Origin of the sequence: Peribacillus deserti (genome assembly GCF_016909175.1) — a bacterium.
Lineage (GTDB): Bacteria > Bacillota > Bacilli > Bacillales > DSM-1321 > Paraperibacillus > Paraperibacillus deserti.
On the sequence record NZ_JAFBFI010000002.1, the window covers coordinates 402271 to 459941 of the forward strand.

Annotated in this window: 50 protein-coding genes and 1 pseudogene (1 of these 51 running past the window's edge); 12 read left to right on the top strand and 39 right to left on the bottom strand. The window is 38.4% G+C overall.

The features are described 5' to 3' along the window. The 3 genes in view from JOC77_RS04170 to JOC77_RS04180 are tightly spaced (at most 4 nt apart) and all read left to right on the top strand, a layout consistent with a single transcriptional unit that may run on beyond the window. Positions 1-179: the final stretch of a GerAB/ArcD/ProY family transporter gene (locus tag JOC77_RS04170; RefSeq protein ID WP_204539212.1), read on the top strand. It extends 928 nt beyond the left edge of the window; the window shows 179 of its 1107 coding nt (coding positions 929-1107); its start codon lies beyond the left edge, outside the window; it ends in the stop codon at positions 177-179. Positions 180-183: 4 nt separating this feature from the next. Beyond that, entirely contained in the window at positions 184-1764 is a 1581-nt protein-coding gene (locus JOC77_RS04175) for a spore germination protein (RefSeq protein WP_204538994.1), read from the top strand. Continuing rightward, complete coding sequence (locus JOC77_RS04180) at positions 1761-2966, top strand: Ger(x)C family spore germination protein (protein WP_204538997.1); 1206 nt, start codon at positions 1761-1763, stop codon at positions 2964-2966. The genes JOC77_RS04175 and JOC77_RS04180 overlap by 4 nt, the downstream gene beginning before the upstream one ends. Positions 2967-3099: 133 nt before the next feature. Here the strand turns inward: JOC77_RS04180 and JOC77_RS04185 are convergent, their stop codons facing one another. The 7 genes and pseudogenes from JOC77_RS04185 to JOC77_RS04215 form a co-directional block, all read right to left on the bottom strand. Beyond that, entirely contained in the window at positions 3100-4566 is a 1467-nt protein-coding gene (locus tag JOC77_RS04185) for a flavin monoamine oxidase family protein (protein WP_204539000.1), read from the bottom strand. Between the two features lie 463 nt (positions 4567-5029). Beyond that, complete coding sequence (locus tag JOC77_RS04190; RefSeq protein WP_204539003.1) at positions 5030-5482, bottom strand: hypothetical protein; 453 nt, start codon at positions 5480-5482, stop codon at positions 5030-5032. Between the two features lie 8 nt (positions 5483-5490). Further along, entirely contained in the window at positions 5491-6501 is a 1011-nt protein-coding gene (locus JOC77_RS04195) for a DUF3231 family protein (RefSeq protein ID WP_204539006.1), read from the bottom strand. Between the two features lie 211 nt (positions 6502-6712). Next, the gene (locus tag JOC77_RS04200; protein WP_377337097.1) at positions 6713-7288 is read right to left on the bottom strand and encodes a hypothetical protein; all 576 of its coding nucleotides are present in this window, start codon (positions 7286-7288) and stop codon (positions 6713-6715) included. Between the two features lie 351 nt (positions 7289-7639). Beyond that, positions 7640-8458 (bottom strand): annotated as a pseudogene (locus tag JOC77_RS04205) (VanW family protein). Positions 8459-8663: 205 nt separating this feature from the next. Then, positions 8664-11885, bottom strand: coding sequence for a DEAD/DEAH box helicase (locus JOC77_RS04210; protein WP_204539011.1), 3222 nt, complete (start codon positions 11883-11885; stop codon positions 8664-8666). Between the two features lie 309 nt (positions 11886-12194). Continuing rightward, positions 12195-12617 carry a hypothetical protein gene (locus JOC77_RS04215; RefSeq protein ID WP_204539014.1) on the bottom strand — a complete coding sequence of 141 codons (423 nt, stop codon included), beginning with the start codon at positions 12615-12617 and terminating at the stop codon, positions 12195-12197. Between the two features lie 282 nt (positions 12618-12899). Between JOC77_RS04215 and JOC77_RS04220 the strand changes: the two genes are divergently transcribed. Both JOC77_RS04220 and JOC77_RS04225 read left to right on the top strand, forming a co-directional pair. Beyond that, the gene (locus JOC77_RS04220; RefSeq protein ID WP_204539017.1) at positions 12900-14009 is read left to right on the top strand and encodes a glycosyltransferase family 4 protein; all 1110 of its coding nucleotides are present in this window, start codon (positions 12900-12902) and stop codon (positions 14007-14009) included. Positions 14010-14028: 19 nt separating this feature from the next. Beyond that, a complete protein-coding gene (locus tag JOC77_RS04225; RefSeq protein WP_204539020.1) occupies positions 14029-15198 on the top strand; it encodes a glycosyltransferase family 4 protein in 1170 nt (389 codons plus the stop codon). Here JOC77_RS04225 and JOC77_RS04230 read toward each other — a convergent pair. The 5 genes from JOC77_RS04230 to JOC77_RS04250 form a co-directional block, all read right to left on the bottom strand. Next, the gene (locus JOC77_RS04230) at positions 15187-16347 is read right to left on the bottom strand and encodes a glycosyltransferase family 4 protein (protein ID WP_204539023.1); all 1161 of its coding nucleotides are present in this window, start codon (positions 16345-16347) and stop codon (positions 15187-15189) included. The genes JOC77_RS04225 and JOC77_RS04230 overlap by 12 nt on opposite strands. Before the next feature lie 221 nt (positions 16348-16568). Continuing rightward, positions 16569-17924 (bottom strand): sugar phosphate nucleotidyltransferase, encoded by a 1356-nt coding sequence (locus JOC77_RS04235; RefSeq protein WP_204539025.1) that lies wholly within the window; start codon positions 17922-17924, stop codon positions 16569-16571. A gap of 206 nt (positions 17925-18130) precedes the next feature. Then, a complete protein-coding gene (locus JOC77_RS04240; RefSeq protein ID WP_204539028.1) occupies positions 18131-18667 on the bottom strand; it encodes a hypothetical protein in 537 nt (178 codons plus the stop codon). A 237-nt stretch (positions 18668-18904) separates the two neighbouring features. Continuing rightward, positions 18905-19591, bottom strand: coding sequence for a glycosyltransferase family 2 protein (locus JOC77_RS04245; protein ID WP_204539031.1), 687 nt, complete (start codon positions 19589-19591; stop codon positions 18905-18907). Between the two features lie 186 nt (positions 19592-19777). Continuing rightward, entirely contained in the window at positions 19778-20824 is a 1047-nt protein-coding gene (locus tag JOC77_RS04250; RefSeq protein ID WP_204539033.1) for an EAL domain-containing protein, read from the bottom strand. 231 nt (positions 20825-21055) lie between these two features. Here JOC77_RS04250 and JOC77_RS04255 point away from each other — a divergent pair, with 231 nt between their 5' ends. Beyond that, a complete protein-coding gene (locus tag JOC77_RS04255; RefSeq protein WP_204539036.1) occupies positions 21056-22195 on the top strand; it encodes a PP2C family protein-serine/threonine phosphatase in 1140 nt (379 codons plus the stop codon). Positions 22196-22389: 194 nt separating this feature from the next. Here JOC77_RS04255 and JOC77_RS04260 read toward each other — a convergent pair whose 3' ends face one another. The 3 genes from JOC77_RS04260 to JOC77_RS04270 all read right to left on the bottom strand — a co-directional run bounded on the left by JOC77_RS04260 (position 22390) and on the right by JOC77_RS04270 (position 27023). Further along, the gene (locus JOC77_RS04260; RefSeq protein ID WP_204539039.1) at positions 22390-23031 is read right to left on the bottom strand and encodes a Type 1 glutamine amidotransferase-like domain-containing protein; all 642 of its coding nucleotides are present in this window, start codon (positions 23029-23031) and stop codon (positions 22390-22392) included. A 328-nt stretch (positions 23032-23359) separates the two neighbouring features. Next, positions 23360-24190, bottom strand: a complete 831-nt coding sequence (locus tag JOC77_RS04265; RefSeq protein ID WP_204539041.1) for a CheR family methyltransferase — start codon at positions 24188-24190, stop codon at positions 23360-23362. Between the two features lie 31 nt (positions 24191-24221). Beyond that, on the bottom strand, positions 24222-27023 hold the full coding sequence (locus JOC77_RS04270; RefSeq protein ID WP_204539043.1) for an ATP-binding protein: 2802 nt from the start codon (positions 27021-27023) through the stop codon (positions 24222-24224). Positions 27024-27677: 654 nt separating this feature from the next. Between JOC77_RS04270 and JOC77_RS04275 the strand changes: the two genes are divergently transcribed. Both JOC77_RS04275 and JOC77_RS04280 read left to right on the top strand, forming a co-directional pair. Next, positions 27678-28307, top strand: coding sequence for a hypothetical protein (locus JOC77_RS04275; protein WP_204539046.1), 630 nt, complete (start codon positions 27678-27680; stop codon positions 28305-28307). Further along, positions 28297-29994 (top strand): GMC family oxidoreductase N-terminal domain-containing protein, encoded by a 1698-nt coding sequence (locus JOC77_RS04280; protein ID WP_204539049.1) that lies wholly within the window; start codon positions 28297-28299, stop codon positions 29992-29994. The genes JOC77_RS04275 and JOC77_RS04280 overlap by 11 nt, the downstream gene beginning before the upstream one ends. A gap of 139 nt (positions 29995-30133) precedes the next feature. On the opposite strand, the gene JOC77_RS04285 is transcribed toward JOC77_RS04280, so the two are convergent. Further along, positions 30134-31714: a M4 family metallopeptidase gene (locus tag JOC77_RS04285; protein ID WP_420850644.1), complete on the bottom strand. Its 1581-nt coding sequence runs from the start codon at positions 31712-31714 to the stop codon at positions 30134-30136. A gap of 701 nt (positions 31715-32415) precedes the next feature. Here JOC77_RS04285 and JOC77_RS04290 point away from each other — a divergent pair. Continuing rightward, complete coding sequence (locus JOC77_RS04290) at positions 32416-32787, top strand: cyclic-phosphate processing receiver domain-containing protein (protein WP_204539055.1); 372 nt, start codon at positions 32416-32418, stop codon at positions 32785-32787. 234 nt (positions 32788-33021) lie between these two features. Here the strand turns inward: JOC77_RS04290 and JOC77_RS04295 are convergent, their stop codons facing one another. The 3 genes from JOC77_RS04295 to JOC77_RS21180 all read right to left on the bottom strand — a co-directional run bounded on the left by JOC77_RS04295 (position 33022) and on the right by JOC77_RS21180 (position 34010). Further along, the gene (locus tag JOC77_RS04295; protein ID WP_204539058.1) at positions 33022-33177 is read right to left on the bottom strand and encodes a DUF3934 family protein; all 156 of its coding nucleotides are present in this window, start codon (positions 33175-33177) and stop codon (positions 33022-33024) included. Between the two features lie 174 nt (positions 33178-33351). Continuing rightward, complete coding sequence (locus tag JOC77_RS04300; protein WP_204539061.1) at positions 33352-33804, bottom strand: SRPBCC family protein; 453 nt, start codon at positions 33802-33804, stop codon at positions 33352-33354. Beyond that, entirely contained in the window at positions 33801-34010 is a 210-nt protein-coding gene (locus tag JOC77_RS21180) for a MerR family transcriptional regulator (protein WP_239558578.1), read from the bottom strand. The genes JOC77_RS04300 and JOC77_RS21180 overlap by 4 nt, the downstream gene beginning before the upstream one ends. A 342-nt stretch (positions 34011-34352) precedes the next feature. Here JOC77_RS21180 and JOC77_RS04310 point away from each other — a divergent pair, with 342 nt between their 5' ends. Beyond that, the gene (locus JOC77_RS04310) at positions 34353-34799 is read left to right on the top strand and encodes a DUF4385 domain-containing protein (RefSeq protein WP_204539064.1); all 447 of its coding nucleotides are present in this window, start codon (positions 34353-34355) and stop codon (positions 34797-34799) included. A gap of 518 nt (positions 34800-35317) precedes the next feature. On the opposite strand, the gene JOC77_RS04315 is transcribed toward JOC77_RS04310, so the two are convergent. From JOC77_RS04315 to JOC77_RS04350, 8 genes are all read right to left on the bottom strand, one after another. Continuing rightward, a complete protein-coding gene (locus tag JOC77_RS04315; protein WP_204539069.1) occupies positions 35318-36382 on the bottom strand; it encodes a TOBE-like domain-containing protein in 1065 nt (354 codons plus the stop codon). A gap of 56 nt (positions 36383-36438) precedes the next feature. Continuing rightward, on the bottom strand, positions 36439-37284 hold the full coding sequence (gene cysW, locus JOC77_RS04320; protein WP_204539073.1) for a sulfate ABC transporter permease subunit CysW: 846 nt from the start codon (positions 37282-37284) through the stop codon (positions 36439-36441). Positions 37285-37299: 15 nt separating this feature from the next. After that, positions 37300-38136, bottom strand: coding sequence for a sulfate ABC transporter permease subunit CysT (gene cysT, locus JOC77_RS04325; protein WP_204539077.1), 837 nt, complete (start codon positions 38134-38136; stop codon positions 37300-37302). Between the two features lie 20 nt (positions 38137-38156). Further along, positions 38157-39209, bottom strand: coding sequence for a sulfate ABC transporter substrate-binding protein (locus JOC77_RS04330; protein ID WP_204539080.1), 1053 nt, complete (start codon positions 39207-39209; stop codon positions 38157-38159). A gap of 140 nt (positions 39210-39349) precedes the next feature. Next, positions 39350-39532 (bottom strand): YezD family protein, encoded by a 183-nt coding sequence (locus JOC77_RS04335; protein WP_239558579.1) that lies wholly within the window; start codon positions 39530-39532, stop codon positions 39350-39352. Further along, complete coding sequence (locus tag JOC77_RS04340; protein ID WP_204539088.1) at positions 39501-39956, bottom strand: RrF2 family transcriptional regulator; 456 nt, start codon at positions 39954-39956, stop codon at positions 39501-39503. The genes JOC77_RS04335 and JOC77_RS04340 overlap by 32 nt, the downstream gene beginning before the upstream one ends. Positions 39957-41116: 1160 nt before the next feature. After that, a complete protein-coding gene (locus JOC77_RS04345) occupies positions 41117-41770 on the bottom strand; it encodes an alpha/beta hydrolase (protein ID WP_204539093.1) in 654 nt (217 codons plus the stop codon). A 597-nt stretch (positions 41771-42367) separates the two neighbouring features. After that, positions 42368-42868, bottom strand: a complete 501-nt coding sequence (locus JOC77_RS04350; protein ID WP_204539098.1) for a CBO0543 family protein — start codon at positions 42866-42868, stop codon at positions 42368-42370. 688 nt (positions 42869-43556) lie between these two features. Here JOC77_RS04350 and JOC77_RS04355 point away from each other — a divergent pair. Continuing rightward, positions 43557-43853 carry a hypothetical protein gene (locus tag JOC77_RS04355; protein WP_204539101.1) on the top strand — a complete coding sequence of 99 codons (297 nt, stop codon included), beginning with the start codon at positions 43557-43559 and terminating at the stop codon, positions 43851-43853. Positions 43854-44030: 177 nt separating this feature from the next. Here JOC77_RS04355 and JOC77_RS04360 read toward each other — a convergent pair whose 3' ends face one another. The 12 genes from JOC77_RS04360 to JOC77_RS21550 form a co-directional block, all read right to left on the bottom strand. After that, entirely contained in the window at positions 44031-44438 is a 408-nt protein-coding gene (locus JOC77_RS04360; RefSeq protein ID WP_204539104.1) for a hypothetical protein, read from the bottom strand. Positions 44439-44919: 481 nt separating this feature from the next. After that, positions 44920-45318 carry a VOC family protein gene (locus JOC77_RS04365; protein WP_204539107.1) on the bottom strand — a complete coding sequence of 133 codons (399 nt, stop codon included), beginning with the start codon at positions 45316-45318 and terminating at the stop codon, positions 44920-44922. A 132-nt stretch (positions 45319-45450) separates the two neighbouring features. Next, positions 45451-46302 carry an STAS domain-containing protein gene (locus tag JOC77_RS04370; RefSeq protein WP_204539110.1) on the bottom strand — a complete coding sequence of 284 codons (852 nt, stop codon included), beginning with the start codon at positions 46300-46302 and terminating at the stop codon, positions 45451-45453. Positions 46303-46790: 488 nt separating this feature from the next. After that, positions 46791-47630, bottom strand: a complete 840-nt coding sequence (locus JOC77_RS04375) for an aminoglycoside 6-adenylyltransferase (RefSeq protein WP_204539113.1) — start codon at positions 47628-47630, stop codon at positions 46791-46793. A 230-nt stretch (positions 47631-47860) separates the two neighbouring features. Next, positions 47861-49630 (bottom strand): FTR1 family iron permease, encoded by a 1770-nt coding sequence (locus tag JOC77_RS04380; protein ID WP_239558580.1) that lies wholly within the window; start codon positions 49628-49630, stop codon positions 47861-47863. Between the two features lie 33 nt (positions 49631-49663). Continuing rightward, a complete protein-coding gene (efeB, locus tag JOC77_RS04385) occupies positions 49664-50953 on the bottom strand; it encodes an iron uptake transporter deferrochelatase/peroxidase subunit (protein ID WP_204539116.1) in 1290 nt (429 codons plus the stop codon). After that, complete coding sequence (gene efeO, locus JOC77_RS04390; protein WP_204539119.1) at positions 50954-51808, bottom strand: iron uptake system protein EfeO; 855 nt, start codon at positions 51806-51808, stop codon at positions 50954-50956. Positions 51809-52017: 209 nt separating this feature from the next. Further along, entirely contained in the window at positions 52018-53262 is a 1245-nt protein-coding gene (locus JOC77_RS04395) for an aminopeptidase P family protein (protein WP_204539122.1), read from the bottom strand. A 20-nt stretch (positions 53263-53282) separates the two neighbouring features. Further along, entirely contained in the window at positions 53283-53510 is a 228-nt protein-coding gene (locus JOC77_RS04400) for a hypothetical protein (RefSeq protein ID WP_204539125.1), read from the bottom strand. Between the two features lie 472 nt (positions 53511-53982). Further along, positions 53983-54450 carry a spore coat protein gene (locus JOC77_RS04405; protein ID WP_204539128.1) on the bottom strand — a complete coding sequence of 156 codons (468 nt, stop codon included), beginning with the start codon at positions 54448-54450 and terminating at the stop codon, positions 53983-53985. A 67-nt stretch (positions 54451-54517) separates the two neighbouring features. Then, positions 54518-54838 (bottom strand): hypothetical protein, encoded by a 321-nt coding sequence (locus JOC77_RS04410; protein WP_204539131.1) that lies wholly within the window; start codon positions 54836-54838, stop codon positions 54518-54520. A gap of 439 nt (positions 54839-55277) precedes the next feature. Next, the gene (locus JOC77_RS21550; protein WP_275585045.1) at positions 55278-55409 is read right to left on the bottom strand and encodes a hypothetical protein; all 132 of its coding nucleotides are present in this window, start codon (positions 55407-55409) and stop codon (positions 55278-55280) included. A gap of 310 nt (positions 55410-55719) precedes the next feature. Here JOC77_RS21550 and JOC77_RS04415 point away from each other — a divergent pair, with 310 nt between their 5' ends. After that, positions 55720-57561 carry a M6 family metalloprotease domain-containing protein gene (locus JOC77_RS04415; protein WP_338047174.1) on the top strand — a complete coding sequence of 614 codons (1842 nt, stop codon included), beginning with the start codon at positions 55720-55722 and terminating at the stop codon, positions 57559-57561. Positions 57562-57671 lie beyond the last annotated feature (110 nt).

Sequence of the window (57671 nt, forward strand, 5' to 3'; positions counted from 1 at the left end):
CCATGATTGTCTCTCTTTTTTCAATATTAGTATCTGTAAATTTTGCAGATCATGTGGAAGAAGGATTAACGCTGGTTCCAAAATTCCTGCACCTTCCCTTTCAGTTTGGGGTTCCAGGCATAACCATGGTGATTATACTATGGAAAAAACGGAAGCAAATCAAGAAGAGAAAAAGGTGAAAAAATGCCATTTCGTATGTTCAGAAAAGAAAATACTGGATCTAACATGGAAAAGCTAAACGGCCCAGCAAATGAAAACATCATGACATACAATCTGCCTGAACTTAAAGAAGTAATTAAGTACGAATTTGCCAATACAGCTGACCTTAAGGTTGTCCATATTCAAGTAAAAGCAGCAGAAATGGCTCTTTTCTATTTAGAAAGCATGGTGGATATAAAGTCACTTAAGGAAATGACAGCGAAGATGATGGAAGATTCATCAGAGACCTCTACCAAGTTGGAAGATTCTAGTGACTTAAAACTCTTCTTCAGTAACTCGTTCGGCTTAACTAAGATTGAAAGCATGCAATCAAAAGACAACTTAATTCAAGCCTTAGTCAGGGGATCTTTAGTTATTGCTGCAGAAGGCATTGACATAATGTCACTTCCCTTGCCCAATACTGAAAAAAGAAGCATCGAAGAACCCACCAGTGAGCGGGTTATTAGAGGACCAAAGGATGGATTTACAGAATCATTAGCTACGAATGTAAGCCTGATTAGAAGAAGAATTCTGAATCCTAAATTGTGCTTTGAAGAATTCACATTAGGTGAAAACACCGGGACATTAACATATATAGGGTACATAAATGGCCTTGCAAATGAAGACATCGTTAAGGAAGTAAAGGACCGGATCAAAAGGATTAAAACCGATAGTGTACTGGGCTCAGGAAACATTGAAGAGTTAATAGCAGATAAAACGGCTACTTTGTTCCCACTTGCTTTGAATACTGAACGTCCAGATAGGGTGGCCGCAAAGCTGCTGGAAGGAAAAATAGTCATCATTGTGGATGGCACCCCTTTTTCATTGCTGGTGCCTGCTGTGTTTAATGACTTTTTCCAGGCTGCTGAAGACTATTACCAGCCGTATTTCATGGCTTCTTTTCTAAGATTCATCCGGTATTTATGCTTCATGATCGGACTATTAATTCCTTCTTTTTATGTTGCTGCCATTACGTATCACCATGAATTGATTCCTACTCAGTTCTTGCTGGCCTTAATTTCACAAAGAGACGGAATCCCATTTCCTGCTATGGTTGAAGTTCTTATTATGGAAGTCACATTTGAAATATTACGCGAGGCTGCAATCCGGACACCTAAGCATATCGGACAGATGGTATCCATTGTAGGTGCGCTCGTAATTGGTCAGGCAGCTGCCGAATCAGGCATCATTTCAAATGTAATGATTATTATCGTTTCGATCACTGCTATTACTAATTTTGTTTCTCCCATCTACACGTTCGGAGCTGCTTCAAGACTTTTGCGATTTCTTTTAATCTTTGCAGCTTCTATTCTTGGGCTTTACGGCATCCTTCTCGTAATGATTCTAATTGTAGCCCATTTATGCTCATTGCGTTCTTTTGGTATTCCTTATCTGTCCCCTGTAGCTCCATTTATACTAGAAGACCAAAACGATGTTTTTTTCCGGTTTCCTTTTTGGGCTAAAAAAAACAACCCTCTTTATTTATATACGAACGAAGAAATGCAGGCTGCTTCTCCTGATTCGCCTTCCCCGCCGACGATGACGCAAGGGAGAGAGAAGCAATGAAGAAAATTCTGCTTGCTCCAATGCTTATTATGGTCCTATGCCTTTCAGGCTGCTGGGACTATAGAGAATTAGCTGATGTAACAGTGGTAACAGGAATAGCGGTGGATAAAACCCAAAATAACAAGTATAAGCTTACAGTGGAGGGGATTAATGCCCAGGAGCTAAATAATAGAACCGCAGCCGGGTATGCACCAAGTATTGTATACTCCTTATCAGGGAATTCAATAGCAGAATTAACACAAAAAATGAATATTGGATTCTCAAGAAATCTTATTTATTCTCACATGCGAATTTTGATCATCAGTGAGACAGCAGCAAGAGAAGGAATAACCGAATTTATCGATTTTCTTGAAAGGGACAGAGAGATCAGGGATGATTTTAGACTAATCATTTCCCGCCGAACAAGCGCTGCCCAAATTTTAAAAACTACTTACCCCTTTCAGAAATCTTCTTCCCTAAAGTTATTTAAACAAATGGATTCCTTTAGAAGAAATTGGGGAGGGAATCCTTCTGTACAATTAAATGATGTGGTTAATGCACTCACATCACCAGCGGTTCAGCCCGTTATGGAGGCAGTGACCATTCAGGGAAAAGCATCCAAAGGACCAAGTGTGGAAAATATGAAAAAAGTGACTCCAGATGCTCTGGTAGTCCTGGATTCACTTGGTATATTCCGGGAAGGAAAGTTAATTGGATTTCTTCCTCTTAATGATTCACGATACTATGTGTGGCTCCGGGGGAAACTCGACCATACAGCCTTTTCTATAGAATGTAGAAAACAAAACAATAATTTTATTACCCTTAGAGCGTATAATAATAAATCAAAAATAACGGGACACTTAGAAGATGGCAAAGCAGCCTTTAAAGTGAAGCTGCAATTGGAGGGATTTCTTGATTCAAATCATTGCGGGAAGGACTTAAATAAAGTCGAAACTTATAAGGAATATGAAAAATTAGCTGAAAAATATATCGAGAAGGAAATGAAGCTATCTATAAATAAAGTACAAAAAAAATACAAGATTGATGTATATGGTTTTGGAGAATATTTATATAGAAATGATTATAAAAATTTTAAAACAGTCGAACATAATTGGGACAATGTTTTCAAAAATGCAAAGGTTGAAGTAGATGCTAAAGTGAAACTAAGAAGAACGGCACTGCGGACAAAAAGTTTTATCTCGGAGACAAAAGCTAAGCATTAGAAATTATTTGCAATGTACGGATCTCACATACTGCCTTAAGTATGTGAGATCACCTGTTTTAGGCAGGCTGTGTGCAAATCCTCGATCTAACCTATGCCTTAATTGAAGCTTTTGAATCGGATATATTCATTCTTCAAGGAAGATTATTCACTTCCATTGCCACTCTAATACCAGATTCAATTCCACCTTGTATCCAGGCAGGAAAATGAGAGGTATGTTCTCCGGCAAAATGGATCCTATTTTCCGGATTTGAAATATAAGGACCTATTGTGGTAGCCTGCTCTGGTCTAAAAAGTGAAAAACCACCACTAGAATAGGGATTCTGCGACCAGCTGTAAGAAGCACCTGCAATAAATTCCTGATATATTTTTTTTCCATATAAAACAGCTAAATTCTCTAAAGCCTGTTTTATGCGATCTTCTTCAATTAAACTGTCCCACGGAAGTGTGTCGTCCTCCCAGGTATAGCTGGCGATAATTATTCCACCTGTTTTTGTACCAATTCCGCTGCTAGGGTAATAGGAAAATCTTATTGGAAGATCTGTTACACTCTGGCCGCCTAATAAGCCGTTCTCTTCCCAAAATCTCCTTTTAAATTGTAATCCAATCTTTGTTGCCGGAACATAATGCAGTTCACGTATAGCACGCCATTTATGATAAGAGAACATGGATTGGGGAACCACCTCCACTTGCTGGAATGAGGAAAACGGGATGGTAATGATAGCTAGATCACCTTTAAACTCGTACGGTACGGAGGATTCAGTATGGCAAGTGTGTATATGGATCTGTTCTCTATCATGGACAATTTTTTTCACTTTTTGTTTAAAATGAATATTTTCAGTCAGTTCTGGTAAAAAAGCATTTGGAAGTTTATCAAAACCTCCTGCTATTTCATAAAACTTCATATTAGGTTCCAATAGATATTGAAGTTCTCTATAAATCTGTAAAAATGAAAGATGCGGAAAACCTTCTAATGATAGAAGCACCTTAAGCATTTCTACCGCTCCTGAAGATAAAGAACGCTCAACAGGATTATATCTGAGGAAAAATTCTAAGGAATATTTATCAAATTGTTTTTCAAGATTAGACCAGCTTTTTTCAGAATCCTCGCTTAAATACTCCTGAATAGGTTTAGTAACGATTTTTAATAAATCTAAAGGAGCTTTTCCTTTTTCCCATTCTGCAACTGGAAACCTTAAAATATCAGGATTCCTCAAAATGTATTTTAATCGTGTTTTTACACCATTCACATAATAAAGATCATATGGGGTGCTATTGATAAACTCCGAAACTGGCAAGCGGAACTTATTAAGATATTCCAGAGTTAAGTGATGAACACTCGGTATTCTCATGGGCCCCGCTTCCATATACTGATCTTCAATAAATGGTTCTCTGAGAGTGAGAATTCTCCCGCCAACTCTGTTACTTCCTTCAATCAGATTTACAAAATGCCCAGCCTTCTTTAATAAAGAAGCTGCCACTAAGCCGGCTATACCCGCTCCAGCTATTATAATTTTCTTTGGATTATTTGTTTTAGGAAGACCGCTCCTGATCATATTAATCATTTGTCTCAAAGTTTGTGAGGCAATTCCATAAATCATTGCGATATCCCCTTTACATATCTTGTTGTAATAGATATTTAATGGAGATGGATAATATGCGGGGATTGAATGCGAAACAGCTTTAGTATTTAATTAACTTTCTTTTAAAGACAGGTTTTTTTCTTACGGTATTAGTTACACTTAAGAACAGCTCTAACAAAAATAGCCGCCATTACGGCAGCCGGATTTATAATTTATAGGTAAATATTTTTTTACATCAAAATTTTATGATCCATTTAAAAAGCACACTTAAAATTGAAAAATCTCAAAAATCCCACTTAAAACTGCATTTACCGCTCTTAAATTTCAAATTTGCCTCTTAAATTCTCAAACATTCTCTTAAATCTTTCTAAGGATAGGATGGCTGCTTCGAATTTTTCACCAAATGCCAGAAAGAAGGCCGGCAAAAGACTAACCGCCAGATGTTTTATCCTAGTATATGGGTTTATTAACCCTAACATCCTCATTTTAACAATCTTTTTAACCCAAACCCTATCGCTAGGCCTGGAATCACACACAGCATGGGAAACCACATGGTCCCCAGTAATAGACCGAACAATTCGACTTTGGATGAATACATGATTCCAATGGTAACAGAATACGCGGAAAAAACAAAGGGAAAATAAGAATAGGGTGTTTTCCCCCCGCCAGCATCTTTGAACGCATCCCACATAGCAAAAAAGTATAAACAAGGATAGAACATTAACCATTGAAAATCTGTATGGGCAATTGCTTCTTTTATTCTGCCTAGAAAGCTTAACAGGATGATTTCATTGAAGTGCGCATTCACATTAATAACGAACTCGAGTGTAATAAAAAGGAATCCTTTGAACAGCTGGCGGTTTAATAATTGAGCAAAGCCTGGTAAAGCGATACTCCATAGAATACTTTCAATTATTTTCTCATTTTTTTTCATCACTTACATCACTTGCTTTTTGACAATCGTTCATGGTCAGCAGCTATGGGCGGCTGCTCCATCCACCCGTTATCTATTAATAAATTCATACCGTCTTCAGCTAACAGTCCCATTTCCGTTATCATTCTTGCGTAGCCAGCTGATAAATCCCTTCGCTGGCAGACAGCTACTGCCTCACCATAATATCCAATGGCTGAAGAAAGAAGTGTCACGATATGGTATAGCATAAGTTTATCGGAAAAAGGTGGTACTGTTGAATCAGTGACTTCAGTCTCAAAAGTCCTGGGAGCATGCAGATTATCTTCTTTTAACATGGAAGAAAGAATTTTAAAATGCCGGTCACAAACCTGCCTGCCTCTTTCCATAAAACTTCGCACTTCTTTTGATTGTGTAACCTGCCCAAATCCTAATTCAAGGACGATCTTCGCGGCTGTTTTTTGAAGATTAAGGTAAGCTCCACTTATTTCGACTGCATTAATCGGCCTTCTTTTACCAAACCATCCTGTTAAATAATTTTGTTTCTTAACAAAATCAACTTTCTGATGATTGTTTAAAGTCGGCGGTTTACTAATAATGCCTTTCATTAACAGGACGCTGGTTGCCTTGTCGTATAATTCCATCGTTTCAGAATTACATTGCATAAAGTATGTTCTTTGATCTTCTCGGATAGAAGTGCCGATTGCACCAGAATATCTAGTCATGCCGTGAATGGCCATGATCTGAATATAGACCAACATATAGGTGTCAGTAAATAATAGAGGAGCTTCTACTGTGACATCTTCATCTGTAAAACCTGCAGGCATCGGCTGATTTTCTTGTGTCAGAAAGTGGCTGACCTTCTCAAGATGCTTTTCTGCCAGCTCCATGGCATATTGAAGTACTTCTCTTATGGCTGCATCCCTAGCATGATTCACAAAATAGCGCAGAATACAGCGTGATAAACTGTCATTTATATACTGAGACCAAAGGTTTGCATGTTCGGCTGCAGAAATTTTAGTATTGTGATTCAGTTGATCCATTATTATGCCTCCTGCTGGCTTTGTCTGGAATAGGTTAACCAATCATTCGTGTTTATATTTGCATTGTCTAATTGCACCCCCATCGAACAGATAAACCCTCACCTAATCAATTAGTACAGCAATGTGATGCGTACCCATCGTCTTATTTATATTATTCAGTACACCTTTCTCCCTAAAATGCATGTCAAGCAGCCATCTAAATTTATAGTCGTCACTTAATGGCTTTACTTTTTACTTTTACTAATAATTTTGTAAACCAGTAAGCAATATAGGCAATACCAATGTCTATAAGAAATATATAAAATTGATTCATTCCTTTTTTATACTGAGTGAAACCTAAGGATTCTTCCAACAGGGCGTACCCGAATGCAAATGCTGCACTTAACAATAAACTAAATAAATAAAAATTTTTATTTTGTTTACTACAATATTGATACAAAAATAAGAAACAAACTGGAAGAACAGAGGCCGTCATATTAGTTGCATTAGGCAGTAAATGAGTCAAAAAGTAAGTATGAACCAGGTAACCGCTCCTCCCAAGGGCAATATCCACATAATTCCAAAGTACATGTACCGTGTATCCAAAGAAAAACAACTCAAAAATTCTGTTTCTGTCGACAAAAATACATAGTAAAATTAAGGGTAAAAGCATTAAGGCGATAACAACCCAGAACTGCCAATCCCCAAAATCAGAAAATTTATTCCAATAAGAAGAGTATAACGAGTTCAACTCAGCGTTTTTATGATTGATTTGTTCCCAATACTCCTTAAAATCCACAAAAATCATCCTCCAAGCGTCATGATTCTATTTTCTTTCCTGCTATGGTTTTTATACCTATTTTTCACCCTCAAACATACAAACGTTTATAGGTTCCGCGGACAAAGAATTTAAGGAGCTTATTTTTCAAGTTCGAATTTTCATTTGAATGGAGAAATTAAGATTTAGCCTTAAATAACATAAAAGACTGCAATAGCAGCCTCATTCAAATACAGAGGGTGCCCTGACGTACGATAAATACCAATGATGTGCCATTCAGCCACATTTATTAAACTCTTTTTTGTAAATTTAAACTGAAGATTAACAAAGGTTTACCTTAAGATAAAAATAAAAGCTGCCCTCACTTAAGGGCAGCCGGATTCATAAACTACTTTCCAACAATGGTTCGTACATCATGATCGCATGATTTTCTGTGATATACTCATCATCAATTAACTGGTCGAGCTGATTATATTTTTTTCTGTATATCGTGTTATGCCTAATGTAGCTTCCCCAATAAGCCATTGTCATATCATGTTCTTTCTGGTAAACCTGATAGGTATATAACGGCGGGCTGTCTGAGCGCCATTCACCCACTAGATGATCGTTTGTCAGATGCAAAATAAGCTGGAAAGATTGATTGGTGTTGTTTTTGATTTGGAGATCCAAATAATTAAAGGAACAAGTCGCGCCACTGCCAAATGGCTGTGTTCTGCCTGAATCCGGGAAAACGTCGAAGCTGTGCCGGTGGCGTTCTGTTACAGTCAGCCCTGTATGCAGGGTCATCCAGTAAATTATGTTAGATAATTGACACAGCCCTCCTCCAACTCCGCTCATAAATCGGCCATAATGAAGGACCATACCATGAACATAACCTTTTCTTTTTGACGGCTTTCCTATTAATTTCCAATATGAAAAGGTTTCCCCCGGCTTAATGATGATTCCATTTAGTTTTTGTGCAGCAATCTTTAAATTGATCACCTTATTCTACTGATACCACATATCAACATCCTTTAGCTGTCTCATAAGCAAAGTTTGATGACCGGTTATCTTGTAAGCCAGTTGATCTAGCTCTTGGTATTTCGCATATTTGTTCCCGTCAAAAAACCATCTTGCATACCTTTTATACGTATAAAATAATTTGCCTGTCTGAATTCTTATTCTTGACCGGTTTTTAGGTCGTAGATCAACCAGATTCATATTTCCCCGCCTTAAAGTTTATAAGTATATTCGTTTAATAACTTCTATTTAATGGCAGGTAAATCCTTCTCAGCTCCGTTTAGTCAAAAAAAAGAGCAGGCATCATGCTCTGCTCGTTGACTCTGCTGTTAAATCAATCTCCATCCTGTAGATTTCCTTTTTCCAAAAGAGCAAGGAATCCCAAACAAGGTCACTTCTCTATAAATTATAACAATAATATTTCCTTGATATCCTCTTCAGTAAGCCAGGACGCTGAGGCGTTATCCTTTAAATCGATAATTTGTTCAATTAAATGTCTTTTTTTGTCTTGTAATTGATTAATTTTTTCCTCGATAGTCCCGCTGGCAACCAGCTTGATTACTTCTACAACGTTTGTTTGGCCGATCCGATGGGCACGATCGGCTGCCTGCTCGTCTACTGCAGGATTCCACCATAAATCATATAAGATGACGGTATCTGCTCCTGTGAGGTTAAGGCCGGTACCTCCTGCTTTCAAAGAAACAAGGAACAAATCACGTTCACCTGCATTAAATTGACTGCATATCTCCACTCGTTGTGCTGAAGGGGTTTGTCCATCAAGGTAGAAAAATGGCCGCCCCTGACCCGCTAACTCTCTGCCGATTAGCTCAAGCATTTTGGTGAATTGGGAAAAAATTAACACTCTTCTACCAGAAAGCTTTGATTCTTTAAGGATTTCCATCAACTGTTCGAATTTTGCAGAGCTTCCTTTATAGCCGTCTACAAATAAAGCCGGGTGGCAGCAAATCTGCCGTAAACGAGTCAATCCGGCCAGGACTTTAATCCGATTTTTCCTCAATGTATCCTTGTCCAGATGCTTTAATGTATCGTGCCTGAGCTTTGCCAAATAGGCAGCATATAGCTTCTTTTGATCCGGAAGCAGTTCTGCTGACTCTATATACTCCTTTTTTTCAGGAAGCTCAGAAAGTACCTCTTCTTTCAGCCTGCGTAGCAGAAAAGGACGTATTCTTCTGGCAATCGTTTTCCTTGGGAGGTTGCTGTACTCCTTAATCCCCTTAAACAAGCCGGGAAAGACGACATAAAAAATAGACCAAAGATCTTCCAATGAATTTTCTACAGGTGTACCAGTAAGAGCAAAGCGATAGTCGGCAGTAATTCTCTTTACAGCTCTTGCCGTCTGTGTCAATGGATTTTTGAATGATTGTGCTTCATCAAAAAATACCGAGTGGAAGGCTTGTTTTTCAAACCACTTAATATCCCGGCGTATCAAAGGGTAGGAAGTCACCACAACATCTATATCCTTAAGACTCTCCTGTAAATGATTTCTCTCTGTTTTATTTCCATCCATCACCACTGTCTGTACATGCGGAGCAAATTTAATGAACTCACTTAGCCAGTTATATGTTAAAGAGGACGGGCAGACAATCAGGACGGGCAGCTTAGTTTTACGAATTTCCGGAAGCACCGATAAAATGTATGTGATGCTCTGAAGGGTTTTACCAAGGCCCATATCATCAGCTAGAATGCCTCCGAATCCATAGTGGGCAAGTGTTTTCATCCATTTATAGCCTAGTTTTTGATAGTCACGGAGAATAGGTTCTACAATCTCTGGCACCTTAAATTCCAGGCTGCCAGGAACGCGTATATGTTCCAGGAATTCATGCAGTGATTTTTCTTCAATAAGATTTTTACTTTCTTCTATAGAATCCAGAAGCTCAATTCCTTTTGCGAGAGGTAATCGAAGGCCGCCGGCAAGATCTTCATGTTTTTTCGGAAGGGCCTGTAGAAAATGATGGACTTCTTCAAATTCCCTTGTTTCGAGCGATAATAGGGATCCGTTACGCAAGCGATAATACTTGCGTTTTTCCTCTAAAGCCAAAAGAATCTCACGGATGTGTTTTTCATGGATGCCATCCATCTCAAATTTGAATTCCAGCCAGTTCGTCCTTTCTTTTTTGACTCCTACCCTTATCTTCGGGGCAGCATTTCCTCTGAAGATCCGGTTTCTCACTGCTGTAGTCGCATAAATTTGTACTAATTTTTCTAGTTTTGGAACGAGATGATTTAAAAACTGATACTCCAGTTCTTCATTATGCAGAAAATAACCGCCGTCTGTCTTTGTAAACGATGCATCCTCCATCAGCTGAAGAATCGAATCCTCTTTTTCCATATCCCTTAAGACGAAAGAACCTGACGGGGCTTCCCGGATTTCCAGGGGATTAATCACGATAGAATCATAATGAAACTCAAGCCCTGCCAGAAGGCGGTTCTTCACTCGATCCAGATATAGTTTTCCGGTTAAAGGTGTTTTTCCAACCTTTCCGGAAATAAAGCCAGATATATGAACATGACCTATTCTATTTAAACTTGGAACCACTTTTTCTAGAAATAGTTCCAACTGATCCTTATGAATGGGTATTTGATTCGTTCCAGCATCCTTCAGCATCTGCTTTAAATCTTTAAGCCGTTTGGAATCCTCACTGTTAAGCTGAACCAATTTCCCTTCAGATAAAACTGAGTTATATGAGTGGAACACCAGTAAGCGATTCATACCTTCAATCTTCAAACGGCATTCTTTTCCATCTGTTTGGGCAAGGTCGAACTCTAAAGGCAGCTGTTCCTTCGTAACTTTTATACCATCATATTCCCTGCCGTCATACGTAAGCTTAACTAATGGGGCCTTAGCAAGTACAAGCAGCAGCCGTGCCCAGGAAGATGGCGGAATGATCAACGTATTTTGGCTGTTTTGATAAGCAGAATCATCTGGCAGATTTTCAGCAGCCATTTTTTCATCTTGTACAATTTGGATAAGCTCCTGAATAACATCATCGGTTTCCTTTTGAAAGCAGTGAAGCTTCGGGTCAAAAGTTATAGAGCTGGAAAGTAAATTAGGTTTTCCTTCTTTCACCTGCTCCAAAAAATTCCGTATATCTATAAGATGGATTGGACCGATTTTTATTTTTATTCCAAAAAGCTTTGATTCGTTGCCCATGGTGACGGGCTCACACAAGAACTCTGCATCAAGCATTTGCCTGGTATCAAAATGAAGCTGCAGGCCGCTTGGCCGCTTAGATGTTTCACCGAAAAGACTAAGCAAATTTTCTGTAAGCGATGATTCTTTTGATTCAGTGAGACCTTCTTTTGGAAGAATGGGGATCCTGCCTTTCCGATTATATTCATTTACTGAAAGCAGTACAGCCGCTACATGCTGACATTTCTGTTGAAAGGAAGCTAGAGAAGGACAGCTGCATGCTGCGCGGATGTTTCCGTTTGGCTCTATGTCTAAGGTCACATGGAATTCTTCCACCCCTGTCACCGTTGCTGAACACTGATGAGGATTATACTTCACCAAGGTTACTTTATTAGCGCGGTAAAAAGCGTCACCTCTTTTAAAGGAGACGGTACCGCACATTTCTATGATCTTTTTTTTATCTATCTTTACGTTCAAGGTCTTACTCCTTCCTGAGAAACTTAACTCTTATGTTAAGACTTCTTACAGGGCTCTTCATTTATTTTGAGTGGATTATTCCTCATAATAACATGATACTTAAAAGTTTTGTTAAATGTATTAAAAATGAGATTTAGAGCTTACTTTCGCAAAACAAGAAAAAGAGCTGCCATTGCAGCTCAGGTTGTCTTTATGCAAGCACAGGGATTGTAGAACTAATAAAGATTAGTTGAGGAACTGTAAAATATATGTATCAATTTCTTATCAATTAAGAAATTGGTTCTTTTATCGTTAACTTAAAACCTATGTTTATATAGCTTGCTCGATACTTGATACAAATGTTGTTCCTGATTGAAAATGCCATGCATTTTTATGTACATTTCCAGATCGATCTTTTAACGTTACTCCTAAAAACCCTTTCGTTCCTAGCTGCTCCGTTACCTCTAATTCTTTCGTTAAGTCAAAAGTAGATAAATCAGAAGTAAGCATGAACTCCTCTTTATTCGTGATGACTAACCTGCAATATGTACCTCCGTATTCAACCGAATAGCCTTCAGGTATGATTTGTTCCTCTTTATTAAAAGAACTAAGCACTGTCATTTCTGTCAGACTCTTTTTGGCAATGTACGCAGAATTAACATCAAGCTGCATACTTATGATTTTTAATAATTCTCTAGCAGCCACTTGAAGTGAAGGGAAATCAGACGTAGATAGATAGTAATTATTAGACATTATCGCTCTCCTCTATTAAATACTTACCATTTGAAATTTTGAATAGCCCATTCAATGTATGCAGTAACTACATGTTCCTATTTTTTACATATTATAACCGTAACAATAAGCGATCCCTATATCAAGAATAAAGTGTTTTGTTTAGTTATTTATTCCATTAACGTACTAAAGCCATTCAAAAGAAAAATTAGTGCTCAGGGTAACAGCCGTGCCCGTTAAGGAGTATATGGAATAACGTATCTTTAAGATTGTCTTGGTATTCAGTCTAAAGGAGAGTTCATCATGAGAATCGGCATTAATTTACTGCACTTATCTCAGGATCGATATGGCGGTGTCGAACAGTATATAAGGAATCTAGTTTGGTATCTTGCAAATACTGAAAAAAAAGTGAAGTTATTTCTGTTTTTGAACAGGCCAAATCGAGATCTATTCCCTGACCACGTAAAAAATATAAAGCAGATCATGTTTAAGAATATAGAGAAGGAATCGCAAATTATAGAAGCAATTCATGAAAATCGGATTGATGTTTGGTTTTGCCCTCTGCATAGATCCTATCTTCCGAATATACCAGTCCCTACCGTTGTGACGATTCATGATGTGCTGCACACCGCTTATCCCCAATTTGTACCCGGAGAATTAGAATGGAACAATCAATATTATGAGCACTATGCTCCGACATTCGATGCAGTGATTACAGTCTCCGAATTCTCTAAAAAAAGTATCCTGGAGCAGCTTCGAATCCCGAAAGAAAAAGTTTACGCTATTTATCAGGATGTACCCATGGAATTTAAACAAAATATGAACAAAAAGCACATAATAAAAACGAAGAAAAAATATCAATTACCTGATACCTATGCCTTATATCCGGCCAGCTATAATCCTCATAAAAATCACCTCAATCTTCTAAAAGCGATTCTTCTTCTGCGGGATAAATATAATAAATCTATTCCTTTGGTGCTTACCGGCTATACCGATGAAAAGAATACAATCTATCAATCTGCGGTGAAATTCCTTAAAGATCATAGTTTAGATGGCCAGGTAAAGATATTGGGTTATATACCGCCAGAAGATATGCCGTCCCTTTTTATAAATTCCCGTTTCTTGATTTTCCCTTCCCTTTATGAAGGGTTCGGCATTCCTTTAGTAGAAGCTATGAAAACTAAAACGCCTATCGTCTGTTCTAATAGGGGAAGTATTCCTGAAGTTGCTGCTGACTCCGCATTACTTTTCAACCCAGAAGATGCTAAAGAAATCGCCTTACAAATTTTGCGGATCATGAAAAAAAAGACGAGGAATAGTTTAATCGAAAAAGGCATAAGACGTTCTAAGGCATTTTCCTGGGAAAAGAGCGCCAAGGAAACGTTAAAAGTGTTTCGAAGCGTATTACGCTAATCATGCTGGGAGCGATATGATGAAAAAAATACTTGTTCTTAATCATTTCCCTACTATATGGCCGCCTACTAGCGGAGGCACCCTTAGATATTTTTATTTGTATAAAGAGCTTAGCCATTATTTTGATATTACCCTCTTATCTCAATCTCACGAACATAAAGGAGGTCTTTTTCAGTTCAGCCCTACTTTCAGGGAATACAAAGTTCAGAAGGATCCTCAGTATAATGAACTCACAATAGATTCCCATTCTAGAAAAAGCTCCTATGAAATCGAGTTAATTAAACATTTCGAGCTTACAAAACAACCATCTTCTTATAGAAAACATTTTAAATACTTTTATGAAAAAAGTGATCTTATCATTCATGAATCACCTTATTTACTAAACTATGATGTGTATTTAGGTTTGGATCAAAAACCCAGGATTTATAACAGCCATAATCATGAATACACATTGGCATCGCAAATTTGGAAAAATGAATACGCAAGAAAGTACCTCCCGGCTCTTAATAAATTGGAAAAGAAACTAGTCACATATGCTGATTTAGTATTCGCCACCTCTGAGGCTGAACGAGATGATTTTATCAGCGTGTATAGAATAAATCCTAAAAAAGTAAAGCTTGCGCCAAATGGTATTCATCCTAAGCCAAAGGTACGCTATAAAAAGAAAAAGAATTCGCGACCGTCCGCTTTTTTCATTGGAGCAGAATATCCTCCAAACATGGAGGCTGCGGAGTTTATCATTCACCATCTTGCCCAAAAATGTCCTGATATCGACTTTAAAATCGCCGGAGGATGCTGCACTCCTTTTTCAAATATTAGGAAGGCTAATGTGACTTTATTGGGCAGAGTTCCCCATAATCAAAAATTAAGGCTTTTTAATGAAGCCGATATAGCCGTAAATCCAATGTTTACAGGAGCTGGAACCAATCTCAAGACATTGGAATTTTTGTCGGAAGGAATTCCGCTGTTCTCCACTCAGCATGGAGTCAGAGGGTTGAACCTAATTCATAGCAAGCATTATATTCATGCTGATAAAGAGGATTTTGCAGATAAAATCAATCGTACAGTCCGAGATAAAAAATTATTAAAATATCTTTCTTATCAAGGACAAAAGTACGTTTATGCGAAATTTTCGTGGAGCCATATTGCTAAGAGCATTCGAGAGGAAATACAAAAGTTATCTTTTTGACCTAATTACTTTCTCTATAGCTTGTTTTAAGGAGAATCCGGCTTTATCCCAAGTAAGTTTCCGCATATCCTTACGGCCTCGTTCTCCTTTTGCCTTACAAAGAGCCGGATTTTCAAAAGCCAGCCTCATCTGTTTCTTTAAATCATCAATATCGGCTTCGGCCCAAAGCTGCCCTTCCTCTTCAAATAAGTGGTTATAAATCGTGGAAATAGCATCTTCACTTTGCATGCTTACTGATGGACGGCTAAGCTTATACTTAATCAAAAATGAATTTTTTTCATTTAAAAATTCCATTTGTCCTCCCCATCCTGTGGCGATGACTGGAATCCCGCTGGATAACGCCTCTATAAAAGGCAGACCCACACCTTCTCCCCTCGTAGGAAGAACAAAAGCATTGCCAAGTGTATAGAGTCCTTTTAAATATTTTTCATCAACTACTCCTGTGATAATCTGAACCGGTGCAGCCTGACTCCCAAACCCCAGCTTTTTCTTATAATCATAAATCGCCTGCAAAATGTTTTTGCGTGAATTCCCATATGTTTTGATTATTAAAAGAACACGGTCATGCTTAGTAAATTCCTCCCAATAAGCTTTTAATAAAGCTTCAGGATTCTTACGATGCTGAAAATCAAACACTGACACAAATATAAACTTTCCTTTTGCTTCATTTAGAGACAGTTTCTTGTTTTTTGGCGAAAATAACTCCGTATCTGCTCCATGCGGAGCCAAAAATATGGGACATGTAACACCGCTATTTCTCATAGCTTGAATATTATGGCGGCACGGAACACAAACAGCATCAAACGAATGAATAATCGGCAGCCACCCGGCAGGTATTTTAGTCGTTTCCCATACAGTATTAAGGATAACGGCTTCAAATCTCTTTGCTTCAATTGTCTCAATATTCCCAGGAGGGGAATGACAAATTAATATTTTAGGTTTATTCCAGGCTTCTTTTTTGTTTATCAACTTAAAAAGCTTATCCTTTTTACGTTGATCTTTAAATGCAAAAGGAAATCCCCAGCTGTAAGCTTCAATTTTCACATCAATGCCTTGACGGTCTAATGCCAATGCATACTCCCTGCTGGCTGCGCCATATCCGGTCGCATCCAATACCGGCCCCTTCCATACGACTTGATAATCGATCACGTGCATCCCCTTTGCAAGGTTTCTAGTTTAATTGTCTCGCTAAATTTGTAATCCTGATGAGCTACTTTGCTGATGAATGATTTAATAACACATTCCTTAATAACGAAAATTGATTTTTACTGAGAGGAAACTAGCAGGAGCTGATCGAAAACCTGCTTTGCGAAAGAGGAACTTCTTTAAGTACCAAAACCATTTACCTGCACCAATTAATGCAAACTCTATTATTGGCACCGTTTAATCGCTTCGTCCCAGGAATAAGTAATACGGTTTAAATCTTCCTCAAGAATTGGAGAGCCAAGTTGCACTTCGATAAATTCCAATTGAGTTTCGGCCTTTACTCCATGTTTTGTACCTTGAGGGATCTTCACAACATCTCCAGCTTTTACAGCCAAATGTTGATCATTTAAAATCATCTCTCCTGAACCTGAAAGAATGGTCCAGATTTTTTCTCTATACGAGTGGGTGTGATAACTGGTGTTTTTCCCTGGTAAGAGCTTTATGGTCTTCGTTATAGTTTCCCCTCCTTCAGAGGTGGTTGAGACCTCTAATACCTTACAACTGCCCCAGCGTTTTTCCTCATACATCGGTCTTTTGTTTTTTACGAATTCCTTAATTTTTGAGGCTTTTCTTTTGTCTGCAATAAGAATTCCGTCTGGTCCTGCCGCAATGATACTGTTTGGGATCCCTATTACATGGATAGGTATTGATAATTCATTGATCATATGAGTGTTTGTTGAATCTATAGAAATTTGACCGCTGCCTAGAACATGGCTGTCTACCTGTTTAGAAAGCGCGTCCCAGCTCCCCACATCTTTCCATACTCCATCATATGGAATCACCACTGAATTTGGTGTCTTTTCAGCCACCTCATAATCAAAGCTGTTTTCTGCGATCTGATCATACTTAGCTAGAAATTGGTTGTAATCAGTAGGAAGTTTTTTATCCTTTAGGAAAGAAACCATAAACTGTAAGGAAAAAGCAAACACACCGCAATTCCATAAGGCACCGTTGTGTATCAATTTTCCCGCTCTTTCTTGATTGGGTTTTTCAACGAATTGATGAATGGAGTAATAATTGTTACTCTCTTTTATTTCGGGGAGAATATATCCATATTGATTAGACGGAAATTTAGCTGCTGCACCTAGTAAGGCTAAATCGGCTTGTGATTGCAGCAGAATATCCGGTATAGTCCTTAAGAGATGAAAAAAATCCAGTTCTACGAATGAATCGACAGGAAGCACACAAATGATTTCCTCGGGATCTATTTGCAGTTCGGAGTAAAGATAAGACGCGGCTAAGGAAATAGAAGGAAAAGTGCCTCTTTGCTCCGGCTCTAACAGGATAGGAATTTGATCTCCGATTTGATTGGTAATCACTTCATTTTGGCTTTGACACGTTATGATGTGTGTCGAGGAAAGGAGCCCGGCAGATCCTAATTGTCTGCAAACTCTTTGGATCATAGACTCGACTTGTCCATCTTCGGATCTAAGCAGCTTCAGGAATTGCTTTGGTCTTGCTTGATTACTCAGCGGCCAAAGTCTTTTGCCCGACCCGCCGGACAACAAAAGAATTTTCATAAGCTACCTCCTATACTTTGTAATTTCAAACATAATGGTTTTATACGCTATAAAATGATTTAGCAGGAATTTGATCAAATTACATCAGTTCCTTGAGCAGTGACTTATTCCCGCGTCCGTTTATATGACACAGGCAGCCACGGGTGGTGGCTGCCTGCTAGTAAAGATTCTTAATATATGACTTACGCATTCCAGCCTTTGATCAATTAATCGTCATGATCATGTTTTTTATCCACAAGAATGAAATCCTTGAATCGGAAGAAAGTTACGGGGTCGCCCTGCTCAAGTCCGGGCTCTGAAGGATTAAATACACTTCCTCCTACAACGGATATTTCAAGAAGTCCGCTTACAGGCTGAGATGAACGGCGGCTGACTTTGAAGTCTCCTTTAGCTGTAACACGTAAGACAGCGTTCCTTTCACTGTTTCCTAACCCAAATGCACCCGTAATATTCCTTTCAATTCTTGTAACTGAGTTCGGCTGTACTACAAAAGTACCTAAGTTAATTTCCCGCTCACGCAGGTTTCTAAATACAGTTGTCCCGCCTCTGGATGTACCTCCAGGCTGAAGAGCCACACTTATTTTAACCTTTGCTTGCAGCCTCTTATTAGTAGGGTTTTTCAGGATAATTACGACTCTATCATTCTCCCGTCCTCCTTGAAGCTCTGAACCAATCTCAGATGGAACAAGAAAAGGACCAGTGGTTATTTTCACCCTTTTATTATCACCATGTTTTCTATCCATTTTGACACTCCTTCTTTATTTTCTTTTTCGAGAGGGAAAGAACAGAAGCAAAATTACTCCCAGTAAGACTTCTTTTTCCTCTCATTCTAGTAAATGCAGACAAGTCTTAAATGGATAGGGCGAATCAAGTAAAAATAAATCTATTTTTAAAAAATTTTGTATTGGGATAAACTGTTAACCGAGGATTACGGAGGAGGGCATCAATATTAAAGAGCTTTTATGCTTTTGACAGCTCTCTTATTTTGTAATGTACGGTATATAATCATCCGTTTTACAGATGAATGAAGATTTTTTTAATAAATTTTGATTATCAGCTATCCAGGTATGATGATCTTTTTTTGCTTTTCGAATGCAAACATAGTTAGTTTTGTCTCCCGAAAAGATACGAAAGTTGTTTTTTATACATTGCCTTAAAAAAACGGTATCCTCACCTAAATTCAGATTTTGAAATTTTACTTTTTCAAAAATAGATTTCTTAACAATTAATGTAGCTCCTTTTATTCCCTGGGTTACAAACTTCTTTTCTCTGCCTGGATTGTTAATGGCAAGAATCTTCTCTTCCTCAAAATACATGTATACGGTTCTTTTTCCGATAATATCAGCATTTGTTTTTCTAAAAGCAGGCATGGCATGAACAAGGTAGTTCGGTGCATAATAATCATCATCGTCAAATTTTGCAATATAGTCATGCTTTGCTCTTTCAATTCCATAATTCAAGCATTCTCCCAGTGTAATGGTTTCAGACAATTGATAGACTGATACATTTTTTGATTTTTTGGCTCGTTTTTCCCAGATATGCTTATTCAAATCATCCGCGTTCAAGATAATGATCATTTCTTTATCTTTCCATAACTGAGAATCATAGTTGCGAAATACGTTCTCCATATAATCCTTTCGCATCGTACAGCAGATAATAGATACCAATTACTTCTCACTCCCCTGCATCATGAAAGACTATTATAGTTTATGAGCAGGAGGTTTGAATGTGCTAAATAGAAATTCTAAAACACACAAAAAAAGCGCCGGGATCATTGATATTTCCGCGCTTCCTGGTATAAAGAGTATTTTGAAGGATAAACTTCGGCATTGAAATCAATGTAAATTCTTAAATTAAACATTTACATCTACCTTCATGTTAAGTTCGTTTACCGGTATAGCTTGTGGCTTTGAAAAATAATATCCCTGAAATAAATCGTATCCCATATCCAACAGGAACTGCAGGTCTTCTTCTTTTTCTACTCCTTCGGCAAGGGCTAAGGCATTCATTCCATGAGCAAGTTTCAATACAGTTTTCGCAACGGCCTGCTTAGCTACATCATCCTTAACGCCATTCGTATATTCGAATGCTAACTTAACAATATCAGGCTGCATAAGCGTTAATTTTTCCAGGTTGTTATATCCCACTCCCACATCATCGAGTGCATACTTAAATCCATGAGATCGATAATAATTTAAAATAGATTTTAAATGCTCCAAATCCTTTACTTCATCGGTTTCTACCACTTCAAAAACAACTTGTTCGGGCTTTATATTCAATTTCTTTATCAGTTCAAATGTAGTAGAAAGACAGTGTTCCGGAACATAAATAGCGGTAGGGATAAAATTAATAAAAATCAGTTTATCTTGAACTAAACCAGCGTTTTTAACAGATTGCATTCTACAAACCCGATCAAGAGCAAATAAGCGATTCCTTACCCTGGCAGCTTCAAACAATTTATAAGGCGGGATTATATCACCCTGTTGGTCCACTCCTCTTGAAAGGAGTTCTTGCCCAATTACTTCTATACTTCCTTTTTCAATTCTAACTATTGGCTGGTAGTGAGTACAAATTGAACTATTTTCTATCAGGGTATCAATCCAGCTGGCTTCACGCTCTGCTTTATATGAATCTATTGTTCTTAAATTTTGAAGATTATTAAGCGGGTCAGAGGGAGTTGATAATACAGCGAATATATTATTTACGTCCATATGAGCCTCTAAATATTCCATTAAATCAAAGAAAACAGTTTCTTTTAACCAGAACATCCTTTGATTCAGTGATTTCCATGATGTTTCCGATTGGTTTTGAAAATACTGATATAGATTCTCAGTACTTACGCTTCCTGCAAAATATACAGTATAGCCTCTCTCAGTTGGCAGGCAGACTTCACAACCCAATACTTCCCTCTCCTTTGAAAAACTTTCCTTTATCCAACATTATAGTACTTAATGTCTATATCATACAATTTTTACCTAAAGGAAGAGGTTTTTAAAGCTGAGAGTCATAATGTATCACCACACAAAAATATTTTTTGGCGGATAAGATTTTATGTTTCTTATCATTTCAATTAGGGTATGAAAAGATGTTAATATAAACTATAAGTTTTTTGGATTAAGAGAGGAATAGTCATGGGAATTCTTATTGTTGATGATAATGAAGCTAATTTATTCGTAATTGAAAAGTTATTAGGCCGTGCAGGCTATACCGACACCTTGTCATTTACTTCTGCACAGGACATGTTTACATATTTGCTTTCGGATAATCCTTTTATTATTGAAGAGCAAGTCGATGTGATATTAATGGATATTATGATGCCGGAAATGGATGGAATAGAAGCGTGCAGAAAGCTTCAAAGTATCCCGCATCTAAAGGATATTCCCGTCATTTTTGTAACGGCATTAGAGGATACCAGCAAAGTAGTTGAAGCGCTGGATGCCGGCGGGATGGATTATCTGATGAAGCCGATCAAGAAAACGGAACTTCTTGCCAGGCTGCGAGTCGCTCTAAGGTTAAAATATGAAAAGGACTGGCATAAAAAGCAGGAGGAGAAGATAAGCAATGAACTGGAGCTGTCCATGAATGTACAGACAAGCCTGCTCAGCGAGCCTATCGAAAAGGATAACTTGTTAATGAAAGCGTCCTATTCACCTGCCTTTAAGCTTGCTGGGGATATGTATTACTGGTATGAAATTGATGAAAACCGGTATGCAGCGATACTTTTGGATATGATGGGCCATGGAATCTCTGCTTCTCTTGTTTGCATGTTTATTTCCTCCGTTTTGCGGGATTCGATTCGTTCCAATCCTGACCCCGAGTATGTAATCCCGGAACTCAATCGGTGGATGAATTCACTTAATATACATAATCAAAAAATACCCTATTATTTTACTGGTATATATTTAGTCATCGATACCAGCAAACGCACTGTAGAATATATAAATGCGGGACATCCGAGCGGATATGCTTTAGTTGATGGCCAGTTGGCTGATATAGCAAGCAGCACCTGTGCAATTGGATTTTTTGAGGAAATTAAAGCGGAGAAGCAGATTTTATCCTATAACGAGTCGGTCCAGCTATTAATTTTTACAGATGGAGTGTATGAAGCTGTTGATAAATATGAAGAAGCTGGCATCAGTTATTTAAAGACAGCGGCTGCCTCGTTCATGTCTGAGGCTAGAATAACTGAACCCATTGATCTTGTCTTAACAGCGGAACAGCAGGCTACTGCAAGCGATGATATGTGTGTGATTCTTATACAATGCCATTAATTCAATTACATATAAAAAAAGCAGTTACCTTAAAGGTAAGTAGTTCAGATAATGTGGAGAAAATGTAAAAAAACAGATGAAATAACATATTAAAACACAGTATGTTTAGCATCATAAATAACAATTAAAATATCAAACAAAAACGCTTGGATACTAAATCCAAGCGTTCTGTTTTTTTATTGTCTCCACTCAACCTATTTCTGACCGTTAATCACAACAATATCACCTATCATTTGGATTTTGTTATCTTCAACAATAATCCCATCTCCATCGTTACACGCATAAACTGTTGTTCCAGTTGTTTTAGCATAATTATGAACATCCTTTTTATAATCTTCATTCCAACGATTGTAGTGTGGTAAAAATTCAAAATTAACAAGTTGTAAGGCTTCTAATTCTTCATCGGAATCTCCTATAAACATCTGAAATAATTTCGTGGATTTTCCAAGTTGAACTGCTCCACCACTTACACCTACAATAATTCCACCTTGATTAAAATAATCACATAGAACCTTTTCCATATTGCGATGTTTGATAGCATTCCTAAATTCAATTGGATTTCCCGCAGAAAGGTGAATAATATCACATTTTAGTAATTCATCAATCTTCGATGATTTAAATTCACTATAAAGGTCAAAAAACATAATGTCTTTAATTCCATAATTACGATAATATTGTGCTTTAGTATTGAAATACGTCTTTTCTCTATCTTCCGTAGAAGGAATGTAACTTATTTTGATATTTTTAGTATTCATACCTTCCAAAAGTATATTATCCAATCTACGATTACCAGTGGATTCAACTACTTGGTCACTATAAAAGAATAACTTCCCCATTTAAACACCTCTTTTGTGTCAATTCACTTATCCGACAAAACTATCTCTATTTCTATTTTCATTTACTTTAACATAAAACGGCAAATTTTCTTAATCTTATACAATTTTAACATATCAAATAGCATTACATTTAACATACTAATTAACACGTTGACAATGATTGTTGTCAATAAGTTAATTAGATTGTTATTTCGTATGCTAATTCACTTGTTAAAACCCAATAAATGCTGATATATAAGGAAAAAGAAGAGACCAAAACATATGTGGTTTGGTCTGCTAATTAGTATGTTATTTAGTAAGTTTCTCCACAAAAACTGAACTACTTACCTTAAAGGTTTCTGCTTTTTTTACGGAATAATTTTTCCTGTATATTAAAATTTTCAAAAAGAACCGGATCCTCAATGCGGATGGATTCTTTGCTCCCAAGCCCGAGAAAGCCTCCGGGGCTTAGACTATCATTAAACAGCTTAAAAACCTGCTGCTGCAATTCCAACCCAAAATAGATAAGCACATTTCGGCAGATAATAATATGGAATTCATTAAAGGATCCATCAGTTACTAGATTGTGCTGAGCGAATATTATATTGTCCTTTAAGGAGGAATTTAAATAGGCTCCTTCACTATCCGCTTTATAGTATTCAGAAAATGACTTTTTACCGCCGGCAGACATATAATTCTTCGTGTAAAGCTGCATTTTTTGAAGGGGAATGATCCCCTGTTCAGCCTTTCGTATTACATTTTCATTCATGTCAGTAGCATATATTTTTGTTCGGCTGCCCAAGCCTTCTTCCTGAAGCAGTATGGCCATTGAATATGCTTCCTCACCTGTAGAACATCCTGCATGCCAGACCCTTATCTCCGGCAGGTCTCTTAATAATGGGACAACATCTTCCCGAAATGCCTTAAAGAATGAAGGGTCTCTAAACATTTCAGTCACGTTAATGGAGAAATCACTTAGTACTTTAAGAAGAAAAGTCTCGTCATGAATGATTTTCTCGGTGAGGCTTGTAATACTGCTTAATTTTTCTAAGCTTAACCTATTTTGAACCCGCCTCATAATGGAGGAGCGCATATACTTCCTGAAATCAAAGCCTGTCAGCCGGTATATGGCTAATAGCAGCAGGTCTAGCTCCATCTCTTCTTTGTTAAATACTACCATTCTTCTTTATATTTCCCTTCATTTTTAGCATCTAGGACAGCCAAACCTGCATGGCAGATAAGAGCTGGTCTAATTTCAACGGCTTGCTTATATAATCCGTCGCACCTGCCTCTATACACTTTTCACGGTCTCCCTTCATAGCTTTGGCTGTAAGAGCTATGATAGGTATTTCGGTGTTTATGGCCCTGATACGCTTCATCGCTTCATAACCATCCATTACCGGCATCATGATATCCATTAATACCATATCCACAGAATCAAGTACCATCATTTTATCGAGGCATTCGGCACCATTTTCCGCAGTTATGACATTCATGCCTTCTTTTAGAAGAGCATTTTTTAAAGCGAATATATTTCGATGATCATCATCGGCTACAATTACAGTTTTACCGCTTAAAACGGTAGGCAGACTAGTGTTATGATCTATTTCTTCTGCTGGCACTTTTACTACAGAGTCAACAGACATCAGCCCAGCCGCTGAAGTCTGTTCAAGTGCTGCGGCTGCCTGAAATTCGGCTGCTTCGATTTCTTTCAGTGCCGGCATTCCACCCGGCAGATTTGGAATAATGATGGTAAAGGTGCTTCCTTTCCCTTCCTGGCTTTCAACTGTGCAGGTACCGCCAAGCAGCTGGCAGAATTCCTTAGTAATAGATAAACCTAGACCAGTTCCCCCAAATTTCCTCATAATGGCGCCATCCACCTGCTGAAAAGCTTCGAAAATCATAGACTGTTTATCCTGTGCGATTCCTATACCCGTATCAGTAACTGAAATTTTCACCCAGGCATCTACTTGAGATGCTAAAGGGTTAAATCGAATCTCTTCCGGGTGTGCATGATCAATGTTTATGGATACAGAGCCCTTCTCTGTAAATTTAAAGGCATTTGAAAGAAGATTCTTTATAATTTGCTGTAATCTCTGTTCATCTGTGTAGATAATAGGAGGCACCTGCTGGCTGAAGTTAACATTGAAATCAATGTTTTTATTCTTGGCAGTCTGCGAGAAATTACGTTCCATCCGTTCGATAAACTCGCTTAAATATACTTCTTCAAAGCTGACTTCCAGTTTACCAGCCTCTATCTTAGACAGATCCAGAATATCATTTATTAAATTCAATAAATCTTGGCCTGATGAATGAATCACATTTGCAAACTCTTTCTGCTCTTCTGACAGCTCATGATCAGGATCGTCAGTAAGCATTTCTGAGAGAAGGAGAATACTATTTAATGGCGTTCGAAGCTCATGGGACATATTAGCCAGAAACTCAGACTTATATTTAGAGCTCAGCTGAAGCTGTTTTGCTTTCTCTTCAAGCTGCTCTTTGGCTGCCTGCAGCTCCTCGGATTTCAGCTCTGCATCACGGGATCGTTCTTCGAGCTTTTCGTTCGTCATTCTCAGCTCTTCTGTCTGGCTTTGCAATTCCTCTGACTGAGCCTGAAGCTCCTCTGACTGAGTCTGCAATTCTTCGGATTGCGCCTGCAGCTCTTCTGTCTGCGCTTGAGACTCGGTTAATAATCGTTCTACTTCCATTCGTCCGATGATATTCGTAATGCCTATTCCTAAGGTTTCTATGACATTTTCTAAAAGTTTCTGCTCTCTTGCTGTAAATTCACTTAAGCTTGCAAATTCTGCTACAGCAACAACTTCTTCTTTTAACATAACAGGTGCTATGATGAGATCTTTGGGCTGAACTTCTCCCAGCCCTGTTGAAACAACTCTATAATCAGAAGGAATATCTTTTAAGTAGACAGGTTGTTTTTCCTTCACACATTGTCCGATTATTCCTTCGCCGATATTAAATTCCTGCTTTCCTACACTATCCTCTGTATCTGCATAAGATGCAATTTTCTTAAATACCGCTTTCCCCTCTCTATCATCCTTCAGGTAAAGTGCTCCCAGACTGGCTCCCATAACAGGAGCGAGCTTCCTGATAAATTGTTCTGCAAGTCCAGCAACTGTCACATGCCGGCTATAAATATTAACGATCTCAACAGAGTTAGTCTGCACCCAGTTTTGCTCCTGAATCTCAGCTGTGTATCTCTGTTCTCTCGAGTTATACTCTTCTATCGAAGAAGCCATTGAATTGAAGGCTTCGGCAATTTCCCCGATCTCATCTTTTGCTTTAACCTGAATTCTCGGTATGGATGATAGATTGTTAAAATCCACATTTTTCATTACCTGTGTAATAGAACTTATATTGCTTACAGTACTTCGGATTACCCAAAGCATCACTAAGACTATTAAAATTAACGCAATGGAGACTACCACAATTAAAGTCGTCACAAGCTGATCATACTTATCAGTAGCATCTTGTAATGAGTTTTTCATCAGCGATTCTTGAAAGACTTTGAATTCATCTATTTTACTAAATAAATAATTCCGGGTCTCAAGCTCTTTGTTGTAGGTTTCCTGGATTTCACTTTTGGAAGCTTTACCCTTTATTTGATCTGCTATTTTTGCCTGCATGTCTGAATAAGTTTCGTATGCATCCTTTATCTCTTTTACCAGGACCTTAGATTTATTCCGGTTTAAGATCGTTTCAAGCTGTAATAGCTTTGTATTAATCTTGTTTTTATTTGCTTCTGATTGCAAATTTTCAGCTGCAAGCTCCAAGTCGCTGTTGCTTGTACTAAATAAATTTACTAAATCACGATCGTTTTTATACAATTGCTGCCTAATTTCTGTTGCCTCATTAACTTTATGATAGCGGTCCTGAACCATTTCCAGCATATTCGCTTTAATCGACTGCATCATAAAGAGAATGATAAATAATAACAGGAACATAAAAAAGACGGTTAAGCCTAAGCCTATGAACTGCTTCTTTTTAAAGCCCACACATTTTCCTACCTTCCTAATAACCTAGTATTCTATACATTTTTCTTTTATATCTTAATATAACAAAGATACCATTTTGTTTCTACTTCTGGCATGGGTGATCTTTGGAAATCCTTATCCATATATGAAGATTTTTTAAAAGTTAAGCGGGGAAAATAAAATTTAATAGAAAATTTAAAGATAAGAGGTCCTTTTTGAATTTAAGGGGATTTTTAATTTATAAGGGATTTCGCTTTTATACGAATTTTTTATAGAGTACACTTGCTTGCTTGGTGCTTCATAACAGGTCATAAACTCTGTCCATTCAGCTGAAAAAGGATCCCTTCATACCGGGGCCCTTTGAACATTATAGAATATCCGAACCGATCCTCTACATACCATTCTATTTCCCACAAAGAATCACCAGTCAATTCGAATGCATGTCCGAAAACCCCGAAAAGCTGTCCTTTTTCACTCCTGCAAGGTATATTATCGGTTCTATGCCTAAATTGTACAGATAGATCCAAGAAGATTTCTTTTCTCTATAAATGTGGCAGCATGTTTCCCTAAACCATTCCACTTTTTCTAATACATCCTCTCCTGTTAAGATCCATTTTGGTCTAAAATATATAATTCTCAATATCCTTTTAAAAAGGATATCAGAGGTGTGATTTAATGACTCAAGCAAGCAAGAGTAGTTGGACATACTCCGCCCAATTAAATTTCATGGCAGTTGTTGATACGATTTGTCCATCCACTGTTTATATACACGAAGCAGGCTGGTCCATTCAATATGGCGGAATCGATTTAGATATTTGGGGTTACCTTCTTATGGAATTTGACAGCTTGCCAGATCCATTATCAGAGGAAACATCGCAGCTGTTCGATGCGGCGGCTCTGCACTATTGCAGTAAACAGGAGGGTTTATCTGTAATTTCTCAACCAATCACGGGATTTAACGGTTTTTTTTCTACTTTATCAAGGGAGGATCGATTAATGGTCCTGGCTCTATTAGAAAATCTACAAATCCCGCTAGAAAACCTTCCTGGTCAATATCAAAACAACCCGGCTCTTATACGAAATATGATCAATTCTATTTATCAACTAACTATATTTGGCTATTATTCGGAGTGGTATGGCTATGGTGCTGCACGAACACTATCACCTGAATCAAGGCATTTATGCACCTATCCTATAAGCTGGGGCTATACCGGTTATCCAGGTCCATCATTTGGTTATCGGGTTTATAAAAAACCAGCACTGACCATTAAACTTTTGCAGAACCATTCAAAATATGAAAACTGACGTAATTGTAATCGGAGCTGGCGGCGGTGGAGCAGTAGTTGCAAAGGAGCTTGGTGAGCTTGGATTAAAGGTTCTGCTACTAGAAGCAGGACCCTGGTACGGGAACCGGAAATGGCCCCATCCAAATGCTGAACAAGGTGAAACTGGAAGTACAAGTCCAGAGGATTTAGATATACATCTATTTAAGGCAAACTATAACAAGTTAGAAGCAAACATGAACGATTTAATTTCAGGGAAACTTCGCTGGGGACCTGCAAACCGTGAACAACCACTTTGGAGCAGGATTTTTCAGCAAAGTGGATTTGCCTGGCAGAATTCTGGGGTAGGAGGCACGACTCAGCACTATCTTGCCAATTCACCACGTTCTTTTCAGACTGCAATCAATCAGGAATGGCCTCTCACTTATCGTGACCTTATTCCCTATTTTGAAAAGGTTGAATCAGAATTACCTGTCGAATTCGCTCCATCCACTGCTAAAGAGGAATTATTTTATTACGGTGCGAAAAAAGCGGGCTGGAGCCTCCTGCCTGCTCTTGATGTATCTACTCCAGGGTACCGGCCGCAGCCAAACGCAATTTTGCCGCCTAATGCCCAGCTTACTAACCTGGACTATTCTGTGGAGCAGCTATCCTGGATGGAGGGCTGTACCCTTTCAGGACATTGTGTAAACGGGTGTCCCCACGGCCCCGCTGTTGATAAAATTGCTAAGCGTTCCACCAATGTCAGCTATATCCCTTTAGCTATGAAAACAGGGAATGTCGAAATCCGCCCTAATCTTTTCACCTACAAAGTCATCAGTGAAAACGACCCAAAAGAAGGAATAAGAGCAATCGGAGTAAAGGTAAGAAACACTTGGAGCGGAGAAAGGGAGGATTTGTATGCAAATTGTATCATAATGGCTGCTGGATCCATTGAAAGCCCCCGTCTCTGGCTTAATTCGGCTTTACCGTATAATAACTGGATCGGAAGAGGGCTCGTGAATCATAACATGGATATGGTTACTGGGATCTTTAACAGAAAGGAATTAATTCATACAATAGGGAAAACAGATATAAATCCGTATACCGGGCATAACTCAGGAGCCAGGTTTGATTATCCCGGGCTGGGATCTATACAAGTCAATGGAGCCAGCCCAGGAATAATGGCAGCCTTTTCGTATGCATTAAGTAAATCAGGAAACAGCAGTTCAGATTTTAATGGAGAAAATGACTCATTCCTAAAAGGGCGAGTTATCGGGAAAGACTTAATAGAATTAATGGCGGATTATACAAGATCCTTTAATATCCTCATTGTAACAGATGATGATGTTCAGTATAGAAATGGCGTTTCCGTTTTTCCAGGAATACAGGATAATCATGGACCCATACCTTCGATAAGTTATACACCAACAAAGCAGACTTTAAGCAAGAGAAGAAAATTGGTAAATATAGCAACGGACATCCTCCTCCATGCCGGAGCAAGGAAAATAATTCATGCAGACTGGCCAGATAGATTAATGATCCACATTATGAGTACGATGAAAATGGGCTATGTTGTAGATCGAAATTGCGAATCATTTCAGGTTAAACGATTATTTATAACAGATAACAGTGTGCTCAGCAACGGTTTAGGAGGTGCCAATCCAACACTTACTACACAAGCTTTGGCATCCAGAACAGCGGAGAGAATATACCAAAAATACTTTTAACCAGAATCAAATATTCAGATAGTAATTTAAAAATAATGTGTTTTTATTTTAAGGATGTCGATAGGTCATAAGAAAAGCGTCCAACTATCTCTGGACGCTTACTTGTTCTACTAATCTTTAGTACTCGAAAATTTATAAATTAGTTAACTCCAACTGCATTAAATGCATTGGTAACTGTCGTTTTCTCTGCACTCGAAGCACCATATAAATCAGCTGCAGATTGGATTAAAGCTGCTCGTGCCTGCGAGAAAGTCGAAGAAGAAGTTAAGTAGATGGTGTTAGCACGGTAAAAAATAGCTCCTAACTTGTCTACACCAATTCCTTGTACTGTTACTCCATAATGAGTACCGCCGGCTCCTATTAAATAAGCTGCCTTATTAATAATCCCGCTGTTAGTATGGACTCCGCCGTTATCTGCAGTTCCCGTATATCTTTTAGAATAGTGGTCAGGATCTCCATATGCTGCAGGGTTGGACATTGAACGGAGAGCATCTCCGGCAACAGATGGTGTATAAATATCTTCACCGATATTATAGTCTGCTTTAGAAGCTTGGTACTTGTATTCTACTACAGTGCCAAATATATCTGAAATGGCCTCATTGAGGGCTCCAGACTGGTTTTGATAGATTAAATTAGACTCAGAAGATGTAACAGCATGGGTTAATTCATGAGCTACTACATCCAATCCGCCGGATAATGGGATAAAAGTAGAGCCATCTCCGTCTCCATATACCATCTGGGTTCCATCCCAGAACGCATTATTATATCTATTCCCGTAATGGACGGTAGATTTCAAACTGGCTCCAAGTCCATTATACGAATTGCGGTTAAAAGTCGTCTTATAATAATCATAGGTTTTACCTGCATAATAATGAGCATCTACAGCTGGAGCATCATAGGATGCATTGAAAAGATTATCTGTGTCTGACCAGAGAGTTCCTGGCAGTCTGCTGCCATTGTTTGCATTATATGTGAATATTCCATTACCTCTTGTATTGTCTTGAAGGTAATAGCGGCCGCCAGAAAGAGTTGTATTTAAGGATACTGAATTTTTCGTAACGCCAGTTCCGGATCCCACCGCATTAGTCCCGGTAACTTCGTGTAATGTATTATATTTATTAAGAATTTCCCCAGTTTTGACTGAGATAAAATAGAAATGGTTTCCTGGTTCTGGACTTAAGAAGTGTAACTGTACCTTATAGGCATATTCAGCCTGGTCATGATCCGTGAAAACGACTAATTCTGCCTTAGGGTCTGTTTCATATGAAGGTGTAAAACCTAAATCAGTTTGTGCTATGTTAATAGCTTCCTTTGATTTTATCCCTTTTTTGTCTTTGCCAGCCAGTTTCTGATCTAAGTCTGAAACTACTGTTCCGGATACAACATTTAGAATGCCTTTATCGTTTATGAGCGCAGATTGAGTTGACCCCCATACAGGTACACCGCCAAAAGCCTGCTGCAGTTTTAACACCGTATTGCCCAGCTCATCTTTACTTTTTTTCTCTATTAAAAAAGAGTCCCTTGCACTTTTCTTACCAAATTTGTAGGACTTCTTATTGTTGTCGAAATAATTAAGTATAATATCTTCAGCAGCTTTGTTAGATGCCTCCGTTAGATCCCCGGAAATAAATTCTAATGAGTTTCTCTCTTGATTATACTTTTCCACGCTCAACACATTTTTGGCAGCCAAAGCATCTGTTTGCGGCAATACTGAAACCATTAGACCAAGGGACAAAACAGTACTTGCTAGGAATCTTTTTTTCAACTAAATCTCTCCTTCTCGACATTTGATTTTTTTTAATCCATTTGTCCTTCAAACTTCTTGCTTGCAATTGATTCAGTCTGCTAAGCTGCCCGTAAAAAATGCGTAAAGTATAACCTTATAGCTACTCCTCCTTTAATTTACTTAAGAGAAATATTCATGCTTTCCATAAATAAATCCTTCTTTCCTAAGTTGGGAAAAACTTAAGAAAACGCATTAGAATTCTGTTAATTCTTCCTTATAAAATTCTAAAAAAAGTGTCGAACTTTGAACTAAACCATGTAAAATAGGCTTTTTTAAAATTGGGAAATAAAATGAAATATTCATTTGTCTATCCATCCAAGGATAAAAAAAAAGAACTGGCTGAAACAAATAAGCCAGTTCTTCACTCATTTACGTATAATTATCTTGATCTTTTATAATGAAGGAAGCTTTTGATAAAACATGCTGCCTGTAGAATATATAGCTTCTAGACCGTATATTTGGAAGGTACACTTACTTGCTGAGCCTTACTAGTTAAAAAAATTAAAATCAGTAGCATGTATTTCAAAAATTTTCAAACATTATGACAATTTATGTGTTAAAATAGAAATAAACGAACTTATCTAAGGTTAACGACTTTCTTAGTCATCCCTCATTTAAGAGAAGGAGTATAAGAAATGGAGAAAATTAGCGTTTTTCTGGATGATTACCGTCAACCCCCTGAAGGTTATGTGCTTGCAGAGACGATCGATGAGTGTATTCAGCTATTGTACAACTTTGATATAGAACATCTTTCTTTAGATCATGATTTATTAAATAAAACAAGGAATGGTTTTATGCTGGTTCAAATGATGGTGAAAGAAAAACTATTCGCCAACCGCATAACGATTCACTCTGCCAATTCAGTCGGCGGCAAAGCTATGTACAAACTTTTAAAACAGGCACAATTTGAGTCTATACTATCCCATGCCACTATTGTATCCCTTAGGCCCCTGCCCCTCCATTCCATTCCATCCAAGGTTCTGCAGCATTATATAGATGTGCGGTGAATGAAGCCACTCTTACCTTTCTCCTATGTGCTATTCGCAGTCACTTCCTAGAATCAAAAAAAGATTTCCTCCAAATGTCAGCCTATTCAATCCGGTATATAAAATTAAATAGGCAGATATCAAGAATACAGCAAGCTTAAAAAAAGAAAATAAAAAAGGCGCCAAAAATGGCAGCCCATACAAAATCTTCCTTCACTGCTATTCGATTTGCATCACTAGTATAGACGTGCCGCTTTATTGCTGCTCGTCGTTTTTGCTTTCTCCACTTTTAGTTCCTTTGCTCTTATAAGGCTTCGCACTCTTTGCTTTATTGGCACTAGTTTTCCAGCGGTTCCAGCCCTTCTTCCCTGTTCCCCTGCCCGTTCCGCCTTTGCCCTTTGCTTTACTCATGAAACCATCTCCATTATTCCTGCAATATAGTCAAATATGAGGATTATTCTTTTCCATTTTACCCTTTAAGCAAAATATTATTTTCCTGATGACACCATTTAATCATCAAAAGATGGTCAGCATGAAAAATGGAATTCTTTATTGTTAATCGAAAACGGCATCAGAATGATAACTCTACACCTTTAATGCTTCCTGTTCAACTCTTTGCACGAATTCTTTTACTGAATTGTTATTGCTTTTCTCGCTGCCCAGCTTCAGCATGGCTCTCCCTACAAAATTAACTCCTTTATTTTGCCCTTTATAAATAAACTTTGTGTGGGTATCATTGATTTTAAGTAACTCGAAAGTCAAAGTGATCTCAAATGCTTTTCCTAATACAAAGCTAAGCTGCTTTAGTTTTTTATCCTCCAAATTTTCATATGCCAGTGTTTCTACTATGTGTGTTTCAACACGCTTTCCTTCGCGATACGTTTGCTGATGCTTCGCCCCTGCTTCTTCTTCATTTTTTTCAATTAATGTGTGTTCCTCTACTTTAGGCATAATTTTTTTGACATTTATATCAGAAAATAAACTCCATATATTCTCAATATTAGCCGTAATAATAATCTCTTCTTCCCATTGAATCACTTTTTATACTCCCTCCCGGATGCCAGAAATTCATCTATTTCATCAACTTTGAGATTAAGTTCTTCTATTTGCATCCGTAATTTACTTCTCTTTTGTGCTAACAATGCTTCTAAATTAGTAAATGACTCATCTTCCATTACCGATATCATTTCTTGTATTGTAAAGCCAAATCTTCTTAGTTTTACCAAAAGAACAGCTAAAAACAAGCTTCCGTCATCGTAAAATCAGTAAGTTATTATTTGGATCAATATAAGCTGGTTCAAGTAATTTTACTTCGGCATAAATATCTCAAGGTTTCTTTGTTTAATCCAGTCAACTCTGCAAATGCACTAATTTTGTACATCCTTTCCCTCCTCCTTCTATCATAAACTATGATGTGCACCACAGGGTCAACGAGAATGATTTTGTTTAATCTTTTGAAGCAGTTATTAATTATGAGAGCAAAACTTTTTATTTAGGAATGTATAAGACAGCGTCGTTTATTACCTGGACCATTCTATACATATACTCAGCAAATATGGGTATAGCATGTAATAGGGGTGATGAACATGGCATTTGACTATACATTAGACTTTGATAACATTGATTTCCGTGAAAAACCAGAGTTGTATAGAGTAGGGCGTGGTGAGCAGGGAGTATTGCTTGTGGAGCCCTATAAAAGCGAAATCCTCCCGCATTGGCGGTTTAAAATGCCAGAAATCGCGGCTCAGTCATCTGAAAAAATTTATGAATTATTTCTAGATTATAAAGCCGAAGAGGATTTTGTCGGCATGGATATGGCAAGGAAATTCCTTCAGATGGGATACACGAGGGCCCGCCGCTACACAAATTATAAAGGCGGAAGAAAATATGGCCAGGACGGAAAGGAAAAAGAACGGCAGAATGACCCGGTGAAAGCCGAATCAGCTTCAATCTTTATGGAGAAGTGGAAGCTGGTTAGAGAGGACAAAGACTATTTGGCGATGAAGAAAAAGCATCAGGAGAAATATGGCTAAGCTGTTCAGCAAACCAATTTTCGTGCCTGTGCCTCAATACAGATATATTTTGTCGCCTTCCTGCAATAGCAAGCTCCTTACTCACTTCATACATTGGCCATATTTTACATGAACTGCCTCTATCTGATAATGCCGACGGGGTCATCCTGGCTGCATAAAATCATGCTTAAGAGTGTAAAGGTCCATTTTTTTCATTGCAAAAACGAGACCAGCGCAGGTGGCAGTTTTACCCTATCCATTACTAATTTAGCAAAACAAATCAGGCTGCTCCAAATTGCTACCCACTGACTGATGAGGTTTTTCTGCTGCTGACCTTACCAAAATCGATTCTACTACATCTGTGCTTCTTTGTTGATTCCTGTTCTTCTGTCATTCTTATTCGATCTTATTATTGTCCCTTACTTCAATCGTTTGAATAAAAGATTTCAGATCAAATATTGGATTATTTTTCAAACTACTAAAAAGAGCCGCCATAAGTATGCAGCTCTATTTCTAACATAAACAATCTATTTGATCATCTATAAGGCGGTCACTATTTTGTTTGATACCTTTGCCTGATTTGGCCTATCATCATCAAAAATAACCATTCTGCTGAAATCGGCATACAGCATTTCCCCTTTAATTAATGGACCGATTTGCCGATACTTTTCAGTACTAAGCTCTGCTTCCAGGATGTCGTCCGTATCAAGACGTTTCAATTCTACTCTGACGGCAGACCCAACCGTATGGACATGAATGACTTCAGAGGGGCTGCTCGTATCAAGAGCCGTTCTGCTAAGTACAATTTCATGCGGTCTAATATACCCCGCTGTTTCCTCATTAAGCCTTAATTCTTGTGGGATAGAGTCTCCGCGAAATTCATTGACCCTTCCGAGGAAGCTATACACAAACGAGTTAGCAGGATCATTATATACTTTTTCCGGACTTCCGATCTGTTCGATCTGCCCGTGATTCATGACTACGATGGTATCCGCCATTTCTAGCGCTTCTTCTTGATCATGTGTGACAAATACAGTAGTAATATTGAGTTTTTGATGCAGTTCCCTTAGCCAAAGCCGCAATTCCTGCCGTACTTTTGCGTCCAATGCCCCGAATGGTTCATCAAGAAGCAGCACTTCAGGTTCCACAGCAAGAGCTCTTGCCAGCGCAATTCTCTGTCTCTGACCGCCGGAAAGCTGTGCTGGATACCGGGCAGCAGTGTTCTCAAGCTGAACAAGCTTCAATAATTCAAACACCTTTTCATGAATCTGCTGTTTTGACGGTCGACTCTTGCGCGGCCGCACTTTTAGTCCGAAAGCAACATTTTCAAATATGGTCATGTGTTTAAATAAGGCATACTGCTGAAAGACAAAGCCAACTTTCCGTTCTTTTACTGATTTATCCGTATAATCGATCCCATTAAATAAAATCCTGCCTTGATTTGGGTTTTCCAGTCCCGCAATCAGGCGCAGAAGAGTTGTTTTTCCAGAACCTGAAGGACCTAATAACGCAGCAAAATCACCCTTAGGAATAGTTAAACTCACATTATTTACTGCTGGATATAAACCAAATGCCTTTGATACACTGTTAATGCTAATACTCACTCTAAAAACCTCCAATATGCGGTACCAGGCTTTATGTTTCTTCCGTACTCTCTCGATTAATGCCTCTTTTTTATAGACTTCCATTCTACAATGCTTTTTAAAAGCAAAGTGAACAGAGCGAGCAAGGCAAGCAGGGAAGCTGATGCAAAGGCGGCCGTAAAATTATATTCGTTATATAAAATTTCAACATGCAGCGGCAGTGTATTTGTCAGCCCCCGAATGTGTCCAGAGACTACCGAGACGGCGCCAAATTCACCCATTGCCCGGGCATTACAGAGAATCACTCCATAAAGTAAGCCCCATTTTATATTAGGAAGCGTGACTCTCCAAAATATCTGCCAGCCCCCAGCCCCTAAAGTTAAAGCTGCCTGCTCTTCCTCGGTGCCTTGTTCTTCCATAATCGGGAGCAATTCACGCACAACGAATGGAAATGTTACAAAGATTGTGGCCAGAACAATCCCTGGTATAGCAAAAATAATTTTTACGTTATGGGCTTCCAGAAACGGCCCCAGCAGACCTTGTGATCCAAACAGAAGGACAAAAACGAGTCCGGCAATCACAGGCGAGACAGCAAATGGGATATCAATTAAGGTAATTAAAATATTCTTGCCTTTAAACTCAAACTTAGCTATTCCCCAGGCGGCGATCACTCCAAATAAAGTGTTCAACGGCACTGAAATCGCAGCTATTGTTAGTGTTAATTTAATAGCTGACCAGGCATCAGGCTCAGTTAATGAAAGAAAATATAGCTCTATTCCCTTTTTTAGAGCTTCAAAAAAGACAGCCGCTAAAGGAACTAAAATAAATACTCCTACAAAAGTAAGGGAGATGAGAATCAGCACCCATTTTCTCATTAAAGGAACTAGATTTCCTTTCTTGTCTGCTGCTGCCTTGACATACATACACTTCAATCTCCTCTACACCGCTTTATGTTTTTTGGCACTTTTCCACTGCCAGAAATTAATCAAGAATAATAAGACAAATGAAAGCAGAAGCATCACCGTGGCTATTGCTGCAGCGCCCGCGTAATCATACTGCTCTAATTTGGTTATGATAAGCAGCGGAACGATTTCTGTTTTCATCGGCATATTCCCGGAAATAAAGACGACCGATCCATATTCCCCCAGTGCCCTTGCAAAGGCAAGGGCAAAGCCTGTCAAAAGGGCAGGGAAAATAGCCGGGAAGATAATCTTGATAAAGATCTGCACCGAATTTGCTCCTAGTGTAGAAGCCGCCTCTTCATATTGAATGTCCAAATCCTGCAGCACAGGCTGGACCGATCGAACTACAAAGGGAAGCCCGATGAAGATTAATGCCATGATAATTCCCAGCTGCGTAAAAGCGATTTTGATCCCTAGAGGTTCAAAAAAACGTCCGATCCATCCGTTGGGAGCATAAATCGAAGTCAGGGCAATGCCTGCTACTGCAGTAGGCAGGGCGAATGGCAGATCAACCAGTGCGTCTATCAGCCTCTTCCCGGAAAACGAATATCTCACAAGCACCCAGGCAATCAGAGTGCCAAAAACAGCATTAACCAGAGCGGCAGCAAAGGACGCCAGAAAAGTTAATTGAAAGGAAGCTGTGACTCTATCATCAGTCAAAGTCTGCCAGAAATCCGAGAAACTTAATGATGTTGCTTTTATAAACAGCAGGGCAATGGGGATCAAGACGATCAAGCTGAGATAAACAATAGAGTATCCCATTGAAAGGCCGAATCCTGGCAGAGTACGGCGGCGAATGGATATTTTACTCACGAATATGCTCTCCTTCTTGGTTATGGTTTATAAATCTCATCGAAGACGCCGCCATCATCAAAGTGTACTTTTTGCGCTTTTTTCCATCCTCCAAACTGTTCATCGATCGTAAAGAGGTTAATCTCAGGAAACTGGCTGCCGTACTTTTCCAGCGCTTCTTTAGAACGCGGACGATAATAGTTCTCAGCAGCAATTTTTTGTCCTTCTTCTGTATAAAGATAATCAAGATACGCCTTGGCTGCTTCTTCCGTTCCGTGCTTTTTTGCGACTTGATCCACTACAGTAACAGGTGGTTCTGCCAGAATGCTTACGGAAGGTACAACGATTTCAAACTTATCTTTACCAAGTTCATTCATCGCCAGAAACGCTTCGTTTTCCCAGGCTATCAATACGTCTCCAATCCCTCTTTCAACAAATGTAGTCGTTGAACCACGTGCTCCTGAATCTAATACCGGCACATTTTTAAATAGTTTTTTTACAAATGCTTTTGCTTTTTCTTCATCATTGTTGTTTTGCTTTAAGGCATATCCCCATGCAGCAAGATAATTCCATCTTGCTCCGCCTGATGTTTTAGGATTTGGTGAGATAACTGAAACCCCTGATTTTACGAGATCGTTCCAATCTTGGATTCCTTTTGGGTTTCCTTTTCGGACAAGAAAAACAATGGTTGATGTATATGGTGAACTATTGTCCGCAAGTTTTTGCTGCCAATTCTCGGATAACTTCCCTGCCTCCGCAATGGCATCGATATCATAAGCAAGTGCGAGTGTAACAATATCTGCTTCAAGGCCATCAATTACTGAGCGTGACTGCTTCCCGGATCCTCCATGTGATTGGTTGATTTTTACGTTCTGACCTGTTTTTTCTTTCCAGCTTGAAGCAAAGCTCTTATTAAATGCCTCATAAAATTCTCTCGTTGGGTCATATGATACATTTAATAATTCAATATCTTGAGGCTTCTTTTCAGCTTCCGCCTTTGCTGGTTCACTGTCTGAGCTGGAAGACGGATTCGAACAGCCGATCGCACCTAAAATTAAGAGCATTGAAAATAGAGCAAGCCATGTTTTTTTCATCTTTACATTCTCCTTTAATTGTCTATTTTTGGGCTTTTCTCCATAGAAAAAGCCCCCTAGGCACCTTTGCATGATCATTTAAAGGTAACTACAGGAGCCTTCGGTGGTCCGATCGGCGGTATTCTTTTTTTATCGCACCTTCACCTTCCGGGTTTTGTTTTTCTTAATAAAGGCAACCGGTGCTTCTCTAATTTATCGATTTGGGTTATTTGTGAATCATGAACAGTAATCTGGATACTGCCATACTCAAGACTCTCCAGCAGTGCTTTGATTTTTTCGATTACCTGCTGATCAATCCGGTTTTTCAAAGACAACAAAATCATCTCCTTTTAGAAATGTAAGTCGGTTTTCGAGTAAATCTCCTAATGTAGTACGCTCAAGTACAAAAGCAATTGTATCCCTAATCAAAGACCATAGCGGCTTCAATTGACAGCTCCCTTCCAATGGACAAGGTTCGTATTTTGTAATAGAAGCACAAGCCATTGGTGAAAGTGGGCCTTCCAAGTCACGGATTACTTCCCCAATATTTATTTGCTCAACTGTCTTATGAAGAAAATAACCTCCCTTGGCCCCTCTTTTGCTTGAAACATAACCCAGTTTCTTTAATTGAAGAAGCAATTGTTCCAGATAATGTACAGTAACAAGCGTTTTCTCAGAGATTTCCTGAATAGACACGACCCTTCCTTGCTCGTGTCCTAGAACTAGTAGGGCCCGTAAAGCATACTCCCCTTTACTCGATACCTTCATAGTACCCCTGCTTTCTAATGTTGAGTGTTATAGTCAACATTTACTGGCAATTAATTACTTGCTTCAATCTTTGTATACACTTTATGTAGCACGGGATAAAAGGTACATATAAAATAAGACTCAAAAAGGCACTTACCTGTATATTAAGATAAGCGCCTTCAGTTCGTCTGATCAGCCGTGTATTTAATTATCTTTAATGCCGATAATTTTTATAGGATTACTTGTTTAATAATATAATATGATTTATTTATAAAGGCAATCACTTTTTCGAAAAAAATGATTATTTTGACTTCTCCTTATGTAGAGTTGTCTCTTCGCAATAAAAAAAGGATCCATAAGATCCTCTCTGCACGTGGCGAATTAGCTGTAATGCCTTTAACCCCCGCCCATAGTAAGTAATAAAATTATATTTCTATAGGGCTCGGTCCAGATATTCCAAATAACAGCAGCTCTTTTACAACTTCTTTGGTTCTCTCCTAGCAAATAAACTGATCATAAAGATAATCACTCCATTAAGTCAAAAATCAAGTGCGAGAAGCATCCCCCGTTAATCCAAAGCAAAGACTATGAAATATAAGCATAGATAAGCAAAAACTTCCTAAACTAAATCATAAAACCCAAGAACAGAAGCATAGATCTCAAAAACTTAAGCATATAAACCAAAAACTTAAGCATAAATTGAAGCTTGAAGTTTCTGAGCTGCTAAAAAGCCTTCGTTAGATGTTATTTTTCCGCTAAAACTTCCGCTGGAGAATAATAATCTATTAAATGGATAAAAAACAATCCTTTTTATTTCTATTTTTCTCTTAAATATAAGAAAGTGTGATTGTGATTATTTGTCTTTTGGTATCGTTTCCATGAATTAAACAAGAAACTGCCTTTTCAAGAAGAAGTTAATGAAAAGCTTCTTGGTTCTTGTCACCGTGAGAATTTTATTCATCATAAAAATAAAAGCATAAAAAACATAGGGTTATGGTCGGTACTTATAAACATAAATTTGTTCTACAAAAATCTGAAAACCGGTCCAAAATTTATAAGAACAATTGGCCCAGTTGTATTGAAGAAAACGTTTGCGTTACCTGCTATAAATAAGCCCCACAATTGAGCATCCAAACCGGCCGAAACTATAGCTATCCTGGCCATTTTATATTCCCTCTCAGTTATGCATCTATAACAAAGTGAGTTATATCGTTTATTACATTCCTTAGTACATCAATGGAATCAACAGGATCGTGACAAGTTAAACCATGATTAACTCCTGGAATAAGCTTTGACATTAAATTTGGATTCGATTTTAACTGTTGGAATCTTTCATTGGTATAAATACTGTCTTGATCTCCTATGAAGCACAGTCCTCTATGTCTACCATTTACCATCGTATCCATTACATCATCTCTATGTAGTAAAGGAGTTAACCAGATTGCGCCCGCATCTTTGAATATATCCCTCTTCAGCTCAGAACTCATTGCAATGGTGCCAAGTGATTTACCGATAAAACAAAAGTGATCATAGTGCCTTTCGTTTAAAACACTATCAAGAACAGTTCTTACGTCATAGGTAATAACCTCACTTAGTTCATTCGTACTATATTCAGTAAAGGGTTCCTGGTTGTATTGATAATTCACCTGTAATAAATCATAAGAATTATTAACAAAAACCCCTGTTGAATAAAGAAGAAAAGGAGCCAGCACCGTATATCCGGTTCCAGGAAGCATAATCGCCAATGATTTTGATTCCTCCTGAGTGCTTAATAAGGAATAAGAAACATCGAGTTCCATGTGGCCTTTAACTTTCTTCTTAAGTTCTTTGAACATAGTCTTCTCCAGCTTGCCTTACGGTCAATTTTTTAGTCCTACATGATATTATTCTCAATAAATGAGTTTACTAAATTATACATTTCATAACCGTATTTGTAATATATTTCTTTTTTTATGACGAATTTTATGTCGCAACAGAAATAATCCCTAATGGGTTAGGGATTATTAGACAAAACTTACATAAAAAAGCTAGAAGTTTTGAGTGGAATTTAAAAGGCATTGCTCCCTTAAAAAAAGGTAAGAAGAACATTCAGTATTCATGAGGTGGATAAGGAGTATTTATAGCAGCAGGCTGGAGACATATTTACATGATACGGGATGACATTCGTACTTATACGTCTCCTGCAGGAACAAAAATTCAGATATTACAAAAAATCAAAGAACCCCCCATAATAAGTAGATGGGTTAATATGCAGCTGAAATGATTTTCCTGCTTTTTAATTGGGCGTCTCAATTATGCTTCCTCTTCCCTTGTAAAGGTTAGTTCTATTTAGGGTATTTTGTCTTTTCGATTATTAATTTGCCTAGGGATGTCTTATATCGCCTATCTGTTCAAGTAAAATGGCTCCAAAGAAAAGAGTAAAATTGGATCTGTTAAAACTTAAAAGGAACTTTAAAATAAATGACCAAAAAAATTATAATGAAAATGGACAAGATATATGATAGCACCGGGCGAAAATGGTGTAGCGCAATAACGGAGAACATGATTAAATCAAATAAAAAAGAATATCCAAGACTCCAGCCATAATCATATGATATTCTGTCAAACTTAAGTAACACCCACTCGACAGCAATATAAATCCCTGACCAGACTAGTATATATAGGAAGCGGCGAATCGCCATCTCTGGAAAATGAGAAAGAAATAGAAAAATACTGATGGGCATAGTAATGATAGCGTATACAATTACAGTCATTTCATGCCCATATAGTAAGTCAGAATGAAACTTCCAAAGGGAATTCTTTTTTACGATATATTCATAAAGCAAGCCGCCTGCAGCTACAAAAAGCATGCTTGCATGATACTCTTTCCACTTTTTCCAATCCGCCCACTTTAAGGACGCCATAATTGTCAAAATTGTAATTACTACATGCATATCTTATTCCCTTTCGAGATCCTTTTAAAAAAGTTTGCCCTTTTTTTGAAAATCTATCACAACTGAATAGTATGACAGACCCCATTGCAGACTGTGTAAGGGATCCCATAAACCCGAAATTGACATTTTTATAAGGAATAGAGTTATCTAGGAAATAGAACATAGAACCTTATAAAATGAAGTTTTTATTGTGATACGATACAAGGAGAACTCCACATTGTCTTTTCTCGGCAATTCGGTGCTCTTCAATGGCTTGGTTGTATAAATGTATGATTCATAACGAATAATCTTCCTATAAAGTTCTGTGAAACAATCCCTTTAACTACTTCTGCTGTAAGTTCAGCATCACCATTGATAATAGTTGCTGCTTCATTTAATTGTAAATCACTTCGTGGATACCGAATTGATTAACCTCCTCATGAAAAAAAGCAGCAAAAAAAGAGCAACAATCCGCCCATTCGAATTATATCAGGAATTACATTTGCTCAATCGTGTAAAACATTACCTTTCAAACCTTCTTCTTAAATACTGAACAATAGACAACTTTCCCTAAAAGAAGATCATTCTTACTTTGCAATCCTCTGTAACTAAATTGTTAGGCAGCTGTTATCTTTCTTTTTAAGCTGCCGTGTTATTATGTAAGAAAAATAATATCAAATTCAAACAATCTTCAAGGAGAACCTCAAGAATGGAATTACAACGCGACTATGAACTATTAAAACAAGAAATCGAGCTGTTAAGGACTTCCCTACATATATCGGAAACAAAAGTACACAGTCTTAAGAAGATGCTCAAAGCAGAATATGAAATGTCATCCGATAAACCCCAAAATTATAAATTTATGCTCGGATTGGATCAATCAGTTGACAACCAAGCAGTAAAGCGTGAATTTAAACAGCTTCTAAAAGCCCTACATCCTGATCGCGGCGGAGATGAGAGACTTTTTAAAGTGTTTAGTGACCATTATAGTAAAATAAAATTCTAATGATCAGTATCCGCCTACTCTATCCTTTATAATGGATCATAAAAACCAATTTAATTAGTGCTTATTTGCCAGGCTCCTGTACACAAGTAAAAATACGAATAAATTAGCTATTATACTTGTCAGGATGAATGATAAAAAAGAAGAGCCATATTGCTGTCCAAAAACATTCTTTTCAAACTATATACTTTTCGGCTCTGTGGCCGGTGCTTTTAAAAAAAATTCAAAAAAGCTTACCTTCTCTTCTTTCCGATGTATAACCTTATCATCCATAATTTTAATCATGCCATTCGGACCTCCTACAGGAACTAGGAAATCCCCTTCCTCTCTGTTTTCTAAAAATAACAGGAACTCCTCTGCCCAGCCTTTATCAAACATATCTATTCCCGCGATTATTTGTTGAGAGGATTCTCCTTTGTAAACCTTGTTAATTTTAAATTCATAACCTTCAAAAACGAAATCACCGGTTTTAGGCTTACTTGAAAAGTCATATGTCCCAGTAATCGTAAGTACAGAACGATCGATAACTTCTTGAGGCTGTACTTCTACCCACTTTGATGCTGATACTTTTGGGTGGATGCCCATCATAGGTGCAGTCACAATACCTAGGAATAATAGGTCTTCTTACGTGAAACATATTTCTCACATAGAGCACTGGAACTTTTATGTGGCGTTTTTGGATTTTTATGTGGCTGATTCACGATTTTACTTGGCTAATTCCTGTTTTTATGTGGATGACATACAATTCGAGCGGTTACATCAGCCGGCCCAGTTATATGTTTCAACACATAGAATTAAAAAGTAGGAACGATCTAAAGAATATATTTGCTTTTACCAATTTTACTAAATATTGTTATTTTTTCACTCTCTTTCTTTTTTTAATAAATAGGATATACCGAACTGGTCGCAACCCATCCGGACTTTTGCTGAAGGAATAATCGCCAAGCGCATCAAAACGCCTCAACTTCTTGTAAAATATTAAAAAGCAAATTGATTTCCTTGTACCAAATGTAGAAACGGCTGTCTCTGCGTGGCTCCACAATAAAAGTTCTCAATTTACTGTGTTACCCTATGGGCAATCTTTTCCAATCACCTTATTAATCTGGGCATCTTTTTCCTCACTCTTTATATATTCGAAAAATCCTAGTCTATTTCCCCAAGGGTCAGTAAATGTACCCCATTTGACCGGGACTTCTTTTCGTGAATGAATAGCAAATTCAGGAACATCCAACAGGTCCATCAGTCTGTTCCGCTCATCTTCAATATTTCTGACACAGAGACGGATAGGACCGCTTCCAACCGAGGAGATTCCTTCTGCAACCTGCAGCCAGCAGCCAGGGAGAAGCTCCCATTCGGCAAATCCATCATGAGGAATTAAATCAGCCTTTTTATTTAATAAGGTTTCATACCATTGGTGTCCTTTGCTAAAATCGGCTACACGAACTTGAATGGTCATTTCACAGTACATTCCATTACCCTCCCACATAATTTTTCCTTTTTTTTATTTCCACATTAGCTGTGATATTTCCTTTACGGCTTGATCCTTACATAAAGAAAAGCCGCTAAAAAGCGGCCGGAAAAAAGGGAATCAAGTTATAGTTTACGCTTTCTGCATGAGGAAGTTTGATGAACTAATAGCACTTGAAAGTGTAGACTTAATGGATATTTTATCAAAAGAAAGTCCTAGCTGCACAGCAGTCTGAGCTATTTCAGGCCTTAGTCCGGATAAAGTGGTCTTCACACCAATTAAGCTTAGCGCTTCAATGAGCTGAAAAATCTGCTGGGCAACCATGGTATCAATCATGACTACTCCTGAAAGGTCTAAAAAAAGCTGGTTAACTCCTAACCGGGAACACTGTTCCAACGTATTTTCAAGCATAAACTTCGCCCGTGAAGTGTCAACATCGCCGACTAAAGGCAGAAGTGCCACATTCGAATTTAGACCAATTACAGGGGAACTCAACTCCATGATTAATTCCTGCTGCGCCTGGAGTTTTCTTTGTGAATAAGTTGTATGTTCTTCTGTAAACCAAATAATGATTTTGCCAAAGGTTTTCATGACAATTTGGTACCAGGAAGCTACTTCACTATTGGAGTATTCAACTTTATGTAGGTTTGCGAATTCATTAATCAAATCAATATATTGATCCTGCGTTCTAAAGAATTCTCTATGTATAAACTGAAGAGGCGTACCAGAATGTTCTTCATCTTGTGCAATCTTGAAAATCCACTCTTCCAAACCTTTGAAAAAAGTAGTTTCATCCTGATTAAAAACCTTAAAGAACCTTTCATGAAATTCATGATTTTGTTGTTTTACAGTCTGAATAACGATAGGATCTTTAGAAGAATAAACTCCTTTAGGATCATTTTTATCAAGTTGCTCATACCAATCTTCTGTAAGTTCCCAGGATTTAGACATTAAAAATTGGTATAAATCATTATTTCTATGCATAGCTTACTCCCCTTACTGCAGTTAAATATATGGTCTCGTATTTCTAAGCCTTTTTATTGTAACTTACTTATAACAAGATGTCGATTTCCCCATATTTATCTATTAATAAAGTTTTTTTATAAGCTAATGAAGTAAGCGTCATGATTAAAGGCGTCTGTTTTACATAAGTTATAAAGCTTAGCGTAATCCCTTTTTTTTAAACATATCAACTTTTCAGTCTCTTAACAAAAGGCTATGTTAAAGTCCATTGTTGATTTGCACTATGTTGATCTTCGCTGCAGGCGCGAGACTCCTGCGGGAAAAGCGGGTCAAGGGAGACCTCGCAGGCGTCAACGTGAGAGGAGGCTCTCGGACCGCCCGCGAAAAAGGGAGTGTCCTTCGCTGCAATCAACAGGCAGGTTTAACTGAGCTTAACAAAAAAGAAGAGCCGCCGTGGCAACTGCAATATTTCTTTACCCATTTAGGTATCAAAGAATGGCCTGCGAACCTTAATAAGCCATTTCAATAATGCGCTTACAATATTCTTCCTCTGCTTCAATTCCAGTTTTATTACTGAGTACCTCATTCAGCCTCAAGAATTCAGGAACCATACTGACCAATGTTTTCATTATATCTTTTGAATTCCGCTGACAATCCCAGCTTTCCAATAAAGATAGCTGCCAGCCTTCTAAATGGCTTCGTTTTCCGTCTATTTTTGACCAGACTCCATAAGAGCTGTCCAGGAATTTCTCCTGTTCCATATACCAGCCGGAAGCTATAAGCCAACGGAACTTATCCAGATTGGACAAAGCGTAATAGAGTTCTTCTCTCATAACAGAACGATAAATTTCATGTATAAAAGCAAGTACCTTTCCCCTCCAAAACACTACATCCCGAGGAGCAGGCTGATAAGTAAGCCCTGCAGATTCCTCTATAATTTTTCGAACCTGATTCTGCGGGTCGTAAAGAACTTCCACCCCTTTTAACCATAGGGTTGGTGTAACTTCTTCTAAGGTCTTATACCAGGTATCCACTTTTACAAAGCACGCATAATGGGTAACAATCACAGGCGCTGATGATGACGGCTCCTCATAAAATAAAACTTCACCCCACTTTGCAGAGCGGCAGCGTTTGTTTTTGATAAAATCTGATTTCGCTTCAGGAGGCACAATTATGTGAAGATCAATATCGGAATAAGAATCAAAATTACCTTTTGCCAATGATCCGCTTTGGTATACAGCTGCAACAGCTGAATCCTGCGTTAAATCTTCCATGGCAGCTTCAAGGAGTTTACTTCGCTTTAGAGGCAGCTCCTGATCTCGTTTACCGTGCCTAGATACAAATCCCACACATGATGAAACATCCCCTTACTTTTAAATGGTATAAGCCTGTTATATAAAATTCTTTATGTAAGATAAAATCCCTTTATTTCAAATTTATTTTTTCTCGAATTTACGCTAACGGGTCACCTTGTAACATCAGAAAAAAATATCCTTCAACAGAGTTAACAAAAAAACGATACACTGGCAGCATGCAATGTATCGTTTTCTTATTTCGGAAAGTTCCATACCCCTCTAATTTAAGGAGTAACAGCATTGGCACTCTCCGTGCTATTTTTTTTATAAATCCAGAGTGATGTCATGATAATAATAAGCAGTAAAATGATCTGCGGTATAAGCGTTTCCCAGGTAGGGTATAAGCCAAGCCAATCAATGAACGGGGCATGTTGGATGGTATGCGTTGATATCTTCTGCGACACCTGAAGTGAGTGGATGCTGATACCAAGTATTTTAAATGTGATTGTATAAATTAAGATAATTGCTGACCGGAAGAATAAGGATAATGGAATCTTAACACTGTATTTTATCATTCCAAATCCTATAAAAATCAACAGAACCGCTGCCAGTACAATCCCGGTTAAAAGCTCCTTCAAACTCATATACGGCGCCATCCCTGCATAGAAAATAATAGTTTCCGCACCTTCTCTAAATATAGACAAAAAGCTGATGACGGCAAATGAAACTAAATTCCCAGCTGCAAGGGCCTCACCCAGTTGCTTATTAATATACCGGTTCCAGCTTTGTATATTAGATTTGTTATGAAGCCATGCTCCTACCGTTAGCATCATGATTACTGCAGCGATACCTGTAATACCCTCGATATACTCTCTATTTGAAGCTGCCGTTATCTGGGAGAATACGATATTGATAATGACAGCCAGAATGGCTCCAGATAATAGGCCAGCCCCCACTCCAAACCAAATCCACTTTTGTTTATCTGCCTGATTTACCTTCTTTAGAAACGATATCAGGGTAGCCACGATCAATAGCGCTTCCAATCCTTCGCGGAGTAAAATCAGCATGGCATCCCAGAATGAATAGCTGGTTTTTTCTGTTAGAGGAAGCAGGCGGGTGTTCAAATTCTCTAAGATCATCTTTGCAGACTCTGCATCAGCTTTTTTCGATTCAAGCAGTCCCATGGCTGTTGGGATCTTGGTTTCTACATCGGTGTACAGCTTGCTGTCCCTTGTCGATACCTCGCCTTCAACCATTGGCCAAATACTTAATATCTCATCTAACTTTTCGGCGGATTCTTTCATTCTGCCTTTTTCAATATCTTGTGCACTTTGGGTCAGCCGGCTTGTTACATCCCCTAATGTGTATGAAGATTTCTCATTTTTTTTGTTGATGTTTCCAGAAAGAAATTCATTGATGGAAATCCTTAACTCTTTCAAATTTTCCTTCGCCTTTTGTCGATCAGCAGGATTCTGTGTTATCGCAATACGAATAAGAGCCATCTGTTTTTCAATCTTCCCATACGAAGCCACACTCTCAGTCCGGACGACTTTTTCAGCTGATGTCCATGTCTGTAATAATTGAGAATACTGACTTTTCGCTCCTGGAATATCTCCTGTATCCACTGATGTATGTAGTGTATCAATAAGCGGGAGCAGTTTTTTTAATTGCTGTTTTTCACGCTTTTGATCGGCAGGATTTTGTTCACTGTCATATTGAATAACAGCCTTCGACAGTTTTGATAAAAGAGAATGAATCTCGCTGGGCGCAGTGTCATTCATTAGGTCATTTTTTACTTGCAGAAGCGTTTTATCCACTGCTTTAGCTTTAGCACTGTCAGCCTTTTTGATTACTTTCCATTCTTTCTCAAAAGACTCCATGTTCTCAGCGACAGCTTCCGTATCCCCTTCCTTCACTTTCATCAGACTGTCACCAATATAAACTAAAAGTTCATCATGATTTTCAGCTGCATGACTTTGTGAAGCAAAAAGAGAAAACATAAAAAAGAATACAAGAATATAGATGATAAATCCAGCACGTTTTACAATGAGCAATATGAATCTCTCCCTAGAACAAAGAAGACACGATTATGAAAATAGTGTCTCTCCAATATAACCGCCTTTGTGAGTACCCGGAAGGCAGGCAAAAAGTGCACTTCCTTTGTGAACCGTGTACTCATTTAATTTATCCTGCTTCGCCAGACGTTCCTGCATAGGAATAAATTGTTTGTCCGGATTCCGCTGGAAGCAGATAAACAGCAGTCCGGCATCTAAACTTCCGGTATCAGGATCCATTCCGTCCGTATAGGAATAGGAACGGCGCAGGATTTGATTCTGGCCTTTCCCATGAGCCAGGCGCATATGCGAATTCATCGGAATCACCGGCTCGCTGTTTTCATCTTTTTTTTGATAATCGGCTTTATCAAATTCATGTTTTTGCCCCAGCGGTGCCCCGCTTTCCCTAAGCCTGCCAAACGTAGCTTCCTGATCACGCAGACTGGAACGATCCCATACTTCAATATACATCTGGATACGGCGGACGACCATGTAGCTTCCACCAGCCAGCCAGGAAGTTCCATCCTCAGGCTGTACCCACACCTGCTCATTTAATTCTTTTTGATTATGAAGGTCAGGATTTACCGTTCCGTCTTTAAATCCAAATAAGTTTCTTGGTGTTTCTTTCTTAAGATCCGCCTGCTTTGTTCTCTGAAAACCAGTCTGAGCCCAGTGAATAACAGCTTTTCCCCGCGCTATTCTGACAAGGTTTCTGACCGCATGGAAAGCAACCTGAAGATCGTCCGCACAAGCCTGTATACAAATGTCTCCGCCTGTCCATTTTTCATCTAACGAATCAAGGGGAAATAATGGCAGATCCTTCAGTTCCTTAGGCCGTTTTCTTTGAAGTCCGAAGCGGTCTCTGCCATCTTTAACAAAGAGGCCTGGCCCCACACCAAATGTAATTGTCAAATTCGAAGGAGAAAGACCAGCTGCCTCACCTGTATCCTTTGGTGGCAGATAGGATTTGCCAGAGGCTTCTCCGACTCCTTTTCCTTCAGTCAGGGCAGCTGCTGCATTCGTCCAGTCCTTAAACAGCTTTATAAGGTCCTGCCGGCTTTCTGCAGTTACCTCTAATGAAACAAAGTAAATATGATCCTGCATGTCTGTAATGATTCCGGACTGGTGTTTTCCATAAAAAGGAATGAAATTATTATCTGTTTCATCCTTTGTCATAGAATTGCCTGTGGATGTAAGAAAACTGCCTATACCCGACGCTCCGAGTAGCATGCCAGCACCGCCGATACCGGCTGCTTTTAAGACATTCCTTCTTGAAATTCTCCTTAAAGAAGAATCAGTGTTATTTTGTGAATTCTTTTCCAATTAGGTCTCCTCCGTTACAACTCCTATTTGAGAAAGCGGCTCCGCAAGGGCATCAATCGACTGGCTTAATTGTTTAACTTCTGGTTTCGTCAGTTCTGTATAGGCCTTATACCCTTCACCTATTTTATGCTGTTCTAACAATCCAAAGACAGAATTAAACTGCTTCTGAATATCTTCTGACAGTGCTTGATCTTTTTCCATTAAAGACGGCTTCAATAGCAGATAAATCTTTTCAGCTCCCTGGACATTTGCGGCAAAATCGTATAAATCAGTATGTGAATATCGATCTTCTTCACCCGTTACCTTTGAAGTAGATACTTCATTTAATAAATCGACCGCACCGGTTATGAGAAGTTCCGGCGTGACATCTACCGTTTCTACCTTAGCCCGAAGAAGGTTTACGTCCTTCATTAATTGTTCAGCATACTGTTCATAGCCTTTAGTCGTGTTTTCTATCCATAGGCCTTTTTCAATTCTATGGTAGCCGGTCCATTCTTTTTCAGGCACATCGCCTTCGCGGGCATCGATTTTCGGATCAAGATCTCCAAATACTTCCGCAATAGGTTCAGCACGCTCATAGTGCATGCGTGCAGGTGCATACGTTTCTTTTGCACCTTCTATATCACCAGTTTTTACGGCACTAGTGAATGTTTCTGTCTCTTTGACAAAAGCCTCTATTTCACTTAATGCATACTCACGGTATTTTAAGGCAACCTCATCCAATTTCTCTGATCCTTCCTTAACTGGAAGTTTTTCTTTTTCCTTTTGCGCTGAAGTACTATTGTCTGAATTCGAACATCCAAATAATAAACTGGTACTCATCAAGATTGCAGCGGCCATTTTTAATTTTTGCATATGTATGTAATACTCCTTTAAAAGTAGTTTCATTGACTAGTTTTATAGTATCAGATATTGATAATCATTTTCAATTAAAAATCGCGAAAGATTCTAAAAAAAGAATTTACTACTGCTGTTACCTATACTTATCTGCTTTTAGATCTTCCTTAACAAACCAAATCACAAAAAACCCTCTCCTTGTGCTTTGCAGGAGAGGGTAATCCTTATTATGACTTCATAAAGGCTTCAATTTCGTCAACAGATCGAATAATGTCTTTGGATAAAACTTCAGTGCCTTCTTCTGTTACTAACACATCATCTTCAATTCTTATGCCGATGCCTTCTTCTTCAATATATAATCCTGGTTCAACAGTTAACACCATTCCAGGCTTAAGGATTAAATTCTGGTAGTCGCCAACATCGTGGGTATCTAAGCCTAGAAAATGGCTGACTCCATGATAATAATATTTAGCGATTTCGCTTTCTTCTTGTATCAAGCCTGTTTCCATGCACCCTTCAGCCAGTACTTTTTTCGTATGTTCATTTAGCCTGGCGAAAGGAACTCCTGGTTTAATCAATTCTATCGTTTCTTTTAAAGCACGTAATACAAGGTTATAGTATGTTTTTTGTTTTTCTGAGAAGGCTCCATTTACGGGAAACGTATAGCTGATATCAGCATTATAGTATTCAAATTGAGCACCCAGATCAAGAAGTACCAGGCTGCCTTCTTCTATATCGGCATCATTTTGTTCATAATGAAGAACTGTCCCATTTTTCCCGCTTGCTGCAATCGTTCTAAAGGCATGATGCTTAACCCCTTCCGACTTAAGGATAAAGTCGAAATGAGCTTCAAGCTGATATTCTTTTTTAGCTTCTTTTGCATGGCTCATTACATGTAGAATTCCCTTTTGTGTAATTTCAACCGCTCTTTTAATTTTATCAATTTCTTCAGGCTTCTTAAAAACTCGCAGCTCACAAATGTCTGGATAGACATTCTTAATTGGCAAATACGGATAATTCGATTGAATCTTAGCTGCAAATTGCTGTGCTTTCGTGGTTATTGTATCCAGTTCACGTCTCTCAAGATCTAAAAAAAGACTGGCGTCTCCATTAGCAAAAACGATTCGTGAAAACAAGGTTTCAAAATGGTCAATGAACTGTATTGAGCCTATCCCTGATTTTGCAGCTGCTTGATCCTTTGAAATGGTCTTTCCAACCCATTTTTCCATAACAGGATCCGGCTTTTCGATGAAAAGAAACTCCTCAATTTTCTCTCCAGTTTTATGTGCCAAAAATATAATATTCGGCTCATCTATCCCTGTTAGATAGTAAAAATTCCGGTTTGGAACAAACTTATAGGCCTCATCTGCAGATTTTTGCGGAGCTTTCCCAGCAAATAATACAACTATTGATTTCTCTTCTAGCTTTTCATATAAATCTTTACGGTTATGTACATAAAATTCCTTATGCATTTCTTTACCTTCTTTCTAAACTATAAAAATAGTAATTCCTCTAATGCAGCAGCTGGATACGTAAACAGTGTTATATATAAATAATAGATATATGGTTCAATAGAAGAATCTTGATACATTCGTCTCCGAATCGCTGCTTTACGCTGATTATGTAATGTTAATATCCAGTAAGAGGCTGCCGCAGACTGGCTTTGAAACGGGCAGAGCTGACCTCTTCTGCTTGGAAGCCTATGGGAAATGGACCTCATCCCTTCCTGCTGCTCGCAAAACTGACTTTTTGCTCCTAAAATTCTTAATCCTTCTCGCTTTACTTCCTTTTTGCTCGGAAATCAATAGGACTTGATCACAACACATTCCGTTGCTCGCAACATTGATTTTTTGCTCGCATTTCCTAGTTTTTGCTCGCAACTCTTTCGAACTTGCCCGCAAACTCTGATACTAAGAATAATTGCTGCTGACATTTAGGATCAAGGCCGCGAATAGTACCATTATATTTTTTCTGAGAGCTAATATAAAGAAATTTTTAACTTTTTTGATTTTTATAACATATTCAATTATATCCGTTTCACTTATCTAAATGCATTTTTACATTGAAAAACCCCTTTGAGAGGGGTTTTCTCTAGAAGGGGTGCAAAGGTATAAGGTTTGGTCGAAGGTGCATCTATTCTGCTTCAGCTTCAGTTAGTGGATATTGAAAGTACTTATGCATCCGATAATCAATTATAGGATGTCAATTCTTACTAGAAGAGCAACTAGTAATTGAACAAGGATCTGGATGTTTACAGCCACTTGAGTATCCAAAGTTTCTACTGTAATGTTTCTAGAGTTTTCAATGATGGTCTTTTGGCGGGAAATTTGTTTTACCTGGGAAGATTGAAGAAGCTCTTGAGCCACTTTTTCTGCTCTGCCTGCATCAGCAATTGAAATGTTAATTAATACAACGATTGCTGCCTGCAACGCTGCCTGCAGTGAAACCGCAGCCTTAGTATCAATAGTTGATACTGTGATATCACAAGAATCTTTAATAAAAATTAATTCTTCAGATAGCTGAAATTCACTCTTTGTTTGGACTGCTTCTTGTTCTACAGTTTCCTCATTGCACATTGGGTGGTTACGGGTAGGATCAAGAGCAGACCATCTGTCGTTACATACATCGTTTCCTGCTGACCTATAATATTCTTGGTTCATTTTTTTTCCTCCTGTATCCAAAATAGGATAGTAATTTAATTTTTAGGAAGAGAACGGACAACTCTTCCTATTTATCTTTATTGAACACTTTTAACGAACTCAGGTCATTTTCAGTCGTGTTCTCAGGCTTACTTTTGCTGGTTGTTTCCGGAGATGAGTTCGTGCTTACTACGCCTGCTTCTGCTTCGGTAACATTCTTGTGTAAGTTTTTTAGAAAAGTATCAGCTTGTTTTTTTAGTTTTTTGACCGTTTTTCTTAATTCATGTTTTTCCTTATCTGAAAGATTCATAGCATTTGTTTCAATGCCATGTTTTTTTAATGTGTTGGACACAAGCATCCCCATTAACTGGGCAGTAGCGTTTTCATGTTTAGACTTTTTCTTCGACATTTTATACCCCTCCTTTGTTTATTCCCTATTACCTTATGTATACAGGCTTATTGTTGTGTTAAGGCAAACGTGTAATTTTACTTATCTTCAGCCTAAAGTTTAGAAGAGAATGCGAAAAATCTTTTTTTACATTTTCCTATGGTTCCGTTTTATGCCTTGCTTCATCATTCCGCACCTGTCCACCAGTTATATGCGTTATACCTGCTTTTAGGATCAGAGAAGGATGGATGTCTAATGTAATGCCTTTTTTCAGAAGAAAAAAAGCGATTCTTGGGATAAAGAATCGCTCCTGAAAAGATGGTTGTTTTGTTCGAGGTTTTTTCTTTATAAAGACTCGAACTAAAAAACTACTGATTTATGATCGTGTAACAATTCAGCTTCCTTAGCCATTTATTGGGCAGCCGGAAAAAAGGAAAGCGGCTATTGCGTTAAACCGTCTTCACCAAGCCAGCGGCTGAATCTCATTCGTGCCTTTATTGTTTTTCTCATTTGTGTTACTTCCTTCAAGCACATTCAGTTGTTTTTGGACTGCTGGAGGGTTTTTCGTACGATCTTGATGATAAGGTGTCATAGTTCCTGCCTCCTATGTAATGATGGTTCTGACGCTATGGTTAGTAAAAAGCTCGATTAAAAGGAAATAAGAAAATACTCAATCATCCTCAAGCAGCAGTATGACTATCATCCTATCCTCCATCATTATGCCTCGCGCCTAGGGAACATCGTAAATAGATGTAACTTTTATCATAGTTAACCACTCCTTGAAAATAATTTTTATTTTAGTATATTAAATAATCTAAAAACTCTAATTACTTTAGTGCTAAATACCCGTGAATATTGATAGAGTATTCTGATATATTTAGCTCATATCATATTTTAAAGGAGTGTTGTATTTGTTAAAGGTTCTCTCCACTTCAGCTCTATCACTGGCATTAGCAGGATCACTGGTTCTGCCGGGTCTGCAATCTGAAGATAGCCATAAGCCCGTTAAAAGTACATACAGCATTGATCTGGCGCATCATGTGGGGGTTGCACCAGAATTAGCTGAGGAGGCTAAAAAGCTTGGCATTGATCTCTCTAAGGTCGATCCAGCAGAAAAAGCTGCTAATGGTACAAAGTTTGAACAAGCTGGTGATAACCATACAGCTTACAAAAAAGCGACTGGTGATATTCCAGTATTGGTTATTCTGGCCAAATTTAAGGATGGAGACGAGCCAGTCGGCGATCTCCCAGGTCAGGTACCGGCCCATTATTACGAGGATTTAATTTTTGGCAAGGAGTACAATCCATACGAATTGGATTTTTTTAAAAAATATGCTGAAGTTAATGGCGTCAAAGCTCCTATAGACCGGACAATGCAAAATGCCTACAAGGAATCCAGCTACGGCAAAACAAATCTTGTCCGTAAAGAAAACACCGAATTTGCATGGGTTGAGCTTCCAAAAGGAGCTTCTTACTATCTAGACCAGGAAGGTAAATATGCCGAGAACGGCAAATATGTAAATGGAAACGTAAACGGAGATGCGCATACAGGTGAATTCGTCCGAGACTTATTAAAAGCGGCAGATGAGCAGGTAGATTTTTCTAAGTATGCAGAAAATGGCGAAGTACCGAATATTTTCGTCATCCATGAGGGTACAGGTGCTGAGTGGAGCAGTGATCCGGCACAGTTCTGGTCTCATAAATGGAGCTTATTAAGTGCTTTATACTATGGAAAATATTATGAAACTGGTAAAACCTCTGATGTTCACGCTGGCCTGTCACAATCAGCATGGATTAACAAGACTGTTTCTGAAGACATGACGTATGACGGCGTAGTCGTTAATAATTACAACATCCAGCCCGCGATAGGCGGAAACGTGGCCGGCTTTAATGCGGCAACAGGAGACTATGATGAAGCATCAAAAACAGGTCCATTCCCTGCACAGACAGGTGTATACGCTCACGAATTTGGACATGCTCTAGGGCTACCTGATTTCTATGATACCGTGTATACTTCTGAAGGTGTTGGAAATTATTCAATGATGTCAGGCGGATCCTGGATGCGCTATCCGGATGCAAATGCATATTCCGGTAACTCTCCAACACACTTTGATCCATTCTCTAAAATCTTCTTAGGCTGGGTAACTCCAAAAGAAGTGAAGCCTGAGGATGGAGTCCAAACGATAACTCTCCCAGCGATAAATAAAGCTGCAGCCGATAACGGCATCGTTAAAATGGAAGTGCCTGGTTCTAACGGCACCGAGTACTTCTTATTTGAAAATGTCCAGCAGGATGGCTTTAACAAAGGGTTAATCCGCCAGGGAGCAGACTCAAAAGGTTTGCTTGCATGGCATGTAGATGAAAATGTCATCAGCCTGTACCAGACCGCAGGCTTCCGTCCGAATAATGTGGAAAACTGGATGAACAAGCGCTTCCAGTATAACCAGTCACAAACGGCTAGCAATGGAGAGGTAGTCACACACTACGGTTTATCCGTCCTTCAGAAGGATGGTCTGTATGAGCTTGAGAAAAACCTCAACCGAGGCAATGCTGGGGACTTTTTCAAATCAGGTTCTAAGATAACTCCGGTATCTGGAAATGTTCATTCAGGCTCCTACTACTTCTGGAAGGGCTACAGCTCTACTCCAGCAGATTCTGGAATTCATGTAACAGACATCAAGGAAAACAAGGATGGCTCAATCACTGCAAAATTCTATTACAATTTTAATGAATCTACAAAGTAATTCTCTAAAACGAGGACCCCGAACCAGTGAACTATAACCCGATTAATGGACACTAAATTAAAAGTGCCCCTTAATCGGGTTTTTCTATGTCATCAGGAAGAAAACCCGTT

Excerpts from the sequence above, each read along its gene's own strand:
- JOC77_RS04220 (WP_204539017.1), top strand. The coding sequence starts at position 12,900 with ATGAGAATCGGCATTAATTTACTGCACTTATCTCAGGATCGATATGGC.
- JOC77_RS04215 (WP_204539014.1), bottom strand. The coding sequence starts at position 12,617 with ATGTCTAATAATTACTATCTATCTACGTCTGATTTCCCTTCACTTCAA.
- cysW (WP_204539073.1), bottom strand. The coding sequence starts at position 37,284 with ATGTATGTCAAGGCAGCAGCAGACAAGAAAGGAAATCTAGTTCCTTTA.
- JOC77_RS04200 (WP_377337097.1), bottom strand. The coding sequence starts at position 7,288 with ATGATTTTTGTGGATTTTAAGGAGTATTGGGAACAAATCAATCATAAA.
- JOC77_RS04240 (WP_204539028.1), bottom strand. The coding sequence starts at position 18,667 with ATGGATAGAAAACATGGTGATAATAAAAGGGTGAAAATAACCACTGGT.
- JOC77_RS04410 (WP_204539131.1), bottom strand. The coding sequence starts at position 54,838 with ATGTCGAAGAAAAAGTCTAAACATGAAAACGCTACTGCCCAGTTAATG.
- JOC77_RS04365 (WP_204539107.1), bottom strand. The coding sequence starts at position 45,318 with ATGTACTGTGAAATGACCATTCAAGTTCGTGTAGCCGATTTTAGCAAA.
- JOC77_RS04195 (WP_204539006.1), bottom strand. The coding sequence starts at position 6,501 with ATGGATCAACTGAATCACAATACTAAAATTTCTGCAGCCGAACATGCA.
- JOC77_RS04400 (WP_204539125.1), bottom strand. The coding sequence starts at position 53,510 with ATGAGGTCCATTTCCCATAGGCTTCCAAGCAGAAGAGGTCAGCTCTGC.
- JOC77_RS04285 (WP_420850644.1), bottom strand. The coding sequence starts at position 31,714 with ATGGTTTCAGTATTGCCGCAAACAGATGCTTTGGCTGCCAAAAATGTG.
- JOC77_RS04350 (WP_204539098.1), bottom strand. The coding sequence starts at position 42,868 with ATGCATGTAGTAATTACAATTTTGACAATTATGGCGTCCTTAAAGTGG.
- JOC77_RS04190 (WP_204539003.1), bottom strand. The coding sequence starts at position 5,482 with ATGAAAAAAAATGAGAAAATAATTGAAAGTATTCTATGGAGTATCGCT.
- JOC77_RS04355 (WP_204539101.1), top strand. The coding sequence starts at position 43,557 with ATGGAATTACAACGCGACTATGAACTATTAAAACAAGAAATCGAGCTG.
- JOC77_RS04330 (WP_204539080.1), bottom strand. The coding sequence starts at position 39,209 with ATGAAAAAAACATGGCTTGCTCTATTTTCAATGCTCTTAATTTTAGGT.
- JOC77_RS04235 (WP_204539025.1), bottom strand. The coding sequence starts at position 17,924 with ATGAAAATTCTTTTGTTGTCCGGCGGGTCGGGCAAAAGACTTTGGCCG.
- efeO (WP_204539119.1), bottom strand. The coding sequence starts at position 51,808 with ATGCAAAAATTAAAAATGGCCGCTGCAATCTTGATGAGTACCAGTTTA.
- JOC77_RS04260 (WP_204539039.1), bottom strand. The coding sequence starts at position 23,031 with ATGGGGAAGTTATTCTTTTATAGTGACCAAGTAGTTGAATCCACTGGT.
- JOC77_RS04345 (WP_204539093.1), bottom strand. The coding sequence starts at position 41,770 with ATGTTCAAAGAACTTAAGAAGAAAGTTAAAGGCCACATGGAACTCGAT.
- JOC77_RS04295 (WP_204539058.1), bottom strand. The coding sequence starts at position 33,177 with ATGAGTAAAGCAAAGGGCAAAGGCGGAACGGGCAGGGGAACAGGGAAG.
- JOC77_RS04395 (WP_204539122.1), bottom strand. The coding sequence starts at position 53,262 with ATGCATAAGGAATTTTATGTACATAACCGTAAAGATTTATATGAAAAG.
- JOC77_RS04370 (WP_204539110.1), bottom strand. The coding sequence starts at position 46,302 with ATGCATAGAAATAATGATTTATACCAATTTTTAATGTCTAAATCCTGG.
- JOC77_RS04175 (WP_204538994.1), top strand. The coding sequence starts at position 184 with ATGCCATTTCGTATGTTCAGAAAAGAAAATACTGGATCTAACATGGAA.
- JOC77_RS04255 (WP_204539036.1), top strand. The coding sequence starts at position 21,056 with ATGGGAATTCTTATTGTTGATGATAATGAAGCTAATTTATTCGTAATT.
- JOC77_RS04280 (WP_204539049.1), top strand. The coding sequence starts at position 28,297 with ATGAAAACTGACGTAATTGTAATCGGAGCTGGCGGCGGTGGAGCAGTA.
- JOC77_RS04405 (WP_204539128.1), bottom strand. The coding sequence starts at position 54,450 with ATGAACCAAGAATATTATAGGTCAGCAGGAAACGATGTATGTAACGAC.
- JOC77_RS04290 (WP_204539055.1), top strand. The coding sequence starts at position 32,416 with ATGGAGAAAATTAGCGTTTTTCTGGATGATTACCGTCAACCCCCTGAA.
- JOC77_RS04340 (WP_204539088.1), bottom strand. The coding sequence starts at position 39,956 with ATGAAGGTATCGAGTAAAGGGGAGTATGCTTTACGGGCCCTACTAGTT.
- JOC77_RS04185 (WP_204539000.1), bottom strand. The coding sequence starts at position 4,566 with ATGATTTATGGAATTGCCTCACAAACTTTGAGACAAATGATTAATATG.
- JOC77_RS04360 (WP_204539104.1), bottom strand. The coding sequence starts at position 44,438 with ATGATGGGCATCCACCCAAAAGTATCAGCATCAAAGTGGGTAGAAGTA.
- JOC77_RS04335 (WP_239558579.1), bottom strand. The coding sequence starts at position 39,532 with ATGATTTTGTTGTCTTTGAAAAACCGGATTGATCAGCAGGTAATCGAA.
- JOC77_RS04265 (WP_204539041.1), bottom strand. The coding sequence starts at position 24,190 with ATGGTAGTATTTAACAAAGAAGAGATGGAGCTAGACCTGCTGCTATTA.
- JOC77_RS04225 (WP_204539020.1), top strand. The coding sequence starts at position 14,029 with ATGAAAAAAATACTTGTTCTTAATCATTTCCCTACTATATGGCCGCCT.
- JOC77_RS04180 (WP_204538997.1), top strand. The coding sequence starts at position 1,761 with ATGAAGAAAATTCTGCTTGCTCCAATGCTTATTATGGTCCTATGCCTT.
- JOC77_RS21550 (WP_275585045.1), bottom strand. The coding sequence starts at position 55,409 with ATGACACCTTATCATCAAGATCGTACGAAAAACCCTCCAGCAGTCCAA.
- JOC77_RS04275 (WP_204539046.1), top strand. The coding sequence starts at position 27,678 with ATGACTCAAGCAAGCAAGAGTAGTTGGACATACTCCGCCCAATTAAAT.
- JOC77_RS04310 (WP_204539064.1), top strand. The coding sequence starts at position 34,353 with ATGGCATTTGACTATACATTAGACTTTGATAACATTGATTTCCGTGAA.